Source organism: Dyadobacter endophyticus (assembly GCF_014641595.1).
GTDB lineage: Bacteria > Bacteroidota > Bacteroidia > Cytophagales > Spirosomataceae > Dyadobacter > Dyadobacter endophyticus.
Genome location: NZ_BMIA01000010.1, coordinates 1 through 57,671, shown reverse-complemented (window position 1 = coordinate 57,671; position 57,671 = coordinate 1). Strand labels below are relative to the sequence as shown.

46 protein-coding genes, 1 tRNA gene and 2 pseudogenes (1 of these 49 running past the window's edge) are annotated in these 57,671 nt (G+C 47.6%); 37 read left to right on the top strand and 12 right to left on the bottom strand.

Features of this window, described 5'->3' with window-relative positions:
• Nucleotides 1-217, bottom strand: partial view of an aldehyde dehydrogenase family protein gene (locus IEY24_RS32395; protein WP_229223385.1) — the 5' end (the start) only. 1,337 nt of this gene lie to the left of the window's left edge; the window shows 217 of its 1,554 coding nt (coding positions 1-217); it begins with the start codon at nt 215-217; its stop codon lies off the left edge, out of view.
• A gap of 240 nt (nt 218-457) precedes the next feature.
• Between IEY24_RS32395 and IEY24_RS32390 the strand changes: the two genes are divergently transcribed.
• Entirely contained in the window at nt 458-1,384 is a 927-nt protein-coding gene (locus tag IEY24_RS32390) for an AraC family transcriptional regulator (RefSeq protein ID WP_188939449.1), read from the top strand.
• A gap of 50 nt (nt 1,385-1,434) precedes the next feature.
• On the opposite strand, the gene IEY24_RS32385 is transcribed toward IEY24_RS32390, so the two are convergent.
• Nucleotides 1,435-1,911, bottom strand: coding sequence for a DUF1905 domain-containing protein (locus IEY24_RS32385; protein ID WP_188939448.1), 477 nt, complete (start codon nt 1,909-1,911; stop codon nt 1,435-1,437).
• 14 nt (nt 1,912-1,925) lie between these two features.
• Entirely contained in the window at nt 1,926-2,567 is a 642-nt protein-coding gene (locus IEY24_RS32380; RefSeq protein WP_229223384.1) for a 3-keto-disaccharide hydrolase, read from the bottom strand.
• A 189-nt stretch (nt 2,568-2,756) separates the two neighbouring features.
• Between IEY24_RS32380 and IEY24_RS32375 the strand changes: the two genes are divergently transcribed.
• The 22 genes and pseudogenes from IEY24_RS32375 to rfbD all read left to right on the top strand — a co-directional run bounded on the left by IEY24_RS32375 (nt 2,757) and on the right by rfbD (nt 28,579).
• Nucleotides 2,757-4,535: an ABC transporter ATP-binding protein gene (locus tag IEY24_RS32375; RefSeq protein WP_188939447.1), complete on the top strand. Its 1,779-nt coding sequence runs from the start codon at nt 2,757-2,759 to the stop codon at nt 4,533-4,535.
• 404 nt (nt 4,536-4,939) lie between these two features.
• Nucleotides 4,940-5,677, top strand: a complete 738-nt coding sequence (locus IEY24_RS32370) for a tyrosine-protein phosphatase (RefSeq protein ID WP_188939446.1) — start codon at nt 4,940-4,942, stop codon at nt 5,675-5,677.
• Nucleotides 5,678-5,978: 301 nt separating this feature from the next.
• Nucleotides 5,979-6,728, top strand: a complete 750-nt coding sequence (locus tag IEY24_RS32365) for a polysaccharide biosynthesis/export family protein (RefSeq protein WP_229223383.1) — start codon at nt 5,979-5,981, stop codon at nt 6,726-6,728.
• 31 nt (nt 6,729-6,759) lie between these two features.
• Complete coding sequence (locus tag IEY24_RS32360; RefSeq protein ID WP_188939444.1) at nt 6,760-9,147, top strand: GumC family protein; 2,388 nt, start codon at nt 6,760-6,762, stop codon at nt 9,145-9,147.
• Nucleotides 9,148-9,515: 368 nt separating this feature from the next.
• Nucleotides 9,516-10,847 (top strand): UDP-glucose dehydrogenase family protein, encoded by a 1,332-nt coding sequence (locus IEY24_RS32355; protein ID WP_188939443.1) that lies wholly within the window; start codon nt 9,516-9,518, stop codon nt 10,845-10,847.
• Nucleotides 10,848-10,881: 34 nt separating this feature from the next.
• Nucleotides 10,882-11,886 (top strand): mannose-1-phosphate guanylyltransferase, encoded by a 1,005-nt coding sequence (locus tag IEY24_RS32350; RefSeq protein ID WP_188939442.1) that lies wholly within the window; start codon nt 10,882-10,884, stop codon nt 11,884-11,886.
• A gap of 33 nt (nt 11,887-11,919) precedes the next feature.
• Complete coding sequence (gene fcl / locus IEY24_RS32345; protein ID WP_188939441.1) at nt 11,920-12,861, top strand: GDP-L-fucose synthase; 942 nt, start codon at nt 11,920-11,922, stop codon at nt 12,859-12,861.
• Nucleotides 12,862-12,906: 45 nt separating this feature from the next.
• The gene (gene gmd / locus IEY24_RS32340; RefSeq protein ID WP_188939440.1) at nt 12,907-14,049 is read left to right on the top strand and encodes a GDP-mannose 4,6-dehydratase; all 1,143 of its coding nucleotides are present in this window, start codon (nt 12,907-12,909) and stop codon (nt 14,047-14,049) included.
• Nucleotides 14,050-14,327: 278 nt separating this feature from the next.
• Nucleotides 14,328-15,689 (top strand): lipopolysaccharide biosynthesis protein, encoded by a 1,362-nt coding sequence (locus IEY24_RS32335; protein ID WP_188939439.1) that lies wholly within the window; start codon nt 14,328-14,330, stop codon nt 15,687-15,689.
• An 8-nt stretch (nt 15,690-15,697) separates the two neighbouring features.
• Nucleotides 15,698-16,339 carry a CatB-related O-acetyltransferase gene (locus IEY24_RS33020; protein WP_188939438.1) on the top strand — a complete coding sequence of 214 codons (642 nt, stop codon included), beginning with the start codon at nt 15,698-15,700 and terminating at the stop codon, nt 16,337-16,339.
• 10 nt (nt 16,340-16,349) lie between these two features.
• Nucleotides 16,350-16,664, top strand: a pseudogene (locus tag IEY24_RS33260) (hypothetical protein); the annotation flags it as partial.
• A 102-nt stretch (nt 16,665-16,766) separates the two neighbouring features.
• A pseudogene (locus IEY24_RS33255) lies at nt 16,767-16,916 on the top strand (acyltransferase); the annotation flags it as partial.
• A gap of 17 nt (nt 16,917-16,933) precedes the next feature.
• A complete protein-coding gene (locus IEY24_RS32320; protein ID WP_188939436.1) occupies nt 16,934-18,145 on the top strand; it encodes a glycosyltransferase in 1,212 nt (403 codons plus the stop codon).
• Nucleotides 18,138-19,319, top strand: a complete 1,182-nt coding sequence (locus IEY24_RS32315) for a hypothetical protein (protein WP_188939435.1) — start codon at nt 18,138-18,140, stop codon at nt 19,317-19,319. Before IEY24_RS32320 ends, IEY24_RS32315 begins: the two co-directional genes overlap by 8 nt.
• Before the next feature lie 39 nt (nt 19,320-19,358).
• Nucleotides 19,359-20,525, top strand: a complete 1,167-nt coding sequence (locus IEY24_RS32310) for a glycosyltransferase (protein WP_188939434.1) — start codon at nt 19,359-19,361, stop codon at nt 20,523-20,525.
• Nucleotides 20,526-20,527: 2 nt separating this feature from the next.
• Nucleotides 20,528-21,103 (top strand): CatB-related O-acetyltransferase, encoded by a 576-nt coding sequence (locus IEY24_RS32305; protein ID WP_229223382.1) that lies wholly within the window; start codon nt 20,528-20,530, stop codon nt 21,101-21,103.
• Between the two features lie 4 nt (nt 21,104-21,107).
• On the top strand, nt 21,108-21,647 hold the full coding sequence (locus tag IEY24_RS32300) for a putative colanic acid biosynthesis acetyltransferase (protein WP_188939433.1): 540 nt from the start codon (nt 21,108-21,110) through the stop codon (nt 21,645-21,647).
• 125 nt (nt 21,648-21,772) lie between these two features.
• Complete coding sequence (locus tag IEY24_RS32295) at nt 21,773-23,035, top strand: WcaI family glycosyltransferase (protein ID WP_188939432.1); 1,263 nt, start codon at nt 21,773-21,775, stop codon at nt 23,033-23,035.
• Nucleotides 23,036-23,037: 2 nt separating this feature from the next.
• Nucleotides 23,038-24,543: a capsule assembly Wzi family protein gene (locus IEY24_RS32290; RefSeq protein ID WP_188939431.1), complete on the top strand. Its 1,506-nt coding sequence runs from the start codon at nt 23,038-23,040 to the stop codon at nt 24,541-24,543.
• A gap of 88 nt (nt 24,544-24,631) precedes the next feature.
• On the top strand, nt 24,632-25,939 hold the full coding sequence (locus IEY24_RS32285) for a hypothetical protein (RefSeq protein ID WP_229223381.1): 1,308 nt from the start codon (nt 24,632-24,634) through the stop codon (nt 25,937-25,939).
• 193 nt (nt 25,940-26,132) lie between these two features.
• On the top strand, nt 26,133-27,500 hold the full coding sequence (locus tag IEY24_RS32280; protein ID WP_188939429.1) for a sugar transferase: 1,368 nt from the start codon (nt 26,133-26,135) through the stop codon (nt 27,498-27,500).
• Nucleotides 27,501-27,718: 218 nt separating this feature from the next.
• Nucleotides 27,719-28,579, top strand: a complete 861-nt coding sequence (gene rfbD, locus IEY24_RS32275) for a dTDP-4-dehydrorhamnose reductase (RefSeq protein ID WP_188939428.1) — start codon at nt 27,719-27,721, stop codon at nt 28,577-28,579.
• A 2-nt stretch (nt 28,580-28,581) separates the two neighbouring features.
• Here rfbD and IEY24_RS32270 read toward each other — a convergent pair whose 3' ends face one another.
• Nucleotides 28,582-30,084 (bottom strand): capsule assembly Wzi family protein, encoded by a 1,503-nt coding sequence (locus IEY24_RS32270; RefSeq protein WP_188939427.1) that lies wholly within the window; start codon nt 30,082-30,084, stop codon nt 28,582-28,584.
• Between the two features lie 254 nt (nt 30,085-30,338).
• On the opposite strand from IEY24_RS32270, the gene IEY24_RS32265 reads away from it, so the two are divergent.
• The 6 genes from IEY24_RS32265 to IEY24_RS32240 all read left to right on the top strand — a co-directional run bounded on the left by IEY24_RS32265 (nt 30,339) and on the right by IEY24_RS32240 (nt 39,346).
• Nucleotides 30,339-30,482: a hypothetical protein gene (locus tag IEY24_RS32265; protein WP_188939426.1), complete on the top strand. Its 144-nt coding sequence runs from the start codon at nt 30,339-30,341 to the stop codon at nt 30,480-30,482.
• The gene (locus tag IEY24_RS32260; protein ID WP_188939425.1) at nt 30,479-32,176 is read left to right on the top strand and encodes a sodium:solute symporter family protein; all 1,698 of its coding nucleotides are present in this window, start codon (nt 30,479-30,481) and stop codon (nt 32,174-32,176) included. Before IEY24_RS32265 ends, IEY24_RS32260 begins: the two co-directional genes overlap by 4 nt.
• Nucleotides 32,177-32,565: 389 nt before the next feature.
• Nucleotides 32,566-33,930, top strand: coding sequence for a TolC family protein (locus IEY24_RS32255; RefSeq protein WP_188939424.1), 1,365 nt, complete (start codon nt 32,566-32,568; stop codon nt 33,928-33,930).
• Between the two features lie 79 nt (nt 33,931-34,009).
• A complete protein-coding gene (locus tag IEY24_RS32250; RefSeq protein ID WP_188939423.1) occupies nt 34,010-35,143 on the top strand; it encodes an efflux RND transporter periplasmic adaptor subunit in 1,134 nt (377 codons plus the stop codon).
• A gap of 39 nt (nt 35,144-35,182) precedes the next feature.
• Nucleotides 35,183-38,353, top strand: coding sequence for an efflux RND transporter permease subunit (locus IEY24_RS32245; protein WP_188939422.1), 3,171 nt, complete (start codon nt 35,183-35,185; stop codon nt 38,351-38,353).
• A 90-nt stretch (nt 38,354-38,443) separates the two neighbouring features.
• The gene (locus tag IEY24_RS32240; protein WP_188939421.1) at nt 38,444-39,346 is read left to right on the top strand and encodes a bestrophin family protein; all 903 of its coding nucleotides are present in this window, start codon (nt 38,444-38,446) and stop codon (nt 39,344-39,346) included.
• A 53-nt stretch (nt 39,347-39,399) separates the two neighbouring features.
• Here IEY24_RS32240 and IEY24_RS32235 read toward each other — a convergent pair whose 3' ends face one another.
• The gene (locus tag IEY24_RS32235) at nt 39,400-40,806 is read right to left on the bottom strand and encodes a DUF4270 family protein (RefSeq protein WP_188939420.1); all 1,407 of its coding nucleotides are present in this window, start codon (nt 40,804-40,806) and stop codon (nt 39,400-39,402) included.
• A gap of 485 nt (nt 40,807-41,291) precedes the next feature.
• Here IEY24_RS32235 and IEY24_RS32230 point away from each other — a divergent pair, with 485 nt between their 5' ends.
• Together IEY24_RS32230 and IEY24_RS32225 are read left to right on the top strand one after the other, a co-directional pair.
• Nucleotides 41,292-42,329, top strand: a complete 1,038-nt coding sequence (locus IEY24_RS32230; protein WP_188939419.1) for a Kelch repeat-containing protein — start codon at nt 41,292-41,294, stop codon at nt 42,327-42,329.
• Nucleotides 42,326-42,676, top strand: a complete 351-nt coding sequence (locus tag IEY24_RS32225; RefSeq protein ID WP_188939418.1) for a DUF4907 domain-containing protein — start codon at nt 42,326-42,328, stop codon at nt 42,674-42,676. Before IEY24_RS32230 ends, IEY24_RS32225 begins: the two co-directional genes overlap by 4 nt.
• Before the next feature lie 22 nt (nt 42,677-42,698).
• On the opposite strand, the gene IEY24_RS32220 is transcribed toward IEY24_RS32225, so the two are convergent.
• On the bottom strand, nt 42,699-43,784 hold the full coding sequence (locus IEY24_RS32220; protein ID WP_188939417.1) for an endonuclease/exonuclease/phosphatase family protein: 1,086 nt from the start codon (nt 43,782-43,784) through the stop codon (nt 42,699-42,701).
• Between the two features lie 167 nt (nt 43,785-43,951).
• On the opposite strand from IEY24_RS32220, the gene rimP reads away from it, so the two are divergent.
• The 3 genes from rimP to infB all read left to right on the top strand — a co-directional run bounded on the left by rimP (nt 43,952) and on the right by infB (nt 48,900).
• Nucleotides 43,952-44,434: a ribosome maturation factor RimP gene (gene rimP / locus IEY24_RS32215; protein WP_188939416.1), complete on the top strand. Its 483-nt coding sequence runs from the start codon at nt 43,952-43,954 to the stop codon at nt 44,432-44,434.
• Between the two features lie 88 nt (nt 44,435-44,522).
• On the top strand, nt 44,523-45,764 hold the full coding sequence (nusA, locus tag IEY24_RS32210) for a transcription termination factor NusA (RefSeq protein ID WP_188939415.1): 1,242 nt from the start codon (nt 44,523-44,525) through the stop codon (nt 45,762-45,764).
• 70 nt (nt 45,765-45,834) lie between these two features.
• On the top strand, nt 45,835-48,900 hold the full coding sequence (gene infB / locus IEY24_RS32205) for a translation initiation factor IF-2 (protein WP_188939414.1): 3,066 nt from the start codon (nt 45,835-45,837) through the stop codon (nt 48,898-48,900).
• A gap of 72 nt (nt 48,901-48,972) precedes the next feature.
• Here the strand turns inward: infB and IEY24_RS32200 are convergent, their stop codons facing one another.
• The 4 genes from IEY24_RS32200 to IEY24_RS32185 form a co-directional block, all read right to left on the bottom strand.
• Nucleotides 48,973-49,548: an HD domain-containing protein gene (locus IEY24_RS32200; protein WP_188939413.1), complete on the bottom strand. Its 576-nt coding sequence runs from the start codon at nt 49,546-49,548 to the stop codon at nt 48,973-48,975.
• A gap of 194 nt (nt 49,549-49,742) precedes the next feature.
• Nucleotides 49,743-49,817, bottom strand: a tRNA-Val gene (locus tag IEY24_RS32195).
• 34 nt (nt 49,818-49,851) lie between these two features.
• On the bottom strand, nt 49,852-51,165 hold the full coding sequence (locus IEY24_RS32190) for an MFS transporter (protein WP_188939412.1): 1,314 nt from the start codon (nt 51,163-51,165) through the stop codon (nt 49,852-49,854).
• Nucleotides 51,166-51,246: 81 nt separating this feature from the next.
• Nucleotides 51,247-51,702 (bottom strand): hypothetical protein, encoded by a 456-nt coding sequence (locus IEY24_RS32185; RefSeq protein ID WP_188939411.1) that lies wholly within the window; start codon nt 51,700-51,702, stop codon nt 51,247-51,249.
• A gap of 169 nt (nt 51,703-51,871) precedes the next feature.
• On the opposite strand from IEY24_RS32185, the gene IEY24_RS32180 reads away from it, so the two are divergent.
• A complete protein-coding gene (locus IEY24_RS32180) occupies nt 51,872-53,503 on the top strand; it encodes a T9SS type A sorting domain-containing protein (RefSeq protein ID WP_188939410.1) in 1,632 nt (543 codons plus the stop codon).
• A gap of 17 nt (nt 53,504-53,520) precedes the next feature.
• On the top strand, nt 53,521-55,536 hold the full coding sequence (locus tag IEY24_RS32175) for a thioredoxin domain-containing protein (RefSeq protein WP_188939409.1): 2,016 nt from the start codon (nt 53,521-53,523) through the stop codon (nt 55,534-55,536).
• Here IEY24_RS32175 and IEY24_RS32170 read toward each other — a convergent pair.
• Together IEY24_RS32170 and IEY24_RS32165 are read right to left on the bottom strand one after the other, a co-directional pair.
• A complete protein-coding gene (locus IEY24_RS32170; RefSeq protein ID WP_188939408.1) occupies nt 55,533-56,051 on the bottom strand; it encodes a DinB family protein in 519 nt (172 codons plus the stop codon). The genes IEY24_RS32175 and IEY24_RS32170 overlap by 4 nt on opposite strands.
• Nucleotides 56,052-56,066: 15 nt before the next feature.
• A complete protein-coding gene (locus IEY24_RS32165) occupies nt 56,067-56,552 on the bottom strand; it encodes a DUF6265 family protein (protein WP_229223380.1) in 486 nt (161 codons plus the stop codon).
• A gap of 527 nt (nt 56,553-57,079) precedes the next feature.
• On the opposite strand from IEY24_RS32165, the gene IEY24_RS32160 reads away from it, so the two are divergent.
• On the top strand, nt 57,080-57,671 hold a 592-nt coding region (locus IEY24_RS32160), incomplete at its 3' end, for a hypothetical protein (protein WP_229223379.1).

Below are 57,671 nucleotides of genomic sequence, written 5' to 3'. Positions count from 1 at the left end.
GGGCGGCTTCCACGTCTTCCTTCGTGGAACGGGCGGCCCGGGTGAACACCTGTCCGTCGATCGGCGAGACGTTCTCGAAATACTCCCCTTTGGCGGGTGCCACAAATTTGCCGTTGATATAATTATCGTATTTTTCCTTGAAATCGGGCCGCCTGGCCAGATTGCCACTATTGTACGTCTTACTTTCGGCTGTCTGATTTTCGGTGATCGTGTCCATGATTAAAGGTTAATTTTAGAAATAATTGACATTACAAACCTAGTCTGGTGAATCGTTAATCATTGGCACGATCGTGTCAAGTGTTAGGATAATTATCTCATTTTTTCAAAAAACAATTATATTTAATGATTAAAAGAAAGGAAGGATCGAGAAAAGGAACGATCTTCATTTGCGATCAGAAGCAGTTCACCTATTGCAGGGATCCTGAAAAAGGTTGTTGAGATTTTAAATAAAAGGACAATGGCGGCAGGTTTGAGATTGGATCAGGTGGCGGTTTCGGGAGAGAAATCGTTGAAGACATTGGTAGAAAACCGCAGGGCATTTACGCTGGAAAACTGTGAGCTGAACCTGTTCGAAACTTTACAGACTTCGGCATTGGTGCCACTTACATTCCCTGATTTTGTGGTGACTAGCATGCTGCGCGGTAAAAAAATCATGCATTTGTTTGATCAGCCGGGCTTTGAATATTTACCAGGCGAAACCGTGCTTGTACCAGCGAATGTGACGATGAAAATCGACTTTCCCGAAGCTGCTCGCGAGAATCCCACCCAATGCATTGCCCTGGCAATCGACCAAATGAAAATCCAGCAGATCGTCGACCGCCTAAGCGAAACTTACCCGCGCGAAGGTCGGCAGCAATTCTGGTCGTTACAGCACAGCCAGTACCATTTCCTCAACAATATCGAGCTCGCCCAGACGCTCAACAAGCTCATAAAAATCTGCTCGGGCAGCGCATTAGGTAAAGACATCCTCGCCGATCTCACATTACAGGAGCTCATCGTGCACATCATACAAACCCAGCACCTGGCGGCCACCGACGAAGCCTCCTACCTGCATGAGGACAACCCATTGGCATTTGTGGTGAGCTATATCAAGGCTAATATCAACGAAAAGATCCAGGTAGAAGACCTGAGCGAAAAAGCATGTATGAGCCGGGCATCATTCTACCGCGCATTCAAACGCGAGTTCAGCATCAGTCCCCTGGACTTTATATTAAGAGAAAAGATCAAAAAGGCTAAGCAGCTTTTGTCACACACAAAGGACAGCATTTCCGACATCTGCTATGAGCTTGGCTTCACCGATTTGAATTACTTCGGAAGGCAATTCCGAAAGTCGGAAGGCATTTCGCCAAGCCAATACCGGCATGTCTCGAATCGCGAGGAATGATGTTAGGTCAGATGGGGCAGGAATAGTCATTGACCACTCCTGACAAACCGTTACACAATTCGACCCGCCTTTAACCTGTCCGTCATCATAATAGACCGGTCAATTCGCACCTGCACCGATTTGGCGCCGGCGATATAGTGAATAATAGCCCGTTGATTTACGGGTTTCGCATTTTGGAACAACCTGTTTGCTTCTTCGTCCTGGGCCAGCAGTTCCTGCAATTCCTCCGGCATATCCCGGCCGTACTCGCTGTCGTCCTTGCGGACGGTTGCATGTAGCTTTTGGCCTAATGCCAATTTGCCCTGTTGACGAAGTTGTGTAGCTACATTGATATAGAAGCCTCCCCCACCTTTCGGCCGGATCGCGCATTGAAAATGCACATGTCCGTTGATCACACAACGTACACGCGCGGGCTTGCGGCCCTCCACGAACTGGGCGGCCACCTCCTCGGGGACCAAAATATAAAATTCGCCTCCCTTTTTGGGGAGGCGTTCCAGTATCGATTCAAAATGAACTTCTTCTTCCATCGGAAGTAATGCGGTTACTCAGTTAATGGTCTTACCTGAATGTCTTTATAATACACCACGCTCTTGGGATCGTGCGCCTGCAATGCAAATGTACCTTGTTTCAGGAACCTATTCTTCATCTCACCCACACGCTTGTCAACGCCCGTTTCTTCATAATCTACCACCACTTTGTCGTTGATCTTAATGGTAATGTGTTTGCCTTCGACTTTGACGTACTCGGTATACCATTCGTTGTCTTTCACGTACGTATCTTTCACGTCTATTACATTATAAAGGCTGCCGGTACGCTTATAGTCGGTATGCGACTGGTTTACCTGCACTTCGTAGCCTAGCGCGGGCCAGCCGTCTTCCTGGTACGTGGTGTGGATGAAAATACCTGAATTGGAACCCGGCGTGGTTTTGACCTGTGCCTTAAACTCGAAATTTTTGAACATATGGTTCTTGACCGGCCCTTCATAGAAAAGATGCGCCCGTGGCCCGGCCACTTTGATGGTGCCGTCCTCGATGGAAAAGGAGCTCGCATTCGCACCGATTTTCCAACCTGTAAAGTCCTTTCCATTGAATAGGCTAATCCAGCCGTCCTGTGCGTGTGCAGAAATTCCAAGGGCAATGCTCAGCAAAACAGCGCTGCAAAAACCATGCATTAATCTTTTCATAAAATTCCGGTTTGGTAGTTCAAAAAGGTTGGTTTGTGAAAATCAGTCAATGTGTAACTAAACCGCAAAGTCCCTAAAACTACTGATTCTTCACACAAAGTTTACCCACCGGACGGCAACCTTCGAGCCTGTTTTGTGGTTGTATGGTGTCGGGAGGCCAGCCGCCGTTCCGCAACCACCGAAATTTCGATGAAGAACCCCTATTTATCCCTTCTTGCCACCGCCTGGCGCTACGCCCGCCAGCAACGCGGTCGTTATCTGCTCGTTTACGGAATGTTCGTGATGGCCAACCTGGTGCTGGCGGCGCATCCGCTGCTTTATGGATGGTTCATTCAATCCATCCAACAAGACGCTGAGGGTACTTTGCGAAATGTGTGGGTATATGGAGGCGCATACCTGGGCCTGATCCTGCTGGAATGGGCATTTCACGGACCCGCGCGTATAATGGAGCGCAAACTGGCATTCGACCTAAGCCGCAATTTCCTAGACGAACTTTATCATCAGTCTTTGCATTTGCCCATTCGCTGGCATCAGGACCACCACAGCGGCGCGACAATCAACCGCATCCGCAAAGCCTATGAGGCATTGAAGGATTTTTTCCAGAACGGCTTCATGTTCCTGCATGCATTCGCCAAATTCGTCTTCTCATTTGTCGCTATCATCTGGTTCTCGCCGCTGTATGGGGCCATCGGCGTACTGATCGGCATTATCAATGTCTATGTGATTTTCAGGTTCGATAAACCATTCATCAAAGCGCTCGACGAATCGAACGAGAAAGAGCATATTGTTTCCTCAACATTGTTTGATAGCCTGTCCAATATCATCACCGTGATCACGCTACGGCTTGAAAAACGGATGAAAATCAGCCTATTGAATAAAGTCGGCGATGTTTTTCCTCCTTTCAGGCGGTCGGTGGTGATTAATGAATGGAAATGGTTTGTGGCCAGCGTCTTCATTGCGATCATTTATGTAGTGGTCACAGTCGGTTATGTGCACCAGCATTATGTGCCAGGCGAGGTATTTCTGGTCGGCGGACTGGTGACATTGCTGAGCTACGTCAACCAGTTCACCAGCGTGTTCCAGGACATCGCCTGGCAATACACCGAAATTATCCGTTATAACACCGAAGTCCAGACCGCGAGAGCCATAGGTGAAGCTTATCATGAGCATCACCGGGTGGATGAGGCCGGCGATCTTCCCGACAACTGGCAGGAAATCCATATCAGTAATCTGAACTTCTCGCACGGCGAGGTTTACGACTCCGAAAAGCAAGCACACAGTCTGCACGGGCTCGATATCCGCATCCGTCGGGGTCAACGTATCGCATTCATCGGCGAAAGCGGCAGCGGGAAAAGCACCCTGCTGGCATTGTTGAGGGGTCTATACCAACCGGAAAATGGTTCAAAAGTGTCCGTCGACGGTCAGGATGCCGCTATCGAAATGCTCGCCGACCAGGTGACACTCTTCCCGCAGGATCCGGAGATCTTTGAAAATACTATTGCTTACAACATAACTCTCGGCCTGCCATTCGAAGAGCGCGATATTATGCAGGTCTGCGAAACGGCTCACTTCGCCGAAGTGGTCGACAAGCTACCCAAAGGCCTCGAATCAAGCATTCAGGAAAAGGGTGTTAACCTTTCGGGCGGGCAAAAACAGCGGCTCGCGCTCGCTCGCGGCATCCTCGCAGCACGCACCAGTGATATTATTCTGCTCGACGAGCCTACCAGCAGCATTGATCCAAAAACAGAGGCGCAAATTTACGATAAGATGTTTGGGGAGTTTTCGGACAAAGCGGTGATATCTACCCTACACCGGCTGCATCTGCTTGTGAAGTTCGACTACGTGTATCTGCTACAAAACGGGCATTTAATAGATGAGGGAACATTTGCACATTTACGCCAAAACAGCCCTGCCTTCAAAGAACTGTGGCAACATCAGGAGACGCTGGTGCACCGCCATGCAGAATAACTTCCTGCTTACCGGCACATTTTTTTAATGAATGTTAACAGAAGTTTAAATAAATAAAAATAGTGCAAATAACACGAAACATTATCCCATCTCCGGACCACGTACCGTCAATGTACCTCTGCCAAGACCGACCACATAACAAACGGAAACCTGCTTATATCTGGCAAATCGCAGTTTGTGGTAGCTTTGAGACTGTCGGTAACAAAGTAAGTGCGCCATTGAATAGTACAATTCGTTACCGTTCAGTTAAATCTTGAATTTTAAACCCGGAATTTTTCGGTAAATGGACTATTTTGACTTATTTTGATCCAAAGTCTTTTAAACTTACTACTCCGGCTTAGCACTTTTGATAATTTCATTTTTCTAATTTTGTAAATCATCGAAGTCTGCTGTCGGAATTTCATATGCTCAACTGGTTATTTAATAAAAAGTCTAACAAGGAAGTAACGCTAGATCACATCGGTATCGACATACATTCCCACATGATCCCGGGAGTCGACGACGGAGTTGAGACGGTGGCGGACTCGGTAGCGATGGCTTCCAAAATGCAGGCCCTCGGCTACCGGCATATCATCACAACCCCCCACGTGATGTGGGATTGCTACCGCAACACCCCTGAAATAATCCTTGGAAAACTTGAAGAAGTGCGGCAAGCCAGCAAGGATGCTGGTTTGACCATCCAAATTGGAGCGGCCGCAGAATATTTCCTGGACGAACATTTCAACCATTTGCTGAACACCGGACAACAAATGCTGACCCTGCCAGGAAACCGGCTCTTAGTAGAGCTTCCCTATTCCACACCGCTGATGAACACTTCGGAAACGCTGTTCTCCATCATCGAAAAGGGCTATCAGCCGGTACTCGCGCACCCTGAACGCTACACATACTTCTATTCGGACCCATCCATTTACAAAAAACTGGCGGACGGCGGCTGTGAGCTGCAAGTAAATATTTTGTCGTTATCAGGGTACTACGGAGAAAACATCAGCAAAATGGCCGAATGGCTTTTAAAAAATAACCTGATCACATTTTTAGGCACTGACGCACATAAAATCCAGCATTTGGAGATGATTCAGCGCAGCAACAGGAACAACTGGGTCTCCCGGTATCCGTTTCAAAATGAAAAACTTATAAATTTTTGATGACGATAATTGAATTTATTTTATATTTGTAGCGAATTTTCAATAGGCTTGTACTTGAACTTTATCAAGAAGCGATGAACAATAACCTAATCGAATACCAGTACCAGTGCCCCGGGAATACGCATCTGCGACAATATGGACAACTAATTGCGTAATTTCAAATAATCAGTTAAATATCTCACCGACAATATTTTACACGAAACAATACTTACTCAACGTTTAACTAATGGAATTTAGCCCCAAAAAATTGACAAGAGTTGCTGGCGCCCTGGCTTTTGCTTACTTCGTGATAATTACAGGAATGACTTCCTGCGTATCCCCTAAATCGATTGTATATTTCCAAGGAGATTCGACACGTTATTACTCGCAGGACATTAAACAAACTTACGTTCCTAAAATTCAGCCCAGCGACATCCTTTCCATCATCGTGGGGAGCTTGAATCCGGAAGCGAATGAGGTCTTCAATACGCCGAACCAATTCACAACGGCGAGTACTAACTATTCCAACGTCGGAGGAGCACGTGTGCAACCACTGGGTTACCTGGTAGATACCGACGGCCAAATCGAAATTCCGTTAATCGGAAAGCTGAAAGTCGGTGGCTTACGGACAACTGATGCTGCCGATACGATCAGGATAAGACTACAAAATTTCCTGAAAGAACCTTCTGTAATTGTGCGGAACCTGAACTTCAAAGTCTCAGTACTGGGTGAGGTAAAACAGCCTGCTATATATGTCATTCCTGATGAAAAAATTACGCTGCCGGAGGTGTTGAGTTTGGCTGGCGATCTTACGATCTACGGAAACAGAAGCAACGTCATGATCGTACGGGAAGAGAATGGCAAGCGGGAGTACGCGAGACTCGACTTAACCTCACGGGAGGTATTTAACTCACCCTATTATTACCTGCACAAAAATGACCTGGTTTATGTCGAGCCGGTTAAAGCTAAAATGCTTGATACCGATAGCCGGATCAGAACCGTCCCCCTTATTGTAACCATAGTTGGAGGCCTCAGCACGCTGGGTATCCTGATATTAAATTTAACCAAGTAGCCCCAAATCATAGTTTCTTATACTCAACGTTATGAAAGACAGCACTTCCAATATGCATTCTCAAGATATTTTTGAGGAGGAAGACCAAGATTTTAGCCTTAGCGAGTATATACGCCGCTATGTAAGATATTGGTATCTATTTCCAATTTTTATAGCTCTTGCCTTAACTGCCGCCTTCTTCTATTTACAGGTTACACAACCCATTTACAGCACCAAGACCAGCATTCTGATCAAGGATGAAAACAAAGGTCTGAGCGGGGCACAAGGCGACATCCTCTCCGAGCTTAGCAGCCAGTTTGGCGGGAATAAGCTGGTTGAGAATGAGCTTGAAATTATCAAGTCTCAAACACTCATGGAGCAGGCAATTAAAGAATTGGACCTGGATGTCTCCTACACGACCAAGGATGGGTTGAGGACAGTAAATCTTTATAAAACCAGCCCGGTAATTGTCAAAGCGGAAGTTATTAATCCTTTTGGCTACCGTGAGCCTATGATTATCCATGTTGTTGACAGTACTCACTTTCGCTTTAATGACGAAGACAGAGCATTTACTTTCAACCAGCGTTTCAACAACGCATGGGGTGCATTTATTGTAACCAAGGGAACCGACTCCGAATTTGATGAGGTTAAAGTTCACTTTACAGAAGTAAAAAACCTTGCAGAAGACATGCTTAACCGGCTTTCGGTAGAGCAGCCCAACGCCAAAAGCACTGTTCTCGAACTAACCTACGAGGATTCGGATGTGCAACGGTCAAAGGATGTTTTGAATAAGTTGCTCGACGTCTATGTCCAGTCTTCGCTTAGTGATAAAAACAGCGAGGCAAGCAATACCCTGAAATTTATCGAAAACCGTTTAGGCCTTATTACAGGCGAATTGGGTGACGTAGAGAAGGATGTTGAATCATACAAGACTAACCAGGGCATTACCGACATCAGTGCGGAATCTCAGTTATTTCTTGAGAATATTAAGGAAAACGATTCCAAGCTTAATGAAGTTAATACCAAGATCAGCATATTGGAGAGTGTCGACAACTACATTCAAAATGCTGGCGAGGGTGCAGTCGCTCCTGCTACCTATATGATTGATGATCCCGTATTGGTGTCGCTGCTTACGAAGTTCAACGAACTCGAATTGCAGCGCGAGCGCTATGCCCGGACCACTTCCCCCAACAACCCTTTGCTGCAAACTATCAATACGCAGCTTGCGGGAACACGCCAGTCGATCCGTGAAAACGTGCAAAATTTGAAGCGCGGGATGGCTGTGACTAAAAGGAACCTTGAAGGTATTAACACCCGATTTTCTGCCGGACTGAGGAGTATTCCGAAGAAGGAAAGGGAATTTGTCGGAATTAAACGCCAGCAATCCATTAAGGAAGAACTTTATCTGTATTTGCTGCAAAAGCGCGAGGAAACTGCGCTGGCATATGCATCTACTGTAACTGACAGCAGGCTGATCGACGCTCCGATTTCGACGTTTCACCCCATTAAACCAAAACGCGGCCTGATCTGGCTGGGAGCCGGAGCAGTCGGAGTTATTGTTCCGTTCCTGCTGATAAATCTGTTATTCTTACTTAAAAATACTGTTCAGCGCCGCGAAGAGATTGAGAAAGTCACTCATTCTTCGATCCTCGGTGAAATTGGCCAGATGAAGGCCCTGCCTGATGGCAAACCGGGAGAAGAAGCTGTCATCAAGATGACAAGCCGGAGCGCAGTTGCCGAACAATTCCGGGCTTTGAGAACGAACTTGCAATACCTCGGGGACGGAAGTTGCCGGGTGATCATGTTTACCTCATCAATCGGTGGAGAAGGGAAGAGTTTTGTCAGTATCAACCTCGCTGCCAGTCTTGCGTATTCGGATAAACGTGTATTGCTGATTGGGCTTGACTTGCGCAAACCTACTTTGCATGAACGCTTGATGGTTCCCAATAAATTTGGCGCATCCAACTGTCTGATAGGGCAAGGGCATTATGAGGACTTCATCCAGCCTACCGGTGTACACCCCAAATTCGACGTGCTAACCAGTGGGCCGATCCCTCCCAACCCGTCGGAGCTTCTTAGCAATGGTAAACTACCTGTGCTTCTGACAGAGCTTAAAGAGAAGTATGATTACATCCTCATTGACTCACCTCCTTACGGACTTGTGACTGATGCGGCGTTAATTGGTGAACATGTCGATGCTACGCTTTATATCGTTCGTTTCAACTATACCGTTGTCGATCATTTGAGACGCATTGGGGAGCTACGTCGCGCTCGCAGATTCGCCAACCTATCTGTGGTATTCAATGGCGTTAATTACGGTGCAGGATACGGTTACGGATACGGGTATGGGGGCTACGGCTACGGATACTACGACGAAGAAACCGAGAGCAAAGTCCAAACTATCGGCACACGGATTAAAAAGCTCGTTAGCAAAAGCTGATAGCATTTCACATACGTTCCTACTATTCCAAAGAGCCCGCCTGATCGAAGTTTAAGAGCAATTAAAGCAATAATTGTAATTATCCAAGAAATCAAAAATATAGTAGGAACGTACTGTTAATAGAATTATTTTTAGTACATAGTTCTTTGATAGCTCAAATACACTGAGCGAACTGGATTTTATCAATCCAACCTGTGTATAACCAACTCAACGTTAAATATGAAAAACGAATCATCTAGCCTCGCAAAATCGCCGGGACTTTCTCCCGCATGTTTCCCCTTCCAAGGACAGAAATGTCATGCCCGCCCATCGCAGCGGGAAACCGGGAGTCGTCATCAAAAACTTTCTGCTTAACCGCCCTCGAAATTATGAAAATAGCAGTAGTGGGTACAGGCTATGTCGGCCTGGTAACAGGTACTTGTTTCGCAGAAACGGGTAACCAAGTGATATGTGTTGATATCGACGCAGCGAAAGTCGCACGACTTAAACAGGGGGAACTCCCAATCTACGAGCCAGGTCTTGATGTTCTGTTTCATCGGAATATCGAAGAAGACCGGTTAAAATTCACAACCAGCCTGGTGGAAGGTATAAAGGACGCCGAAGTTATTTTTTTGGCCCTGCCTACCCCTCCCGGTGAAAACGGCTCGGCCGATCTCAAATATATTCTGGGCGTTGCAAAAGATCTGGGACCGCTTCTTGAAAATTACGCTGTAATCGTAGATAAAAGCACAGTTCCGGTTGGGACAGCAGAAAAAGTACGTGCCGCAATCGCAGCCAATGCGAAAGTGGATTTTGACGTCGTCTCTAACCCCGAATTCCTTAGGGAAGGTGTCGCTGTGGAAGACTTCATGAAACCTGATCGCGTTGTCATCGGTACCAGTTCCGAAACTGCGAAAAAAGTGATGGAGAAGCTGTATGCACCGCTTGTACGTCAGGGTAATCCGGTGATTTTCATGGACGAAAGGTCCGCGGAAATGACCAAATATGCCGCCAATTCGTTCCTGGCCTTGAAAATCACTTTCATGAACGAAATAGCCAACCTGTGTGAAAAAGTTGGCGCTGATGTCGATGATATCCGGCGTGGGATCGGAACAGACAGCAGAATCGGGAAACGTTTCCTGTTTGCAGGAATAGGCTACGGAGGAAGTTGCTTTCCAAAAGACGTTCAGGCACTGGCCAAAACTTCGCAGGAATATGATTATGATTTTCGTATGCTGAACTCGGTGATGGCAGTTAATGACGATCAGAAAAAAAAATTGCTCCCGATCGTCAGGAAACACTTTGACGGAAATCTGAAAGGTAAGAAAATCGCGGTTTGGGGACTTGCTTTCAAACCACATACCGACGATATCCGGGAAGCCCCTGCCCTCGAAAACATTGTAGCATTGCTGGAAGAAGGGGCTACCGTGCTCGCATACGACCCGGAGGCAATGGAGAACACGAAGAGACTGATATCAAACGTAACTTATACGCACTCAGCATATGACGCCCTGGATAAGGCTGATGCGTTAATGATCTTCACCGAGTGGCCTCAGTTCAGAACACCCGACTTTGCTAAGATGGCCGAGTTGATGAATGACAAGGTTATTTTTGATGGAAGAAACCTATACGAGCTTAAGCAGATCCGCGAACACGGATTCCTCTATTACAGCATCGGCCGCGAGACTCAAAATCTGCGGGAATTAATAAATATTTATTAATCAAGAATCAGACATAGGTTAACGATCCTGTAAAATGTCAAACCTCATACACGTCATTCTGTCGGGAGGAGTTGGAAGCCGCTTGTGGCCCGTTTCCCGCAAATCAATGCCAAAACAGTACATTCCGATGTTCGGAAATAAGTCGTTATTCCAATTGACTTTAGAACGAAACAAGGATCTGATTGGCGAAACCCTTATCGTAGGCAATAAGGACAACTACTTGTTGTCGCGCGCCGATCTTTCCAGGGCCGGCATCGCCAAATATAACGAGATCATTGAAGCGGCTCCCCGTAACACAGCAGCAGCCATTGCGTTTGCCGCACTGGCCGTCAAGTCGGAAGATCTGCTGCTGATAACGCCTTCAGATCACATTATCACTAATGCGGAGGCATATTCCAAAGCTATTAAATCTGCGGCCTCATTGGCCAGCGAAGGGAATCTGGTTACATTTGGCATAACGCCGACTAAACCTGAAACCGGCTATGGGTACATCGAGTTTTCTGAAAATGAGGTGCTCTCGTTCCGGGAAAAACCGGATGTCGAGACCGCCTGGGCATTTTTGGAGTCTCAGAATTTTCTATGGAACAGCGGCATGTTTTGCTTTCAGGCGGGAACCTACCTGGAAGAACTCGCTAAATTTGAACCTGAAATCCATCAGACATCAGTCGAAGCATTCTCAAAAATGGCTGCTGGCTTTGTGCCCGAGCATGAAACCATGCTGATCCCTTCTAAAAGTATAGATTATGCCGTGATGGAGAGGTCTGAAAAGATCAAGGTAATCAAAGCGGATTTTGGATGGTCGGACCTTGGCTCGTTTGAGTCTGTCTGGGAACATTGGGAGGTTCAAGGAGAAAATCATCGGTTCATTGACAACAATTGTGTAGTGGGATCGACGAAACACGTTGAGTTTCTCGGTGTCAATAACCTTGTTCTCGTTGAGACGGCCGATGCTATTCTGATCCTGGACAAGAACAGTTCGCAGGATGTTAAGAAAATTTACGAAAGGCTTGAAAGGGAAAGGCCAGAGTTGGTAATGTAACACCTATTAAAATCCATAAGGTAATCTCTAAAGATGGAAAAGGAAGCAAAAATATATATTGCCGGACATCGCGGAATGGTTGGTTCAGCGATTCACAGAGCGCTAATCAACCGCGGATTTACAAACATTATCACACGTTCGTCATCAGAACTGGATCTAAGAAATCAACAAGCCGTCGCTGATTTCTTCGCGGAAGAGCAGCCGGACTACGTTTTCCTTGCCGCTGCTAAGGTAGGAGGCATCGTTGCAAACAATACCTACCGGGCGGACTTCATTTACGAAAACCTGATGATTGAAGCCAATGTGATACATCAGGCACATGTCAACGACGTAAAAAAGCTGATGTTCCTGGGATCATCCTGCATTTACCCCAAGTTAGCTCCCCAACCACTGAAAGAGGAATACCTGCTAACCGGACTGCTTGAAGAGACGAATGAACCCTACGCAATCGCCAAAATAGCGGGAATCAAACTATGCGAGTCGTATCGTGACCAGTACGGTCGCAACTTTATCAGCGCAATGCCAACGAACTTGTATGGATATGGCGACAATTACGATTTGAAAGGGTCTCACGTGCTGCCGGCCCTGATCAGGAAATTCCACGAAGCAAAAGAACAGAATAAGCCCTATGTAGAGGCCTGGGGAACCGGATCTCCAAAACGTGAATTCCTGTTCGCCGATGACCTCGCCGATGCATGTGTTTACCTTATGCTGAATTACGATGGACGTGAATTGGTTAACATTGGCACCGGGGAAGACCTGTCGATTAAGGATCTGACTGAACTGGTTGCACAAACTGTCGACTTCCAGGGTGAAATCCGGTGGGACACGACAAAACCCGACGGGACACCACGAAAATTAATGGATGTCTCAAAACTTCGCGCAGAAGGTTGGAAGCATACTGTGGAGCTACCGGAAGGTGTGGCACTTGCTTATCAGGACTTCCTTGCAAATCAAGAACTTTACGCTGTATAATCTCAAAACGCCGGATTTGCCGGAAAAATAAATATCCTACTCAACATGTCAAAAGTTGCATTAATCACAGGGGTTACAGGCCAAGACGGAGCGTACCTCGCCGAATTACTCCTCGAGAAGGGTTACACTGTTCACGGTGTAAAACGCCGGAGCTCTTTGTTTAACACTGATCGTATCGATCATTTGTACGAAGACCCTCACGTGGCAAATCCAAAGTTCATCCTACATTATGGTGACCTTACGGATTCAATGAACCTTACCCGTATCATTCAGGAGGTTCAACCGGACGAAATATATAACCTGGCTGCCATGAGCCACGTTCAGGTGAGCTTTGAAATGCCTGAATATACTGCCAACGCAGACGGCATTGGTACATTACGTATCCTCGAAGCCGTAAGACTTCTTGGTTTGACTAAGAAAACGAAAATTTACCAGGCATCGACTTCTGAGCTATATGGCCTCGTTCAGGCTGTCCCACAGTCGGAAACTACTCCATTCTACCCTCGTTCTCCTTACGCGGTTGCCAAACTTTATGCATATTGGATTACTGTAAACTACCGTGAAGCTTACGGCATGTTTGCCTCGAACGGTATCCTGTTCAACCATGAATCGCCTTTGCGCGGAGAAACGTTTGTTACCCGGAAAATCACCAGGGCAGCTGCCAAAATCGTGTTAGGTCTGCAAGATTGCCTGTACATGGGTAACATCGACGCTCAACGTGACTGGGGACATGCAAAAGACTATGTAGAAGCCATGTACCTGATTCTGCAGCAGGAGACATCGGAAGATTTCGTAATTGCCACGGGCGTAACAACCAGGGTTCGCGAATTTATCCGCCTGACATTTGCATTCCTGGGTATTGAAGTTACTTTCTCGGGAACAGAGGAAAACGAAGTGGGTGTGATTGCTTCAATTGACACTTACCGCCTCGCGGAACTTGGTGTCAAAGATACCAGCCACCTCAAAACAGGCGCGGTGATCCTGAAAATCGATCCAAGATACTATCGTCCGACAGAAGTTGAGTTGCTCATCGGAGATCCGACTAAATCTCAGGAAAAACTGGGATGGAAGCCAAAATACACTTTGCAGACTTTGATCGAGGACATGGCAGGTGCAGACTTGAAGCTATTCCAAAAAGATCAGCTTTTGCTGAAAGAGGGATTCGGCGTCTTGAACTATTTCGAATAAGCGCTTAAAGACTGTTTCGGAGGCGAACATACAGGTTCGCCTCCGGCAACTTTAGTGCCATAATTTGCCGGGCGAGCATCTTTCTTTGGAGGCACTCGCTCATTACACGTTGTTAAGGTGTATCACTATACTCATCACTGCCACGCTATCGGCCACCTTTGCCAGTCTTTTCGTTGCTGTTTTAAGCATCATGCAAAATAGCAGGTTCTCAGGCGGGCCAATTACCAGATTGTTACCTCAGATTCTCAAATTTTTGGCAAGGTAAGCATCAACGGAGAATGTTAGAAACACTTAAAGCTAAGATCACAACATTAACGCGCAGGGACGATCCAAGGTCCCAGGCGGCGATTTATAACATTCTGATGTCGCTTGGGGTTAAAGGCGGGGGTATTGTCGTAAACCTCCTCCTTGTCTCGAGTACAATAAGTTATATTAATACAATTCAGTACGGAATCTGGCTCACAATCAGCTCTATCGTAGGCTGGATGACTTTTTTTGATATCGGTTTAGGGAACGGGCTGAGAAACAAGCTGGCCATCGCCATGGCAGAAGAAAACCGGGAAGATGCACGCATACTTGTCAGCACCACCTATGCTTCGCTGGCAGCCATCGGCCTGATGCTCTTTCTCTTCTTTTTCACGGTTAATCCTTTGATAGACTGGGAGAAGTTCCTGAACATCCCCAAAAATGCCGTCGGGGATATTACCTACATAATGATGATAGTTTCGACGTCGTTTTGTGTTCAGTTTATTGTGCAGGTTCTCAACACCGTGTTGACTGCGATTCATAAACCCGCCATTGCGGCGCTCATTGCATTCATCGGACAGCTTGGCATTTTAGTTGCAATCAGCATTCTGAAACATTTTGTGGAAGGTGACTTGCAAACCCTCGTTTGGGCATTGACTTTTATTCCGATTCTTGTATTGATTATTTCCAGTATTTACCTGTACAGCTCTTCATTAAGGTTTTTAACCCCTTCCATCAAGAAGATAAGGATAAAGTACGTGAAGAGTATCATGAACACGGGCGGCACCTTTTTCATTATACAGATAGGCGCTATGCTGTTATTTCAAACGAATAATATTATTATCACCAAAATACTGGGCCCAACATCGGTAACCGAGTTTAATGTCATGTTTAAGCTGTTCTCGGTAATCACAATGGTTTTTACGATCGTCATTACCCCTTACTGGAGCGCATTTACGGATGCTTATGTGAAAAATGACTTTTCCTGGATGAAAAATACGCTCAGGCTGATTCGCACAACCTGGCTGGGGCTTTCCATAGGGAGTATCGTTTTACTTATGGTATCAAAGACGGCTCTTCATATCTGGATAGGTGATAAAGCTCCGTTTAGCTGGCCCCTCGCCTGTTCGATGGCCATATACACGGTCGTTTTTATGTGGCAGACGATGCATGTTTATATTCTGAATGGTTTAAATAAGGTTCGCCTTCAACTGATATTGGTTATCGTCGGCGCACTTACAAATATCCCTTTCGGAATTTACCTGGGAAAAATTTACGGCTTGCCGGGCATTATTTGCTCAAACACGATAGTCTTCCTGGTTATCGGGCTAACATGCTCATTTCAGGTAGAGAAAATACTTAACGGAACTGCAAATGGCCTCTGGTCTAAATAATATAGCTGATGGGCATTAGAAGCTTCATTGCCGCGATTAAAACGAAACTTAAGTTTCCGCAATCGCAAATAGCTTACTCTTCCTTGGTGTCTTCGGACACCGACCTCCTGGGTGCGGGTATCAAAGTACTCCCCAATAGTGTGCTCGTAGGATGTAAAGTAAACAGGCATACATATGTGGGAAAAAATTCCTATTTCAGCAATGCTACGATCGGAAGTTTTACCAGTATCGGCCCAGACGTGATCTGCGGGATGGGCGGGCATCCCCTCTCATTTGTTTCTACTTATCCTGGTTTTTATAAAAAAGCGATTGCAGGCTCCACATTTTTCGGGACCGAATTTAGTTTTGAAGAAAAGAAAGAATCCACGATCGGAAACGACGTCTGGATCGGCGCGCGTGCGATTATCATCGGCGGAGTAAACATCGGGGACGGCGCGGTCGTCGCTTCGGGGGCGGTGGTAACGAAGGATGTGCCTGACTACGCGATTGTGGCGGGCGTACCCGCGAAAATCGTAAAATACCGCTTTGATCCTGAGGAGATTGCTGGTCTGCAAAGGCTAAAATGGTGGTCTTATGACGATGCGCAATTAAGAGACCTTGCCCCGTACATGGACGATCCAAAACGATTACTAAATCATTTAAAAAAGTAAGTCTGCCCCGATGATCCCTATTAAAACCACTTATTACAGGATATTCAATTTCCTTAAGTTTAAGTACCACAAAGCAGATGTACAGTGGAACATGCGCATTCGTGGGCAGGTTGACATCAAAAAGGGAGTCAATTCTACTCTGCAGATAGGTGACGGTTTTTGGTTGATGAGCGGAGCGATGTATAATTCCATCGGAAGGAACATACAAAGTTCACTTCGGGTTGATTCGGGGGCATCACTCGTCATTGGACACAATTGCGGTTTCAGTTGCGTATCCATCTGGGCAAAAAAGGGAATAACAATTGGTGATAATGTAAAGATCGGTGCCGATACCATCATTCTCGACTCGGACATGCATTCGCTCGACTATGAATTGAGACGCTCGCCGAAAACGGACGGGCCTAATGCAAAAGCGTCGGAAATTGTCATCGGAGACGACGTATTTATCGGAACACGCTGCATTATCAACAAGGGAGTACGAATTGGCAATAAATCGATAATAGCTTCCGGCAGCGTCGTTACCAAAGATGTGCCCGAAAATGAAATATGGGGTGGAAATCCGGCAAAGTTCCTGAAAACGATAAGCAACCTGGGATGACTGATAAGATTCAAACGATAATTTATGAAAGTGACCACACCGGCCACCGGCTTGACTATGTGAGTCACCTCATTCGGTTTGTCAGAAATGAGCCGTCGTCTTCACGGAATACTTATCTTTTTTTACTGCATTCGGAGTTAATTAGGAAGCTGTCGGACAGCGGCCAGTATTTGCAGGATTTGAATATCGAGGCGATCGGTAACCTTTATCAGGGGAACAGATGGCAAAATTTCCTTCTTTTAAAGGACCTTCGCGAGCGTTTGCGCACACATAGCAGTTGCACTTCGGTTGCACTCTTAAACTTCGACCGGTTTCAATATTCCCTGCCGATTTATCCGTTGAATGCGGATGTACGAACCATTTGGTTCAGGCCGGTGATGCATTTGCCATCCGTTACTTTCAAAGATAAATTAAAGGCCGTTGGCAAGACCCTATTGCTGAACGTCATTGCCAGCAGGTTAAATAAATCTTCAAAAATATTTATCCTGAACGATTCGACCGGTGCCAAATCGTTGAATCAGAAATATCTCCTTTCGCCGAACAAAGTATTTAACTTTCTACCTGATCCTGTCGACACGGATTTCTTTTTACATGCTAATCCAATTGATGTAAGAAAGGACCTGAAACTGGATACCGGCAAGCCTATATTTCTTATGATCGGTTCGATTGACGAAAAGAAGAACGTCCCTACTTCTCTCGAAGCGCTTGCTCAGTCCGCGGAACTCACAGCCGGCGCCCACGTATTGATTGTCGGGAAAGTAAATCAAGCTTATCGCGAGTATCTCTATAACTTTATTGCTGCATTTAAAGAAAGAAACCCGCATATAGAAATCACTACGGACGACCGGTATATTTCCCAGGAAGAGTTTCACAGATACGTACTGGCATCAACCGCGATATTAATGATTTACCGCGATTTCTATTCCAGCAGCGGAATTTTTGGCTTTGCCTGCATGTATAAAAAGCCGGTAATCACTTCCAATATCGGCCTGGTTGGGCAATTGGTGAAAGACTTTAAAATCGGGCATGCGGCCGATCCGCTGGCAGCCGCAAACATTACGGAAAAAATAGACTTACTGTGCCGTAACCAATTCACGGTGAACGGGGACTTCGATGGCTATATCCGGATTAACAAGCCGGAGAAATTCAGTGCACTTCTACTTAATAGGAGTTTAACGGCGCAAACCGCCTCTAACAACAATGAATAAGACTAGTTTCATAGCAAGAATCTTCATCTTTTTGTCGACACTGGCGTTTTTCGCGCTTCGTCCGATGTTTCTTGGATATAAATTTACCGGTTACGCCCTGGTATTGCTTGCATTTTGCGCGCTGATGACCTTCGTATCGACGTCGAGACTTAAAGACAAATACGATAAACTGAACGCCGGAAAAACAGCCAAACTTGTACTGCTGACATACGTGCCGGTTTTCATACTGGAAATGTTGTCGCTGCAAGCGGAAGTAGCCCTGGGGAACATGGTGATTTTGGGCTGTACCGTTATTTGCTGTTTGATCCTGTTCTCTCTAAAAAATGCTTCTTCCCTTTTCCTGGGCAATTTGAAGTATTTATTTCTACTCATAATCGCCTCTACCATAATCACTTCCATATTTTACTTTTCTTCCGATCAGCTCAAAATGGAAACCTGGAAATACCTGGAAGTTGAAGTAAGGAGCCGGAAGGATGTTGGTAATGTAGTGAACGTATATTTTCCTTTTACTCCCCTTTACACCTTCTTCACCCTGGAATCTTTTAAGCTGCCGAGGTTTAACCTGTTCTTTATGGAAGCAGGGATGGTTCCGGGATTCTTCGCTTCGATGAGTTTTCTGTTCTTTCAAAGGAAGACCTTCTCGAATATAACCTGCATCATATTATTCACGGCGGGGTCACTGCTTACGTTCTCAACTTCATTTGTCCCGTCTTTTGCATTACCGTTTTTTGTTTACCTGCTGCTCAACGGCAGATTAAGCCTGACAAAAATCATCGTCAGCATATCTATTATGGCGGCAGGATATTATGCCTTTTTGAAGATCCCGTTCTTCGGGTTCGAGGATAAGATGTTGACGCACGGAACATCGTTTGAGGATCGGATGACTTGGTACTCACTCTCATTTGAGAACTTGCTGAGGTATGTCAGGATAATCTCGGGTGCGGTATTGATTTACAGATTGGGGCTGCTGAAAGAAAACAGGATCCTGTTTTACTCATTTATGTCCTCGATTTTCTTTATCGGCGTCGTCAACTTCGTATTGTATTCACCCTTGTTTGTCCTGTTCTGTTTTCTGGACCTAAAAATTGAAAAGAAGAAAAACAAGAAGTTGAAAACATTGAGGGATGATGATTATTCCAGGCAAGCTGGGCTAAGACAGTGGCAGCCCGCATAATACCATTGCAGTTATTCAACGTATCCTAAGAATCCAACAATGAAAAAAGCGCTGATAGTCTATCACTACTTGGCCTTATATCGCCTGCCAATATTTCGAGAGTTGATGCAGTCCAGCAATGTCGAATACACCCTTATATCGGGCAACACGGCAGAAAAAGAAATCAAACTAATCAGTGAAAGTTACAGGAATCAACCGTTGAACGAAGGTGGGCTTCGTTGGAAACTCCTAAAAAATATATGGCTGTTAAACAAGAAGTTCTTATGGCAGAGCGGCCTGGTCAGCGAAATACTTAAAGGTGACTACGACTCCTTCATATTTTTGGGATCGCCCTACTTTCTCAGCACCTGGGTTGGAGTAATACTCGCAAAAATAAAGGGGAAGAAAGTTTACTACTGGATGCATGGCGTTTACAAGGATAATCCGGGCCTGGTCGACTACATTAAATTATTCGGGTTCTATAAAATTGCGGACGGCTTCTTTTTGTATGGAAACAGATCTGCAAGTATCTTGAAAAAATATAAGGTAAGAGAAGATAAAGACATACACGTAATCTACAATTCATTAGCCTACGAGGAGAACCTTCTTTTGCGACAAAATTTGGAGCACTCCGATATACTCGATTTCAGGCATAAAGAGTTCAAGGATGCCAATACACCCATTGTTGTTTTTATTGGAAGGCTTAATGATGTAAAAAGGCTTGACTTGCTTATTCAGGCACAAGATATTTTAAAAAAGAAGCACGGTAAACCGTTCTTTAACAGCATCATAATCGGAGATGGCCAGGAGGCAAGCAATCTTAAACAGCTTGCTGAAACCCTCGGTCTGTCTGACAATATAGTCTTCAAGGGTGCAATCTATGATGAGGCCACTAATGCAGAGCTCCTGATGCATTCCGATTTATGTGTTACTCCCGGCGAAATAGGTTTAACGGCTGTGCATTCCCTGGCCTATGGCACGCCCACCTTCTCGCATGACAATTTAAATATTCAAATGCCCGAAGTAGAATCCATCAGACCAGGTTTCAACGGTGATTTGTTCAAACATAATGATGTCGCCAGTCTGGCAGAAAGTATAGAAAAATGGCTTATGCTACATCCTGTAAAAACAACAGCTATCATGTCCGATTGTTACCAGGTTATAGATCAATACTACAACCCGAAGTTTCAGGCAAAAATCTTTAATGAGGTCCTTAGCAAAATATAGTTATGATACACAAAATCATTGACCAACTGAAACAAAGTGATTCGCTGGCGATGCTTTACAGATCCTACAAGCGGTATCTTGTCAGATACGTCTATGGCCTCAAAAACGTCCACCCGACCTTTAATATAGGAGGCAAATCCCTCATAAGCAAGGATTTACAAGCCGACGCATTCTCTTTCGTGGGGCACGGCTGCAATATATATCCGGGTGTTAGCCTCGGGAGATACACGATGTTGGCCCATGAAGTCCAAATTTTGGGCGCCGACCATAATTACGATCTTCCCGGCACTCCAACTACGTTCTCGGGCCGGCCGGTCCTTAAAAAAACAAATGTCGGAAGGGATGTGTGGATCGGTTCGCGGGCTACCGTGTTTGCCGGGGTTACCATCGGGGACGGGTCGATCATCGCTGCCGGTTCGGTCGTTACGAAGGATGTGCCGCCCTATGTAATTGTTGGCGGTGTGCCCGCAAAACTGATAAAACGGCGGTTTTCATCGGAGCTGGAAGAACAGCTACATACGCAAATGTTGGACGGACCATTATTGAAAAACAGGAGAAACAAACCTGTTAAAGTCTAAATACATGCAAAAGCTAAGCTTATTTCAAATTCCTGAAAACTTCCGGGGTCGTCCGGGATGGTACGTCCAATTATGGTGGATTGTGGAAGCAATTCTGTTTCGCCCAACCCCTCAGTTTATGTACGGTTGGCGCAGGTTTTTGCTTCGCTCCTTTGGTGCAAAGATCGGTAAAGGAGTGATCCTGCGCCCTTCCATGCATACCCAGTTTCCTTGGAAAGTAACGATTGGCGATCACAGCTGGATCGGAGACGATGTGGTATTGTACAGCCTGGGGCCGATTCAAATCGGGAATAATGTAGTGATTTCGCAGAAGAGCTATCTATGCACAGGTTCTCACGATTATGCAAAGAATGATTTTCCGATATTCTATGAGCCCATTATCGTCGAAAACGAATGCTGGTTGGCCACCGACGTATTTGTTGGCCCAGGCGTAACGATAGGCGCAGGTACCGTTGTTGGTGCGCGCTCCTCGGTCTTTAAGTCATTGCCTGCCAATAAAGTGTGCATGGGCTCACCAGTCAGGATACTGAAGGACAGAATTTAGGTTTTCGGCAGATCTTTCCAGGTAAAGAAGATTTGCCCGTTGCGAGAAGCCAGAACACAAATATTTGCCTGACTATTATGGGGCGTTCCTGACGACTCCTTTATCAACGTTATTTAATTTGACTTATGCGCATTCTGATTTATGGCATTAACTACGCGCCAGAATTAACCGGTATAGGAAAATATACCGGGGAGATGGCTGCGTGGCTGGCAAGGCAAAATCACGAAGTCGAGGTGATTACTGCCCTACCCTACTATCCGGAGTGGCAAATCCACGAAAAATACAAAGGGAAGTGGTGGATGACCGAAGTTGTTGAAGGTGTAAAAATACATCGCTGCCCCCTGTATGTTCCCGCGAAAGTGAATTCTATCAAAAGGATCGTACATGAATTCTCCTTCCTGGGTTCGATTTTTCCACTATTCCTCCGGAGCCTGTTTTCAAAGAAATTTGACTTGATAATATCGGTATCCCCACCATTTCACCTTGGGATACTGCCCATGTTGTACGCCAAATTAAGAGGTACAAAATTCATTTCCCATATCCAGGATCTTCAAGTTGATGCGGCGCGCGACCTGAAAATGATCAAGAACAAGTTTGCCCTGGACATGATGTTCAAACTGGAGAAGAACCTCTTTGAAAACAGTTCTGCGGTCTCGACCATCAGTACCGGTATGAAATCGAAAATAGTGGCTAAAGGTATTCCATCCTCCAAAATCATACTCTTTCCAAACTGGGTTGATCAGGACATGGTTCGTCCGTTGCCGCGTGAGCAATCCCTTATTGCCGAATTCGGATTGAGCGAAGATTCGAAAGTGATCCTTTACTCCGGGAACCTGGGCGAGAAGCAGGGTCTTGAGGTGATCATCGAGGTGGCCAAGGCATTGCAATCCCGTAAGGACGTAGTATTCGTGATTGTTGGATCCGGCGGCGGAAAGGCAAACCTGATGAAACTTGCGAACGATGCAAATCTGAACAACATACGGTTTTTCCCTTTGCAGCCCTACAACAAACTTTCGGCATTGCTTGCCACGGCTGACGTCCATCTTGTACTGCAGAAAAAGTCGGCGTCCGACCTGGTGATGCCCAGCAAGCTCACCGCTATCCTCGCCTCCGGCGGATGTCCAATTGTGTCGGCTGTACCCGGTACTACACTCTACGACGTCATTTCTGATCATGACCTGGGCATACTAATAGAGCCCGAATCCCCAGATGCATTGCTCCAAGGCATTCAAAGGGCCCTTGCATCAGACCTGAGCCATTACCGGAACAACGCCAGAAAATACTCCGAACTTTACCTGAGCAAGGAAAACATACTCAGGCAATGGGAGGCTACCCTATTCGATATCGTTCAAACGAAAAAAGAATTTGTCAGTAATCTAACCCACTAAAAATGAAGACACAGATTTTTGCCGTAGTTTTCCTGGTTTTGAGAATTGGTAGTGCGGTAGGACAAACATTACAAGACTCTGTCGATCAGAAGCCTTTCAAAGCTAATGTCGGACTGGCAGCCATTGGGACGAGCAATGGTCAGGTTCCCTTTTGGATGCGGGCTAACCGCTATGGCAGCATTCCGCTCGACGGCGCTTCCGCAGCCATTATAGTCGATCTCCGGAAGGACTACGACCATTCCAGAAAAAAACTGGTCGACTGGGGAGCAGGCTTCGACGGAAGGCTTAACCTTGGCCGAACTGCCCAGTTCATTCCGATTGAGGCATATGTAAAGGGAAGGCTGGGTATTTTTCAATTGAAGGCGGGGCGTTCGCGCGATATCTCGGGATTGGTAGATTCCACCTTGTCGGTCGGTTCCTTCGCGGTCTCCGGAAACGCATTGGGTGTCCCTAAGATCGAGCTTAGCGTGCCGGAATTCTGGTCGATCCCTTTCACCGGTAATATATTTGCCCTCAAAGGCTTCTTCTCTTTCGGCTCCATGGGAAAGGTTCCGATTCAATACGGTGCAAATAACGGTGCCGACGTCAAGAGCTTTCTTCATAGCAAATCAATCCATTTCCGGTTTGGAAAACCAAACTGGACGGTAAAACTCTATACAGGAATTAACCACCAGGTCATCTGGGGAAGTGACAAGTATATCTTCGGAGATCAATACAACCTCTCCGGCTTTGGTACACTCTGGCATGTTATATCAGGCAAGAAGTACGTTCAGCATGGTTTACAACAAGACATATCCAAGGTTGGCAACCACCTGGGCGCGGTCGATCTTGGGCTTCAACTAGATTTCCCGGATATCAGCATCTTAGCCTACCGACAGCAATTTTACGAGAAAGGAGCGCTATACTATCTCGCGAATATCAAAGACGGTCTGGCAGGAGTTTCGATCAAAAACATGAAGCGTTCCGACCGCACATTCCAATGGGATAAATTTCTTTTGGAATGGTTTTACAGTAAGCATCAGGCAGGCGAAGCTGATACAAAGAAGACACCTTCCGGCGCTGAATACTACTACAATCACGCCATTTATAAGGATGGTTATTCCTACCGGGGCTTAGGGCTCGGCACTCCGCTCATTACTGCTGCATCCGTGATGCGCTCGAACCTACCCAATGATCCCAGCAATTTTTTCAGTAACACTCGTGTCATTGCCTTTAATCTCGGAGCGCAGGGATCGGTGTCTAGCTTTAATTTCCTTTTAAAGCTTACTTATTCCAAAAATTACGGGGAATATCGTACCAGTGACATACCCTATTGGTTTAACGGCAGAAGATACCAAAGGGTCCCGAAATTTGGCATCTTTCCCGAGGTCAACCAATTCTCCGGATACCTGGAAATTAACAAGGCGTTGAAACGCGGTTTCCGTGTCAACCTCGGTTTGGCGCTGGATCATGGGGATCTCCTCTATAATTCAATGGGTGCGGAATTTAAGGTTATAAAGAGCTGGTAAACAGCCTTGTGAAGTGCCAATCGGCAGAAGATAAGTCTAAACAAGTGCTATGGAAAAATCCAGGACTCTGCTGTTCATATTAGTAACCTTGCCAAATTTACTTGTCGCGCAAAACCTGTACGACAAGTCCTTTGTGAATCAGTTGGCGATCAATCCTGCCTACGCGAGCGTAGCAAACCGCGATGTAAATGACTGGACTGCCAATATCGTGTCATTTCAAACGGATATCGGATCAAATACCGGCGCGATGTCTTTTTGGGACCTGGCGCGTCTGAATGGCCCCTACATCAGAGATCGCATACTGACAACCTCGCGGATTTCAACCGGGCAGGGCAATGTAACATTATTTGGCCCCGGCATCTCGGCACGGGTTAGTCCGCGGTTTTCTGTGTCGGCAACCACAGCCATACGGCTTTTTTCAAATTATCGGGGCTTAGACGGCCGTCTCATAAGTGAAATCGGCGAATATGTTAAAGTCCAGCAAGAATATCCTTACAATATGGCAAATCGTGAAATGCGTATGGATTTAGCGGCATTTTCAGAGTTTGCACCAGGCCTCTCATACGATTTGATCCAACAACAAGATTATACTGTTTCCCTCGGGGGGGCTCTCAAACTTTTAATGAGCAACTCGCATACATCTATCGCGCTGTCAGGTTTTAATGGTACCGTAAATCGTTACAACTCCTATCTTACGGCCTTGAACGACGCTACTGGGGCGGTTACAACGCAAACTTCGGGACGTCTTTTTGATGACTTCGGAGCAGGCGCTTTGCTTAGCGCGCAAAAACTCTCACTGGGCGGTAATCTTGGTTTTGTGTTCAAACACTTGGGAAAAGACATTGAATCCCATGATTTTATTTTCGCAGTCTCGCTGATCGATATCGGGTCGGTTAGATATAAATCAGATTCCGCTTATACGAAGTCATACGACATCAACATCGGCGAAGGTGAAGGCCTGTTTTTTAACAATAACTTCAAGAATTCCAATTTCAGCAAGACAACGCTTGTATTTGACAAATACCCCGGGCTTTTCCAGAAGACATCATCTGGTAAACAGACCTACAAGGTAAAACTACCCACTTCGCTAGTGGTTCAATTATATGCCAGGTATAACAAACAACTCGGTGTAAGGTTAAATGGCAGAATAGGTCTGAGCAAACAAAACCAGGATGATCTTTACAGTCCATCCGGATTAATGCTGGAACCGGTTTACGATCGAAAAAAAATCCAGATATCCCTCCCGATTTCCTACTACCGCTATATGGGCTTCGGAATGGGTGTAGCGTTTAAAACCGGTAACCTCACTTTCGGCAGCCAGACTTTGCTTTCCAGCATGATAACAAAATCAGGTCACCTTGACTTGTCACTGGCGATAGAATTGAAAAAACGTTAGAGCTGACCGGACCAACCTCCGAAATTTCAATTTACTCAACGTAAAGTGCCAAACTATAAGAAATTGAATTATTTTGCCCCAAATTCGCCAATTGCGTTGCAATATTCAAGGATTTCCCGTACACTTGTAATTGTGATTCACTGGAGAGAAATCTGCGATATCGCTCAAATACTCAACTCAACGTTAACATTTTATGAAAAACCACTATCCAGGACTCCTGCCCAAGGTACATTTGTGGTTGGACGTCGCTCTTCTCAACCTCTCCTTCGTTGTTGCCTACCTATTGCGCTTCGACAACGTGGTCGGTATCCTCGAGAATGAGTACATTAATCTGCTCTTGGTAGCCAACCTTGTTTGGATTTTTACGATCCATGTCTTCAAGACCTACCTGTTCACGCGGCTTTCCTATCACTTCAATACTCAGCTTACCGCGTTTCTGAAAGCGGTAACCGTACACTGCGCGGTCATGACTGCTTTTTTGTACCTGAGCAAACAAGGTGAAGAGTATTCGCGGTACCAGTTCCTGATGACCTACGGTTTTTTCATCGTCACATCCACCCTAAGCAGGGCGGCTGCGGTAATTTCCTTGAAAATGTACCGTCAGGCGGGTTATAACTATAATCGTTATGCAATCGTAGGCAGGGGCGAATTGGCCCAGCTGATCCGCGAATTCTATAATGATCGCAAGGAACTTGGCTACCGGTACTACGGAATGTTGCAGGCCGGTGAAAATTCCAATGGCATCGACGAGATAGAAACGTTGGTTAAAGGTAAGCAACTCGACTACTTGTATTGCTGCTTGTCAGAAATGACTGACGAGCAAGTACGGGAAGTAATTAAGATGGGTGAACGGCAACGTACGCAGATTCGTCTGGTTCCGGATTTCCGCGGCTTTGTAACCAATATGGCCACAATCGAGTACCACGATATCTATCCGATTATTCAGGTAAATACAAAACCGTTTTCAAGCCTGAACGAACAGACCGTCAAACGCGCATTCGATTTGATATTCTCCATCGTTGTGATGATTCTGGGCGCTCCCGTATTCTTCCTGGTGTGGGCAGCGATCAAAATTACCTCACCTGGACCTGTGTTCTTCAAACAGCAGCGTTCAGGCCGCTGGGGCGAATTGTTCTACATCTACAAGTTCCGCAGCATGCGTGTGGATGCAGACAAAATGGGTTTGCAGCATTCCAAAGGAGATGACGATCCCCGCATTACGCCGATTGGCCGTATTCTCCGCAAATCACGCCTTGATGAGCTTCCGCAATTTATCAATGTGCTAAAAGGCGAAATGTCGGTAGTAGGGCCGCGCCCCTTGTACAAATACGACGTTGATATGCTGATGGAGGCCGCTCCGCATGATTTCCAGCGCCTGCTCACCGTTAAACCGGGCATTACCTCGATCGGCCAGATTAATGTGGGTTATGCCGATACCGTGGCGAAAAACGTGGAGCGTCTGAAATACGATCTTCAATACCTTAAATCATACAGCGTTTTTGATGACGTTCAGTTGATTTTCAGAACCGTGCAAGTAATGGTCCTTGGACGCGGTCAGTAGATTTCTTCTTACAGTATCCACAACCGAAAGAACTCAAAAGGCGCCAATGGCGCCTTTTGAGTTACATACCCAACCTCTTCGGCCCGCCGATTGGTATGCCGCCGATGTTGGCACCGAAATAGGTAAGACCACATTCCGCAAAATAATAATCTCCAAATAACACTTCCTTCCCTGAGGCATTGTTTAACTTTGTCACCCAAGCATTATAAAAATACTCAATGAAAATAGTTGTATTAGGTGCCTCAGGGCAGTTAGGAAGCTGCCTTAAAAAGATCTCAGCAGAACGTAATCTCACCGACATTTCATTTCCTTCCGAAGAACACGCCAATATCCTCGACAAAGACCTTCTAGACAAGCTGTTTACAGCCGAAGAACCACAATACGTAATCAACTGCGCCGCCTACACAGCGGTAGATAAAGCCGAGGACGACGTGGATACCTGCCGGAAAGTGAACCGCGACGGAGCTGCGTATATAGCCGAAGTTTGCAAGAAACACCAGGCAACACTTATTCACATTTCCACTGATTTTGTGTTCAAAGGGGATGTTCCTAAAGTCCTGTCAGAAACGGATGCGGCCGAACCGGAAAATATATACGGGCTGACCAAGCTTGAAGGTGAAGCTGCAATCGCAGAAATCCTGCCTGAACACTTCACCATCCGCACAAGCTGGCTATACTCCGAGTTTGGAAATAATTTTGTTAAAACAATGCTGCGCCTCGGCCGCGAACGCGACCAACTGGGCGTGATCGTCGATCAGGCCGGTTCACCCACGTATGCGATCGATCTCGCCAACGTAATCCTTGACATCGTTAAGTCAGAAAATAAGGCGTACGGGATTTACCACTACAGCAACGAAGGAGTGACTTCCTGGTACGACTTCGCCAAAGCTGTTTTTGATATCAGCAGCACTCAGGTCGCTCTTAATCCTGTCAAAACATCCGAATATGTAACCAAAGCAGTGCGCCCAGCCTATTCTGTGATGGATAAGACTAAAATCAAAAGCACTTTTTCTATCCAAATCCCCTACTGGCGTGACAGCCTTCGGATATGTCTGGAAAGAATTGCAGCTGGTGTTTAAGCTTAAAAGGCGAAGTTCTTGCGGATAGCCAGCATCAGGCCAAACGCATTGTCAAAGAGCTTACCCTGATCAACAGAGACCGCTGCCCGAACATTTGACCCGCCCAACAGGCTTATCTGTTTTTCAAGCGCAATAATGCCGGAAAACTGGTAAGTCTTGGCTGGCAATGGTTGATCGTACGTGCCCTGATTACTGGAAAGTGATAGTTTGGTCAACCAAGTCGCCGAGTTCAACTTTCCTTGCATTCCCGAGTGGATCACCCAAACTCTGTTGTTGTTCGTAAAGAAGTCCGCGTACCTGGGCCAGTTATTTTCAATCTGTGGGGTAATGAAGGGTGTCCCCAGACCTCGATCGTGATAGGACCATCCGTCCCGGACCTGGCTGTTATTAAAGTAATCGTCTTTGCCGCGGATACTGTTTCCGTCGGCCGCTTCGCTTCCACCCTGGCTTTTTGTATAGAGCAGCTCGATTGTCAGCTTGTCAAGACTAAAATTTTTGCCTTCATTATCTTTCATACTGAAAGTCACACCATTGAGCCCGTCCTTAATATTATTGAGATAAAAAAGAGAGCCATCCTCGATAAGGTTTTGTCTGTATATCATAATGTTGACTAATTTCAGATCAAACTCCAATCCGAAATCTAGACTGGCCACGTGGTTACCGATCCGGTTGGATTCGTCAAACGAAGAAATCCCATCTACTTTTCCTTTTGGTTTAAAGCCCGTTACGACATACCAGTATTTATCGATTCCGTTAGGCATCTGCCCATTTTCCGTAAAATAAGGCGACTTTCCGCCCCACTGTACCGCATGATTAAATCCGCCGTGCAGCTTTACCTTTCCGTTTGGTTTTCCCAAGCGAACATAAAGGCTCTTATTATGAAATTTCAGCTCGCTGGTCACCGGCCTCTTGCCGTCTAAAAACCCGTCCGAATAAAAACCTTTGAAGTATAGAAAATTCCTGATCAAAGGAACGTAGTTTTCAAAGCCAAGCTGAATCCTTGGCACCGGTAATGCATTGCCCGACCACATGTAGGCACCTGTACCAAGCTCGTGATCGTTGAACCCGACATACTGTTTATGGCGGCCGACTGTAAGTTGAAGCTCTTTGAAAGCGATTCCGGCGTAGGCCTGAGGAAGTAAAAACTTGCTGTGTTTGTTGGCATTCCCAACCACTTCCAGCCCGTATACATAGGTCCAATGTTTCTTGGAAGCTGAGTCATTGGAAAACGGCTGCCTGCCAACTACACCTGCTCTGAGACTTCCGATCTGGCCGGTTGTAGGAACTGTGCCCCATTGGTTGGCATGAAACCAAAAAGGCGTACGTGAGGCGGTTGAACCGTAACCCACCACTTCAACCCAGGCCTGAGTGTGCCCAGCGACCGAGCTGGTATCCTGCGCGGAACCTTGACATACAGAACCGGTTGTCAGCAACCAGCATGAAACGATTAAGAATTTAGATAGTGGGGAGGGAAAGGCACACGAGCCCTTACTGATGAAAGTCATTATGAAGTAATTAACGTTGGGTGGATTTACGGCCCCAAAATTAACAATTAAATCCTAACTTTTCTACATTTCACCATAAAATATCGCTTGCGCAGATTGGTCAAAACGGGCGAGTGCTATAGATGGTCCTGGATACCCCCACCGTTAACGCTTCGTTAACATTTTTACATGCTAAAAGTAAATCAAAACCGTTCTACTTTTGCTTGTGGTACAATACCCGGCCCATTTCAGTACTAAACCTTTCGACCTGAACAATGATCATAAAAGAAAATAGCTCGCAGGACCGCGACGGGCTGCCCCCATTTGTCAATAGCTGGAAACAGCTGTACATTCTGCTGATCGGCATGCTCGCATTACAAGTCGTCCTCTTCTATTTATTTATGACCCGTTTTCAATGAGCACACTCGACTGGATTGTTCTTTCTTTTACCCTGCTTTTTGTAGTACTGTATGGCATCTATCGTAGCCGTGAAAAGCATACGATAGATTCGTTTCTGCTTGCAGGCCAGTCTATGCCCTGGTACCACGTGACCCTGTCGCTGATGGCCACCCAGGCCAGCGCGATCACCTTTCTCTCCGCGCCCGGACAAGCCTACACCGACGGTATGCGCTTTGTGCAGTTCTATTTCGGCCTGCCGCTGGCGATGGTGGTACTTTGCGTGACATTTGTACCCAAATTTGGCAAGCTTAAAATTTTCACAGCCTACGAATTCCTCGAAGGCCGCTTCGACCTGCGCACGCGCGCGCTCACAGCATTTTTGTTTCTTTTGCAACGCGGCTTATCGACAGGCCTTTCCATTTATGCCCCTTCGCTGATCCTTTCGGCCATTCTGGGCTGGGATATCACCTGGACCAACATTATCTCCGGTGGTGTGGTGATACTTTACACAACGCTGGGAGGCTCTCGGGCTGTTTCGCACACACATTTGCAGCAAATGGGCATTATCACGGTAGGGATGGTGGTAGCCGGTGTGATGGTGGTAAAGTTCCTGCCCCAGCAGGTGTCATTCACCGATGCTTTGCATGTGGCTGGCAAGATGGGCAAAGTCAATCTGATCGACTTTACCTTCGATTTGAACAACAGATATAATGTATGGTCGGGGCTGATCGGCGGATTTTTCCTGCAACTCTCCTATTTCGGCACGGACCAGTCCCAAGTCGGCCGGTTTCTGACGGGAAGCTCCCAAGGGCAAAGCAAACTCGGGCTGGCCATGAACGGGCTACTTAAAATCCCGATGCAGTTTCTGATTCTTTTGGTGGGAGTGCTCGTGTTTGCATTCTACCAGTTTACAGCCCCTCCCCTGTTTTTCAATAAGACTGCCGTTGATCATGTGCAATCCGGCCCGTATGCGGCCGAATACTTAGCGCTCGAAAAGAAGCATCAGCAGATCCAGACCGTAAAACGCCCTTATGTAATGGCGCTTACCGAAGCCATCCGCAAAGACGACCAGCAGGCGATCGCCTCCTCGCGAAGCACCCTTGCTGAGCTGGAAAATAAGGTAAAGGATGTCCGCAAAGAGGCTACCACCCTGCTATCGAAGGCCAATGGCGGTGATACCAACGATGTCAACTACATCTTTCTTCGTTTTGTGATCGATTACCTGCCAGTGGGCATGGTGGGCCTGCTTATCGCAGTGATCCTGCTGGCCTCGATGGGGTCTGTGGCGGCCGCATATAACTCGCTGGCATCCTGCACGATCATCGACATTTACAAGCGAATAATCCGCAAGGACGAAAATGGCTACAACTATGTAGCGGCATCCCGTTGGGCGACTGTTTTTTGGGGCGTGTTCTGCATTGCAGTAGCGCAGTATGCTTCGCGGCTGGGAAGCATGATCGAAGCGGTGAATATTCTCGGGTCGCTGTTTTACGGAACCATCCTGGGCATATTCCTGGTGGCATTCTATTTCAAAAGTATCGGAAGCAGGGCTGTTTTCTGGGCAAGTATTATCGCCGAGGCATTCGTCATTGTCAGCTATGTGATCGAGCTGACCGCATTTTTGTGGCTCAACCTGATCGGCTGCGCGCTAGTGATCATCTTTGCCTGGCTGATCCAGAAGACCTGGCCGCAACACGAGCCAGCTGCCGAGTAAGCGTTAATGCGTAATTTCTACACATCCAAATAGCCACCAAACTGCTGGTTTGAGCACAATTCGCTTTAAAAGTTAAACATTTTAAAGAAAGTATGGTGCGTTGCCAATTTTTTTCAAATAAACAGGAAACTATTCCAGCTGTTTAATCCTTAATAAGTACAATCCGGCAACGGGGCAGCTTATACGCAGACCATGTATGTCACCGATTGTTTACAAATTATTTCAAAACCCACAGGCCATGTCAATCCCGCTCAATCTTTTCTTTTCGGGGGTCCAAATCCAGTCTCTTCCAACGGACAGCTGACTCCTTTCACATTTTAAATTACAAAACCTGCTGATCATCAGGCCAAAAACACTTTATCTCTATCCAAATTCTAATTCACACGTACATGAAGTATTGGTCTAAGCCACAAAAAACGACGCGTTTGGCGCTTAGCTCGGCATTCCTCTTATTGAATTTGCTCAGTACTGCCCTGGCTCAGGGCATACAGGAAACTAACCGGGAAGCGCCGGTTTTGGAGCAGGCAACTTTACAGGATGTGGTCGCCTACGCCATCAAAAACCAGCCAGCGATCCAGCAATCGCTGATCGACGAGCAGATCACGGCCAACCAGGTCCGGGCCAAATTGGCCGACTGGTACCCGCAGATCGGCTTCAACTACAATTTGCAGCACAACTTTATTGTTCAGACCAGCATTATCGCGGGTAACCCGGTGAAGTTAGGTGTAAACAACCTTTCTGCGGCGCAGTTTACACTTTCGCAGCAGATCTTCAACCGGGATGTACTGTTGGCCAAACGAACGCGCGGCGATGTGCTTTTTGCGGCCAGCCAGAACACGGTCAACAACAAAACGGATCTGGCTGTCAATGTCTCGAAGGCATTCTACGATGTGCTGGCCACTACCCAGCAGATTAAGGTGGCCAGTGAAGACATTCTACGGCTCGAACGCAGCCTGAAAGATGCCGAAAACCAGTACAAGTCCGGTATTACCGACAAAATTGATTACAAAAGGGCCACTATTTCGCTCAACAACACCCGCGCCAATAAGAAGAGCAACGAAGAAGTGTTGAAGGCCAAACTGGAATACCTGAAAACGCTGATGGGCTATCCGCTCACCAAAGCGCTGCAAATCAGTTATGATACTTTGCAAATGGAGCGCGAGATCGCCCTTGACACCCTGCAAAACGTCGATCTGAACGGCCGGATCGAGTACCAGATCCTGGCGACTCAGAAAAAACTGGCGGAAGCGAATTTAACGTATAATAAATGGAGCTATTTGCCCAACCTCGCCGTGAACGGGGCTTACAACCTCAACTTTCAGAACAACCATTTTTCGGACCTTTATAACAAGAACTATCCCAACTCGTTCGGTGTGCTCACGCTTTCGCTCCCCATTTACCAGGGCGGAAAAAGGAAGGCCAATACCAAACAGGCCGAATGGCAGCTCAAACGCCTGGACTGGGATTTGAAAGGCCTTCAAAACAATGTTAACTCGGAATACGCGGCGGCATTGGCCAACTACAAAGGCAACCTGACCAACCTGCTCGCCCAGAAAGAGAATGTTGAGCTTGCCCGTGAGGTGTATGATGTGATCCAGCTGCAATACAAATCGGGTATCAAGACTTATCTGGAAGTGGTTACTTCTGAAACCGACCTTCGTTTGGCGCGCATCAATTATTACAATGCATTGTACCTGGTACTGGCCAGCAAGATCGACGTTCAGAAAGCGCTCGGACAGATCAATATTCAATAAACGGATCCAGCCGACCACGCTCAGGCAATTCGGCATGACCACACTTAACTTCTGCTTCAATCGAAAATATTTTGATGATATGTTTTTAAATACAATAAAATATTCCTCCGCTGCCCTGCTTGCATTGACGATCTTCTCATGCGGCAAAAAAGATCAGCAACAGGCCCCCACCGCGCCCCCGGCCGTTCAGGTAACTTTGACAGAGGTTACAACCTCGGAAGCATCCTACTACGATGAATACCCTGCGACCGTAGTTCCGTTAAACGAGGTCGAGCTTCGCCCGCAGGTTAGTGGCTTTATAACCGGCATTCATTTCAGTGATGGTGCGCGCGTACGCAAAGGTCAATTGCTTTATACGATCGACGCGCAGCTTTACGATGCAAACTACGACCAGGCTGTTGCCAGTCTGAATGTACAGGAAGCCAATCTTGCCCGCGCGCAGAAAGACGCTGACCGGTACCATGAGCTCGAAAAGAATGACGCGGTAGCAAAACAGCTCGTTGACAACGCCGACGCTGCCCTCGAAGTAGCTAAAAGGCAGGTAGACGCGGCCAAAGCATCCATTAAGGCATCCCAAACCAGCGTGCGTTATACCAAAGTGACCGCTCCTTTTGACGGTATCATTGGCATTTCATCCGTCAAAGTAGGTGCCCCTGTCTCAGCGGGTCAGACCATTTTGAATACGGTCTCAACCGACAATCAGCTTGCAGTTGATTTCAATGTCGATCAGAAGGAGATATACCGTTTCACTTCGCTGATGAAGTCTCAAAAAGCGAGCGATTCGACCTTCTCGATCAAATTCGGAAATGAGGTTTACCCCGCGCATGGAAAGATCGCATTGCTCGACCGCGCCGTCGACCCGCAAACAGGAAGCATCAAGGCTCGTCTGGTATTTCCTAACAAAGAAAACCAGCTCCGCGCAGGTATGAGCGGGTCTGTGATGGTACTCAACAATGCTGGCTCAAAATCCGTGGTGATCCCTTATAAAGCCGTAACCGAGCAGTTAGGCGAATATTTTGTGTACGTGGCAGGAGACAGCAGCAAGGTCACCCAGCGCAAAGTGGTGATCGGCACGGCCATCGGCCCCAACGTTATTATTAAAGACGGGCTTAAAAAAGGCGAGAAAATCGCGGTGGAAGGTGTGCAGAACCTTCGCGAAGGAGCAGTCGTTCAGGAAGGCGCACCTGTTCAGGGCGCCCCTCAGAAAAAATAAGCAGCCGGTCCGTTTTACTATTTCATAAACCAGTACGAAATGATTGCAGATGTTTTTATAAAAAGGCCGGTCACCGCGATAGTATCCTCGGTGGTGCTGGTCCTGGTGGGGCTCATTGCCCTTACCACCCTGCCGGTGGCCCAGTATCCCGACGTTACTCCTCCTACCGTAACTGTGAGCGGCAACTTTACGGGAGCCGACGCCCAAACCGTCGAGCAGACCACGACAACCCCCATTGAAACGCAGATCAACGGTGTACCCGGCATGACATATATGTCGAGTAACAGTACCAGCAGCGGGCAAAGCAGTATCAACGTCACATTCGACGTCGGTACGGATGTTAACATTGCTGCGCTCGATGTACAAAACCGCGTGAGTGTGGCCGAGCCCACCCTTCCTGACGCGGTTAAGCGCCTTGGTCTGACAGTGCGCAAGCGCCAGCCGAGCATCATGATCGCATTGGCTCTTTATTCGCCCAACGGATCCCATGATGCGCAGTTTATCGGTAACTATGCCAACATTTACCTCAAAGACGCCCTTCAACGCGTGAAAGGTGTGGGTGATATCGTCTCGCGTGCCGATGACTTCGGTATGCGTATCTGGCTGAACCCCGAGAAGCTGGCCAACCTTAAAATGACCCCGTCGGACATTTCGGCGGCATTGGCAGAGCAGAACTTGCAGGTCGCTGCCGGTACGGTCGGCGGCACGCCACAGCCGAATGCGCAGGCATTTGAATACAGCGTCTTGACCAACAGCCGCCTAAATACCAAGGAGCAGTTTGAAAATATCATCGTCCGCTCATCACCTGACGAGGGTAGCGTGGTCTACCTGCGCGATGTGGCGCGTGTCGAGCTGGGTAAATTCGATTATGGCGTCAATGCTTTCGTGAGTGGCAAGCCTGCGGCCTTCGTGCTGATCTACCAGGCGCCAGGCGCAAACGCGCTTGACACTTACGAAGGTGTGATGAAGGCACTGACGGAAATGAAGAAAACCTTCCCAAAAGACATCGATTATGTGATCCCGGTTGAAACAGCGTCGGTCGTGAAAGTCTCAATCGAGGAAGTACTTCACACATTTGGCGAGGCAATGATCCTTGTTGTCCTTGTTGTGTTTTTGTTTTTGCAAAACTGGCGTGCGACCCTGATCCCGATCCTTGCAATCCCTGTTTCTCTGATCGGTACATTCATATTCTTTATTCCATTCGGATTTACGATCAACACGCTAACCCTGTTTGCATTCGTACTGGCGATTGGTATTGTGGTCGATGACGCGATTGTGGTCGTAGAAGCGGTGCAGCATTATATCGATGAGAAGAAAATGTCGCCGCGCGCTGCAACCGAGCAGGCTATGAAGGATATTTCAGGCCCGGTAATTGCGATCGCCTTGATCCTGGCAGCCGTATTCGTGCCGGTTGGTTTTGTGCCGGGTATCGTAGGGCGCCTCTATCAGCAGTTTGCCATCACCATCGCGGTATCTGTACTGCTTTCCGCATTTGTCGCACTTTCGCTCACGCCGGCGCTTTGCTCGATAATGCTGCGGCCGTCCAAAGGTGCGGACGATAAAAAGAACTTGCTTGAACGGTTCTTCGATAGTTTCAACCGCTGGTTTGATAAGGTTTCACGCTCTTACACCAGAGGCGTTTCCAAATGGATCAAAGCCACCCCGCTCGTGCTGGTGATGATGGTCTGCCTGTTTGTTGGACTGTTTTTCCTTTTCAAAAACAAACCGTCGGGCTTTATCCCGGTGGAAGATGAGGGGCGTCTTTTTGTAACCTACGAAATGCAGGAAGCCACCTCCACCACCCGAAACGTTGCGATGATCAAAGATATCATGCAGCGCGTGTCCTCTATTCCGGAAGTGAAAGTGGTGGGTGGACTCGCCGGGTTGAACGTGATCAGCTTTTCAAACAAATCCAACGTGGGTACTATGTTTGTAAGCTTGCACCCGTGGGCCGATCGGAAAGGTGCCGAGCACCATGTGCAGGCCGTGATCAAAGAGATCCAGAAACGTACCGCCGACATTAAGGAAGCCCGCGTGCTGGCAATTGCGCCTCCTGCGATCCCGGGCCTTGGGGCGACCTCCGGTTTTACCTTTCAGTTGCAGCAATCAACCAGCACCGACAATATACAGCAGTTCGAAGGAGTGGCCCGTGAGTTTTTGGGAAGGGTAAATAAACGCCCCGAAATAGCAGTAGCCTATACCTTCTTCAACGCAAGGACGCCAAGCTACCAGATCGATGTCGACCGGGAAAAAACCAAGAAGCTCGGCGTGCAGGTCAATGATGTATTTAACTCGCTGTCGACGCTTTTGGGTAGCAGTTATGTCAACGACTTCAACCTTTACGGCCGCAACTTCCGCGTAATGGTGCAAGCCGACAGCAGTTTCCGCTCATCGCTGGATAAGATCCAGAAGTTCTATGTACGCAATAAGGCCGGCAACATGGTCCCGCTCAGCGCACTGGTTACTTCAAGAGTGGTAGAAAACCCTGCATTGATTTCCCACTACAACATTTACCGTTCAGTGGAGATCAACGGTACGCCCAAACCCGGTTTTAGTAGTGGTCAGGCCATCACAGCCCTGCGCGAGGAAGCCGCCAAACTACCCGCGGGCTACGCCTACGAGTTCTCAGGTATGAGTAGTGAAGAGATAAAAGCAGGTGACAGTACCACCACTATTTTTGCGATCTCTATCGTATTTGTGTTCCTGTTCCTGGCAGCGCTTTACGAAAGCTGGTCGATCCCATTCTCGGTACTTTTCGCAGTACCCATCGGTGCATTCGGATCGATCCTTACGCTGACCTTCCTGCCGAATTTGTCAAATAATATTTACGCGCAGATCGGTTTGATTACATTGATCGGTCTTGCGGCCAAGAATGCGATCCTGATCGTTGAATTTGCCAAGGAGCGGGTCGATAATGGTATGGAGCTCGTCAAAGCGACATTGGAAGCGGTGCAGCTTCGTTTAAGGCCGATTATCATGACCTCGCTGGCATTCATCCTGGGGGTTCTTCCGCTGGCATTTGCAAGCGGTGCAGCAGCCGAGTCCCGCAAAACCATCGGCTGGACCGTATTTGGCGGTATGCTAGCGGCTACCTCGCTGGCGATCTTTGTGGTGCCTGTATTGTTTGTGGCCATCGAGAAGCTGGCAACAGGCAAAAAAGGCCAACAGCCGGCAAAACCGGGTAACATCGCCGACGCTCCCTCGCATTAACGGGATATCGTATTTATTTAAAAAGCGGGTCATAGGTATTACTATGGCCCGCTTTTTTCTATTTTGGCACAGAACTTATTATGATCATTTATGTACGTCAAAGAGGTCTTCTCGGTCTGGCGCCTACTCAAAGGTATTTGGGTGGGCGTCGTTGCAGTAACCGCCTACGCAACGCTGGTATTTTATCTTTTTAGCTATCAGAACTGGCACTTTCTCTCCTTCCCTATCTCGATCACCACTATTCTCGGTACGGCGCTCTCGCTGCTGCTCGGCTTCCGGACTAATTCAGCCTATGACCGCTGGTGGGAAGCGCGCAAATCCTGGGGTGAGATCGTCAACGACAGCCGCACGCTAGTCCGCCAGGCAAAGGCATTCATCGAAGCACCCGAGAAGCAGAAAGACGAGCTGGTTTCCAGCATTGCCCATTTGCAAATCGCCTGGTGTTATGCCCTGACCAATTCGCTACGCCGCACGCAGGTGCTCGTGTATGCCGACCTGCACCTGACCACCGAAGAGCACGAGTATGTAAGCGCGCAGGACAATATCCCCAACGCTATCCTGAATCTGATCCAGTTCAAAATGGCCGCATTGCACGATTCGGGTCAAATCAAGACACTGCTCTATCAGAATATCGACAACACCTTACAAAGGTTGTGCGATGCGATGGGCAAATGCGAGCGCATCAAGAATACCGTTTTCCCTACCCAATATGCTTTTTTTGTGCACCTGGTGATATTTATATTCACGCTGGTTCTTCCGATGGGTCTGGTCGAAAGCATCGGGCGGATCGCCATCCCGATCACATTTACGATTTCCTTCCTGTTCTTTTACGTGGAATGGATCGCTTATATCATGCAAAACCCGTTTGAAAACGGTCCTAACGATATTCCGATGACTTCCATGTCGCGAAGTATCGAAATCAACCTGCTGCAACTGATAGGCGCCGATAAGATTCCAGAAAAGATCCTGCCGAAAAATGGAGTGGTCATGTAAACAAAGAAGGGGTAAGCTTTGTGGCCTACCCCTTCTTTCTGATGGTCAAAATATTATTTAGGTTTAACCTTGGTGTAATATAGTTCAAGCTCCACCCCTTTGTCGGCATTCAGCTGATCTCCCACCACCAGGCGGTCGACGCTCTTGGCAAATTCGCTGCCGGCATCGCGAAACGTGCCGCTCGAACCGAACGGACTGCTGCGGATGATAAAGCCTCCGACATCATTGGTTTCTGAAACCATTATCTCGGTGGCGAATGAGCTGATATCGAAGCGGTAATACTGCTCGTTTTTAATCAGGTCATTAAAATAGGGACTAGACACGCCACCTCCGCTACCCAGCAAAGTCACTGCCAAAGGAGCTCCGTTGCCGTCTGTATAAAACTGATTATTTTTATCGAGCCGGTAGAGATACAGCACCGGCGGCACCCTGAGCGTATTAGTAACAGAGGCCCTCAAAGGCTTCACGCGCAGATAAGCCTTATTAATGGCTGCGTACTGGACGTATTTGAGATTGTGCAGATAAGGCAGATCGACCCGGATCATGATACCCGTTCCGGCCTGCATGAACGCCTGATTCCCCGATTGCGAAGATGGCAGCGAAAGCCGCTTGTTGGCCGGCAATTTCGCAAGCTGCGTTCCAGCTGGATCAGCTACCGTCTGATTGTAGTTTGCGGTAACTTTAAATAGGGTCGAATCTTTCTTGATCTCGCTTACCGAAGGCGTGTGGTAGTGAAGCTGTACAGAAGTACTATCTACACTCGGCCCCCATTCGAAGCCGACAATCGGGCCATTGTCCGTTGCAGCAGGCACGACGACCAGTCCCTTCACCAGATTGATCCAGTCGACACTCGAGGCAAGCTGGTTGTTTTTGGCCATTGAAAAAATCTGCTTTCCGAGCGCGTCTGAAAGTCTGATTTTCAGTTGCCCGGTGGTTCTGGGTCTTGGCACAACGGTGATTTTCCCAATCGGTGCAGGGTCGTAAGGAGTAGAATTATGATTCCAGTAAGCACCTCCCTGAGGAATATCCACAATGTCCTTAAGCAGCTTGTGGACCGTCAGGTTCATCGGCTTAGTCGTATCGCCATAGCTGTAAGTATTATCGTAATTCAGCGACAATATCAGCGAATCATATTCTGCTTCCTGGGCAAGGGATAGACCTCCATTCAGCGTCGGCTGAAAGAAGCTCATCGTCTTTACCCTTCCAAAATAGGGGTCTTTGTAGGTGCCGAGCAGCATTCGAGATATCGATCCGGTCATCAGCGAGTCCGTTCCGATCGTTGAAAGCTTGATGGTGACAGTATCCGAATTTAGCACGGCAAAATCGTCAGGATTAGGTTGTGACAGGGATTCTATCTGATCCCCCCACTCACAGGCGGTGAGCGAGAACGCAAATCCAATGATGATCAGAAGCTTGTAGACTATTGACGACTTCCCGAAGGAATAAGACTGAAATTTCATTTATAGCAAGAACGGTAAAAGGTGCAAAAATATCAGTTGCATTCTTAAATACAACATGATTCAACGATTTAGAACAAATAAGAAAGTAAAATCCTGTTTGCAACAAAAAACGGGATGCGTACGTAAGAGTTAAACAAAGGCTTTTCAACCGTTACGTGGCAATCATCGGATTAGTGGCAAGCCGGGTAAGAAACGTAAAGAGTAAAGAGACTATTTCAAACCATTTCTGGTTGGAATGCATCCTCAGACTTACATGCACCCGCAGCCGAGCAACATTGTAACCCGATACGCGTTGAAAGTAACTGGGAGATTAAAGTTTTGGACAAAAAATTTCCGATTATTTTACTTAGCAGTATCAAGATGTTATGTTTGCAAAAAATTTAAGTTACGGGTGAGCCTGTCGTAGCGTTTAAAGACCGGCGGCCAGCCAAAACAAACAATCATTATCATTACTCATTTGTAACAATTCGTCAAACAATAATTTCATGTTTAATACCTTAAAAAAGACTTCGTTAGCCCTTCTAGTCGCTTCTACCGCGTTGGTACAGATGAGCTGTAACAAGGATGATGATGCGGAAAAACTCGGAAACTGGTTCAGAAAAGATCTGCCAAACTTCGGAGGATCGATACGGACCAATGCGGTGAGTTTTGTGATTGGTAGCGTAGGTTACATTGGTACTGGCTATACAAATGAAACAATTGCCCGGGTAAAAGACTTTTGGGCTTACAATGCCGAAAGACAAACCTGGTCACAAATAACCCCTTTCCCCGGAACCGGCCGCAATAATGCCACAGCTTTCGTCTTGAAAGGCAAAGCTTATGTGGGTGGCGGTTATGACGGCGTACTGACTGTCGATAACGGCTACAAAAAAGATTTCTTCGAATACGATCCTGCTACTAACAAATGGGATGCTATCGCCGACTTCGGAGGCGGGACCCGTCAATTTGCAACCTCTTTCGTAGTAAACGACAGAGCTTATGTAGGCCTTGGCTTTAATGCCAGCAACTTCTTCCAGGATTTTTATGAATATAATCCTACGACCGACAAATGGACCGAAATGGCCACATTCAAAGGTGGTAAAAGAACCGGAGCGATTTCATTCACCATCGGCACTAAGGCTTACGTAGGATTTGGTGAAAGCAACTCCGGAACGTTTTACAAAGATATTTATAGCTTCGACCCTGCAGGCAACGGCGGCGCAGGTAACTGGACCCGCATCGAGTTCGCCGACGGATTCGACCAAGATGCATTCCCGGCGCGCTCTTACGGCTCGGCATTCGTGATCGACGGAAAAGCTTACATCGTGGGTGGAAAAGCAAGTTCCGCCGTTTGGGAGTACGATCCGGGCGCGAACAGCTGGGTGGAAAGAGCTCCTTTCCCAACTCAGAGAGGGTTTGCCGGCGCATTCGCGATCGGTAAAATCGGTTACCTGGGAACAGGTAGCTCAAGCGGCTCAGGCGGAACTGACGACTTCTGGGGCTTCGATCCTACGCAGGCTATCAACACCGACGACGATCTGTGATCCGCAGAAACAGCAAAACCCTGATCATAGGTATACTGGCCTTGGCCGCTCTGATCTACTTCCTGTTCTTCAACGAGCGGGGTGTAAATCAGGAGGGCCAAGGCCTTTCTAGTTTCAAGGTTGAAACAATCAGGGGCGCCCATGGCTGGGGCTACCACATCCGTCAGGACACTACCCTGGTCATCGAGCAGAAGGTTATTCCCGGAGTGCCTGGCATAAATGGGTTTGCAACAGAGCAGGAGGCGGCAAAAACCGGTGCGCTGGTTAAGCAAAAGCTCGAGCACGGCATCTTTCCCCCGACCATTACCACACACGAGCTTGATAGCCTCGGCATTAAATACCAGTAAACAGGCTCTCAGGAGCCTGTTTTTATTTGAAGGAGTAAGTACCCATAATCGGGTAGTGATCCGAATATTTTACTTTCGAATATGTGGTGAAGTCATGCAGTAAGAGCCGCTTGTCGTCGTAAAACTGATGATCGATCCTGATAAAATACGGCAGGTGGTTAAAAGTAAAGCCAAACCCCTGCCCTTTCTCTTCAAAGCTGTTTCTGAGTGATTTCCGCAGCTTCCCATAGATATAACTGTAAGGGACTTCGTTAAAATCGCCGCATACCAGCACCGGATGGGGCGATGTATCGACCCATTCCTGTAAAAGGGTGTATTCTTCTGTCCTTTGCTGGAAGCCGTTTTTCATTTTCCTCAGGGTAATGCGTCCCTCGGATTCAATTCCCTCCATTTCTTTTTGCCGCACCAGTTTGCTAAGGCCCAGCGTCATCGAATATAAATGCAGGCCGATAACCCGCACTGTATCACGCCCGATTTTTATGTCTGCCTGGATCATCCCGTTCTGCGCTGCAAAAATCGTGTCGCGCGAGGCCACAATGGGATATTTAGAAAAAATTGCCAGCCCCCAGTACGACTTGCCGGATTTCCGGCGGTGAAAGTAAATGGAATGCCGGTAGCCTTTCTTGCGCAGATGGTTTCTTGTATCAAAAACCGTTTCGTCTTCATCGTAATACTCAGGCATGCAAAGCACATCGGCTCCGCTATCCCCTATCCACGCCTTCATACCTGCAATCTCTTTCAGTCCATCGCCCTTCCAATATTCCAAAAGCCGCTGAAATACGTGGACGTTATAGCTCATAACAGTGAATTTCTGTCTATCGCCAGCATCGGTAGCCGCATCCTTGGAACCATTGAACGCATAGGTCCTGGAAAGAAACAGACCCGCAGCGGCAAACATAACTAGCGGCAGAATGGCCTTTTTTCTTTCCACTACAAACCATACCGGCACTGAGATCAAATGAATGAGCACCACCAACGGGAAGGACATCATCATAAACCCTGCCATCCAGCCCCCCGACGGCACCCACAGTATCAGCGTGTAAATCAGCAGGGTATAACAAACAAAGCATTGATACAAAAACCACAGTAACTTCTTGATCCCCTTCATTGATTCAGAATAGCATTTTTACAAAAATAGGCAACGGATATGGATTTGGAAGACATCTGCGAATGTTTGTAGAAATGATAAAAAAATTTTATATTTGCATCCTATTCTATTTTGATCGATTGATTGAGGGGGTCTAAAATCCCCTTTTTTATTTGTATAGCTTATACATGACCGTAAAGGAACATTTAGAAGTTTTGCTGGCCCCGCTTCTGGAAGATGGTGACTGTTTTCTGATTGACATCGTTTTCAAACCTTCCAAGGCAAGTCAGAAAGTAACCATCCTTGTCGACAGCGACGAGGGCATTACCATTCAGCAATGCACCTCAATCAGCCGCAGGCTCGCCAAGCAGCTTGAAGAGCTGGAAGTTTTCACAGACGCTTACACCCTTGAAGTTTCTTCCCCTGGCCTGGATCAGCCGTTGCTGCTGCCCCGTCAATACAGGAAAAATGTGGGCCGGAATCTCAAGATCACCTTGAAAAGCGGTGAAGTCCTGCAAGGAACCCTGACGGAGGCCAGTGACGAAAGCATTACCATTCAGCTGCCCGCCCCCAAGAAAAAGCCGAAAACACCGGTAGACGAGGCGTCGCTGGTACGGACGATCAGCCTGGATCAGGTATCCAAGGCGATGATCGAAATCTCATTTAAATAGACTCACAAGCCCGGATTCGCGTTTTCCGGTTGTGATCAATTATATAATATGTATAACTTAGTATCAGCAAATATTCTTTAACATAGCAATGGATAGCGGAATATTAATTGAATCATTCGCGGAGTTCGCAAGCTCTAAGAACATCGATCGTCCAACGATGATCAGTGTTTTAGAAGAGGTATTTCGTACAATGATTCGCAAGAAATATGGCACCGACGATAATTTTGATGTAATTATCAACCCTGAAAGCGGTGACCTCGAAATGTGGCGCACACGTGAAATCGTCGACGACAACTCGGAGGATATCTGGGAATATAACAAAATACCACTGGCCGAAGCACGAAAAATCCAGAATGACTTTGAGGTAGGCGAAGAAGTTGCCGAGGAAGTAAAACTGGTTGAATTCGGTCGCCGCCTGGTGCAAACCGCCCGCCAGACCCTGATCCAGAAGATCAAGGATATGGAAAAAGAGATCATGTATGAGAAATACAAGGATCAGGTAGGTGAAATGATCACCGGGGAAGTCTACCAGACTTTAAGACATGAGGTGATCATCGTCGATTCGGAAGGCAACGAACTTTCGCTGCCTCGGACCGAGCAGATCTCCAAAGACCGTTTCCGCAAGGGCGAATCCGTTAAATCGGTGATCCATAAAGTGGAGATGAACAATGGCTCACCCAAGATTACGCTTTCGAGAACATCGCCGGTGTTTCTGGAAAGACTCTTCGAAGTGGAGATTCCCGAAATTTATGATGGAATCATTTCGGTCCGTAAAGTTGTTCGTGAACCAGGGGAACGTGCCAAAGTTGCCGTTGAATCATACGACGACAGGATCGACCCGGTGGGTGCATGCGTAGGTATGAAAGGCTCACGTATCCATTCCATTGTCCGTGAACTGGGTAACGAGAACATCGACGTTATCAACTACACTGACAACCTTGAATTGTTGATCAGCCGCGCACTGAGCCCTGCGAAAGTAAGCTCGATGCAAATCGATCGCGAGGCCAAGCGGGTATCGGTTTTCCTTAAACCAGACCAGGTATCACTGGCTATCGGTAAAGGCGGACAGAATATCAAGCTGGCTGGTAAACTGGTGGGAATGGAAATTGATGTGTTCCGCGATATCGAAGAACAAAACGATGAAGATGTCGACCTGACCGAATTCTCCGATGAGATCGACGAATGGATCATCGATGAACTGCACAAAATCGGTCTTGATACAGCGAAAAGCGTATTGGCTCTTAGCAAGGAGGAGCTGGTAAGAAGGACCGACCTTGAAGAAGCGACTGTCGAGGAAGTGCTCGATATCCTGCGGAAAGAATTTGAATAATATTAACTCGTGGAGCTGCGCAAAGCAGCCCCACAATCAGTGCAAAACCTTATTCTACTAAATTGCTAATATGGCAGAAGATAAAATGATGCGCCTTAGCCAAGTGGCACGGATCCTCAACGTGGGTATTACTACGATCGTGGATCATCTGTCTGCCAAGGGGTATAAGGTGGAAAGTAATCCAAATACCAAAATTAATGCCGATCAAATCGAGTTTCTTGCGAAGGACTTCAAATCGAATGAGCTGAGATCATCCCTGACGCAAAAGCCGGTTGCTCCTGTTGTGGAAGCGCCGGTTGAGGTTAAGGAAGAGAAGGTGAAAAGCGACGTTGAAGGAATTCTTTATTTCCGAAATACACCGAAAGCCGACGAAAAACCTGTTGTAGAAGAAAACCCTTCGACCAGTGAGCCTCAACCTGCTTTTGAAAATAAACTACCTGGTATTAAAGTAGTTGGTAAGATCGACCTGGAAGCAAAACGTCCGGTAGTTCAACAGCCTGCGCCTGAGGAGCAACCTAAAACGGAAGCTCCAAAAGAGGTTGTGGCTGAAACGCCGAAAGAGGCACCAGCGCCAGTAGAGAAAGAAGAAATCAAACCGGTAGCAATTCAGCCTGAACCTGTTAAAGAAACTCCGGTGGAAGCTCCTGTGAAAGAAACTCCTCCCGCACCGGCGGCTCCGGTAGCCGAGGCGCCAGTCAAAGAAGAGCCTCGTCCGGTTGAACCAGCGGAAAGCAAACCCGCACCGGTTGAAGCAAAAGAAACTGCGCCAGTTGCAGAAAAAGCCGCTCCTGCCCCGGCAGAACCCAGCAGCACGACCGAAGAGCAGCCATCGGGCGAATCCGAGCTGATCGAGGCCCGCGGGGAACAACTCAGAGGACTAAGAGTAGTCGGAAAGATCGAACTACCTTCCAATAAAAAGAAAGATCCGGTGGCATCCAGCGACACTTCCGCTGACAAAAAACGCCGAAGAAAAAGAAAAAGAATTCGTGACGGAGCAGCGGCTCCCGGGGAAAACCGGCCAGCCGACGCAGGTGCAACGCCAAATGCTGGTGCAACTCCAAATACCACCACAGGAACTGACACAAACCGCGCCCGTCCAAATACGCCTGGAAATACCACCCAGGGTGGCAACACGCAAGCAGGCGGACCAGCCCGTCCAGCGCAACCAGGCCAGGGCAACCGGGCAGGCAACAACAGCAACAATAACCGTCGAGGTGGACGGCGTGAAGAGGTTTCCGATAAGGAAGTTTCTGACAACATCAAGGCAACAATGGCCCGTATGGGTGGTGGTAACACCAAAGGTATGGCCAGAGGAAAAGGCAACCGCCGCCGCGACCGTGGAGATCAGAACGATCCAAACGGCTTCGGAGACGAGGAAACAAAAGTATTGCGCGTAACCGAGTTCGTATCTGCCAATGACCTGGCGTCCCTGATGGACGTGACAGTTCAGGAGGTAATCTCGGTTTGCATGAGCATGGGTATGTTCGTTTCGATCAACCAGCGCCTGGATGCAGAAGCGATTACCTTCATTGCCGATGAATTTGGGTTTGAAGTAGCCTTTATTTCTGCGGAAGAAGAGGTGCAGAACGATGTGCAGGAAGAAGTTGATGACGAGGCAAGCCTGAAAGAAAGAGCGCCCATCGTTACAATCATGGGTCATGTTGACCACGGTAAAACATCGCTTCTTGACTACATCCGTCAGGAAAACGTAGCCAGTGGTGAAGCTGGGGGTATTACCCAGCACATTGGTGCATATAGCGTAAAAACCAAAACCGGTAAGCAGGTAACATTCCTTGATACACCGGGTCACGAAGCATTTACTGCGATGCGTGCCCGTGGAGCGAAGGTAACCGACGTGGTAATCATCGTGATCGCAGCGGACGACAGCGTCATGCCGCAGACACGCGAGGCGATCAACCACGCACAGGTTGCCGGTGTACCGATCGTATTTGCATTCAGTAAAGTAGATAAGGCCGGTGCGAACACCGAAAAGATCCGTGAAGAGCTGGCTAATATGAATCTTCTCGTGGAAGAATGGGGTGGTAAATACCAAACCCAGGAAATCTCTTCCAAATCGGGTCTGGGTATCGACGAGCTGCTCGAAAAAGTATTGCTCGAAGCCGAGCTGCTCGAATTGAAAGCAAATCCGGACCGTCGTGCATTAGGAACGGTTGTAGAAGCCTCCCTTGATAAAGGACGTGGCTATGTGACAACCATCCTGGTTCAGACCGGTACATTGAAAGTCGGTGATGTGGTACTGGCCGGCGCGCATTTCGGTAAAGTAAAAGCGATGACCGACTACCTTGGCAAGAAGCTCAAAACAGCGGGCCCTTCCACACCTGTACAGCTGCTGGGCCTTAATGGCGCGCCACAGGCGGGTGATCGTTTCAACGTATTCGAAAACGAGCGTGATGCACGTGATATCGCTACCAAGCGTGAGCAGATCCAGCGCGAACAATCGATCCGGACACGCAAGCACATTACCCTTGAAGAGATCGGTCGTCGTAAAGCGATTGGTACCTTCCGCGAGCTGAACCTGATCGTAAAAGGTGACGTGGATGGTTCGGTAGAAGCGCTCTCGGATTCATTGCTGCAACTTTCGACTTCGGAAGTTCAGGTAAATATCATTCACAAGGCGGTAGGTCAGATTTCTGAATCCGATGTCAACCTTGCGATTGCTTCCGATGCGATCATCGTTGGATTCCAGGTTCGTCCTTCTTCGAATGCGAAGAAAATGGCCGAACAGGATCAGATCGAAATCCGCCATTACTCGGTAATTTACCAGGCGATCGAAGAGATCAAAGATGCGATGACTGGTATGTTGGCACCGACCATCGAAGAGATCATTACCGGAAACATCGAAATCCGCGAAGTCTTCAAGATCAGCCGCATTGGTACCATTGCAGGTTGCTATGTGACGGATGGTTATGTGAAACGCAACAATAAGATCCGCGTTGTCCGCGACGGTATCGTACTTTATACAGGTGAAATCGATTCGCTGAAACGTTACAAAGACGATGTTCAGGAAGTAAGAAACGGTTACGAATGTGGTTTGAGTGTTAAAAACTACAACGACATTGAAATCGGCGACATCATCGAAAGTTTCGAGCTGCGCGAAGTGAAACGGACGCTTTAATAAGCTATAAATACAATGAAAGCCTGCCCCATCCAATGAGGCAGGCTTTTTTATGTTCTAATCAGAGCTACCTTAATTTTGGTCCAGGCGAAGTCTGGCTTTCACCTCTGTCAAAAGCTGGCAGCAAGCCGCATAAAGCTCTTTGTTGCCCATATTGATCTGCCAAAGGTAACCATCCACCTCACGTGCATACACGCGGGCAAAACCCGGGTCGTGCTCGGCAAGCGAGAGCATATTATCGATAATATCGGCATACTTAACCGTCTGAGCGACCGGCCGGGAGCTCACAATCCGCGCACCTTCCAGCTCTTTGCGCTGCGCCCTGTTCAGGGAAGGGTATTTCTCGCTGGTGTACTTGTCTGTAAGGTCGTCTACCCCCGCAAGGATGACAACATCCTCTTCAACACTATAACCAAGGCTCATCAGTTTGTAGGAAAGATCAGCCAGCGAACACTCGGTATCCTCAATCAAATCGTGACAGAGCGCGATTTCTGTTTCATAACCATTCCTTGCATACCTGTCCACGCGGTCGGCAACACTGAGTAAATGGGTGTAGTAAGGCGCACCGGTATATTTACGTTTCTGCTCCCCATGCATTTGCTTCACATAATCAAACAGCGCCCATTGACGCTCGGTCAATTCCAACATAATTTTAACGCAATCCAGATTTTTAGACTAATACTTCGCTTTATCTTTTTAAAGTAATAATAAAACCCTGCTTATTGAAATTATTATGCAAAAGTCAGAGGCCTATTTTTGAACCGCCGACCAGGCTCTGGCCTCTGACTGACGAGCAAAAACAAGAAAGGCTTGCATATCAGCGATATACAAGCCTTCAATTGTAGGACGTAGCGGGTTCGAACCGCTGACCTCCGCCCTGTCAAGGCGGCGCTCTGAACCAGCTGAGCTAACATCCTGCTTTCTGTGCGATGATTCGACCGCGATATTATGTCAATTTTTGTTACGATCCAATTCGAAGTGGTAAACTTTCCGGGAAGGAATCCGGTAGAGCAGCACCAGTCCGAGCACGAAAATGATGAGTAATGCAAGGATACTATTGCGCATGCTGCCGGTAAGCTGCTCAACAGTGCCATAAATAAAGGTACCAATCACGATCGCAAGCTTTTCGGTCACATCATAAAAGCTGAAATACGAGGCGGTATCTGTGACATTCTCAGGAATAAGTTTGGAATAAGTCGACCTGGAAAGAGACTGGATACCGCCCATCACCATACCTACCGTGCAGGCGATCACATAAAACTCCATGGCCTCGGTGGTATAGTAAGCGCCCGTACAGATGCCGATCCAGATAGTTACGCCTATCATCAATGCATAGATATTGCCGATTTTGCCCGAGAGCCAGGCGAAAGTATACGAGCCGGCAATCCCGACGAGCTGAATTAACAGCACGGTGATGATCAGGCTCTGCGAGGGCAGTTTCAGCTCTGTGGCGCCAAATATCGTCGCCACATACATGACCGTGCGCAGGCCCATCGTATAGATGAAAAATGCACTCAGAAACTTTGCCAGGTAAGGCTGCTCACGCAGGCGTCCATACACCTTTCTTAACTCCTTAAAGCCGTGAAATATCCAGTTGCCACTCTTTTGCCGATCGGCGTTGCCCGATGGCAGGTAGTAAAACGGAATTTGGGCAAACAGTACCCACCACAATCCCACCGTAAAAAACGATATCCGCGCAGGAAGCGATTTTTGGGTAATGCCATAAAACTGCGGCGCCAAAATCATGCTTAAATTAAAAAGAAGCAACACTACACTGCCCAGATAGCCCAGTGAAAAACCACGCGCGCTGTATTTGTCAAAGCGGTCTTCTGTGGCAATTTCCGGCAAATAGGAATCGTAGAAGACAATGCTTCCGCTCCAACCGATCAAGCTCAGACCAAAAAGGAACACTCCGGAAATCAGCGTTTCCTTCGTAAAAAAATACAGCAGCATACAGCTCACAGCCCCGGTATAGCAGAAAAACTGCATGAACCGCTTCTTCTTACCGGTAAAATCGGCGATCGCAGTGCAAATGGGAATCAGCAGCGCGGTGATCAGGAACGAGACGGAAACCGTGTAGGAAAAAAGAACAGAGCTTTTGATCTGCATCCCGAAAAAATTAACCTCCGGCGTACCGGAAGCACTTAATGCAGTCGCGCTGAAATAGACGGGGAAGATGCTGGAAACGATCACTAACGCGTGCACCGAGTTGGCCCAGTCGTACATGCACCACGCGTTGATGATGGAGGGGATGTTCTTTTTCATTCAAAAAAATTTGTACAAAATAAGAAAAGCGGCAGATTTTATCCGCCGCTTTTCCCCATAAATTGTATATCACACCACCAGCTACTTGATCACAGGCTGAAATACCATGATCGCCTCCTGCTCTACGCCACCAACGGGCATTTTACTTTTCAGTTTCATTCTGCTGTTGGTCAGTTCTTCCAGTCCGAATTCCCCCGAGAAGCCAATGATCTTGATATCCAGTGCCTTTTCTTCGTTGATCAAAGACCAGGTCCCACCATTGATTACCTGGCTTGAAATTTGATCCAACGCCTTCACTGTTGCATTTTGCTGAAATTGAATATCCATTTTCAGAATGTATTTTGTGTCAGTACCCAGTTGGTTGTCCGGAATGGTTTTTCCCGACAAATCCGTCACAGATGACATCCGCCAGGGATAATTAACCAGTATTTTATTCTTGGCCGTCGGCTCAGGCGTTTCATTCTTATCTTTGTCCTTGCAGCTAATCACCAAAAGCGATAAAAACAGGACTGGAACAAAAAGAAGTAGTCGTTTCATGTTGATTGTATTTTACGTTTCAAGGCAATTTCTATCGCGCTGTGGCCGGGTAGTTTCTCTCTTACGGGTCGGGAATTTCGTCTGGTGGATTACACCTGCCACGCTACGCGCCCCGGAAAAATGAAATTGGCGGCATTGCAAAAGTAACGAATTAGTCTGGTCAATTCTTATGACTCACTATACAAACATCTATTTAAAGGCTTTTTTCAGCACATTTCTGAGTATACTGCTCACCGCATTAACCGCTCGCAGCCAAAATTGCCAGCCCGGTTATGTGCTAAACCCGGTCACTACCAACAATAGTATCGAATGGAGCAAATTCCCGGAATTCTCGCTTCCATTCAAGATCATTTATAGCGGTCCGCGCTTCGGCGACACCCAGTCCCAGCCATTAAAACATGGGTTCAATCACCTTGCCGCATTCAGCGGGTCTGAACCCGGTTCATTGCAACCGAGCCAGCTCGCCGCACTTTGGTACGGCGTGGCAACATCGAGCGGCAACCAGCCGTGGGCCGACAATGCCCTCAGGAGCCCGTGGGGTAACGATACCGCCGCCTACCGGAGCTATTGGGATGCTTATGCGAGCACGGTTACCAATCTGGACATCGTCTGCCTGGACATCGAGCGCATGCAGCGTGAGGACCGCGACATTCTTGCATTGAAATCCAACACACAGATCCCGCAAAATTACCGGAACCTTTCCGATGCCGATTTCTTGGCAACCTACAAAAGAGATATACGCTGGTGGTACACCGAGGCGGCCAACCGCCTTCGCCTGAAAGGGGTAAAAGCCGCATTGACCAGTTACAGCGATGTGCCCATCCGCAATACCTGGCTCAATATCACCACCAACAGCTGGCAGGACTGGACCACCAACCTCGCACGCACACACTATCTTGTGCAGGACAATGCGGGCAAAATCGGGGGTAGCTTCTACAATGCCATGGATTTTCTCTCGCCCTCGCCATACTACTATTACGGCTACGACCATCCCATCGGCAAAGATTACCTCTCCTACCTGCTGTTCAGCATCGAAGTGAACGCGGCTTGGAGCGACAAACCGATCATTCCGTTCGTGTGGCTGCGCGTGCACGACAGCTACGACAAAAACATACCGCTGATCACCGATTTTATGGCCGAGGCCACGGCGATCTTCCCATTCTTTGCCGGCGCAAAAGGTCTATGGCTTTGGGAAAACCCATTTTTGTCGGCCGACAGGCAGGAAAACTACGGACCCTATGAACATTTCATCTACGGTCTCTACCGATTATCGCAGTTCAAGGATATGCTGGAAGGAAATTACCAACTGGTGATCCCCATGTCCGCCCGGGACAATATGGAGCAGCAAAACCCGGTTTGGAGAGGCATCGTAAAAGGAGGTAACATTCTGATCGCCGCCCAGAACCCCTATGCGGCCGATAATGCAACCACTTCCATCACGGTTTCCTATCAGAACTGGGCACGTAACATCACACTCAAAGGAAAGGAAGTTTTCCTCTGCAAGTTCGATCTGAACGACTCGGTCAATGGCGTGGAATCCTCGCTCGATAGGGTAAATGTATTTCCAAACCCGGCAGCGCAGGAGCTCAATTTTTCGCTGGCGGGTGTGAATGGGGTAACTCTGGTAGATTTTGCATTGACCAACAGTAAAGGACAGATATTCCTGCAACAAAAACTGAAAGCATTCGCCGGTGAAACCAAGACAACGGTTCCGCTTCCGAAACTATCGGCTGGCATGTATTTTGCCCGCTTTACCACCGATAAAAGAACTGTCATTAAAAAGGTAGTGATCCAGCAATAGCCGCTGCCTGCATTGTTATGAACCGACTCAGTCAACAAACCAGTCCGTATTTGCTTCAACACGCCCATAATCCCGTGGATTGGTATCCCTGGGGCGAGGAAGCATTATCCAAAGCCAAAAACGAAAACAAGCCTATTCTGGTCAGTATCGGCTACTCGGCCTGCCACTGGTGCCACGTAATGGAGCGCGAATGCTTCGAAAAAGAGCAGATCGCCCAGGTCATGAATCAGTATTTCGTCTGCATCAAGGTCGATCGCGAGGAGCGCCCCGATGTCGATGCCGTATACATGGACGCTGTGCAAGCAATGGGCGTACGCGGGGGCTGGCCGCTGAATGTGTTCCTGCTGCCTGACAGCAAACCTTTTTACGGGGTTACCTACCTGCCGGCCCAAAACTGGGTGCAGCTTTTGAAAAGCATTAACCAGGCATTTACCAACCATTACGACGAGCTGGCAAGCTCTGCGGAAGGTTTTGTAGAAAACATGGTCGCCTCCGAAAGCCAGAAATACGGGTTGGTCAATGCGACCGTCCAGTTCAACCGCTCTGATGCGGATTTGATGTTCGAGCAGATCCAGCGGCATTTCGATACGGTGAAAGGCGGCATGGACCGCGCGCCTAAATTCATGATGCCTTCCATTTACAAGTTTTTGATGCGCTATTTCGATATCAGCCAGAATCCGGAAGCATTGGCGCAGGTTGAACTTTCACTGAACCGCATTGCGCTCGGCGGCATTTACGATCACGTCAGCGGCGGTTGGGCCCGGTATTCGGTGGACGAGGACTGGTTTATCCCGCATTTCGAGAAAATGCTCTATGACAACGGGCAGTTGCTGAGCATTTACGCCGAGGCTTATTCCTTAACTCAAAATCCACTTTACGCAGACCGTATCCAGCAGACCGTTCAATGGCTGGCCGGCGAGATGCGCAGCCCGGACGGTGGATTTTTCTCCGCTCTGGACGCCGATAGCGAGGGTATCGAAGGTAAATTCTACATCTGGACTGAGCAGGAGCTCAAAGCTGCATTGGGGGAGGATTTTAATTGGTTTTCAAAACTCTATAAAATTTCCAGGCAGGGAAACTGGGAGCACGGCTATAACCACCTGCATTTGACAGAGCCCGTTGAATATGCCGCCAAAACAGCCGGCATTCACACCGAGAATTTTTCGGCGCTATATGAAAGCGCATTAAACAAACTTGCAGAAAGCCGTCGCTCCAAGATTCGGCCGGGACTGGATGACAAGATCCTGGCTTCCTGGAATGGTCTGCTGATCAAAGGCTTAACGGATTCCTACCGCGCATTGGGCCACGAGGCTATCCGCGATCTGGCCGTTGCAACAGCTCATTTCATTGCCGGAAAAATGACGACGGGTAACAAGTTGAACCACAGTTATAAAAATGGTCTAGCCACCGTGACGGGTTTTCTGGAAGATTATGCCGCGGTGATAGACGGTTACCTGGGGCTTTATCAGGTCACATTTGAAGAAAATTGGCTGCAAAAAGCCCAGGAGCTGGCCGATTACACGATAAGCAATTTCTTTGACCAGTCCGAAGGTTTCTTCCACTTTACCGATTCCTACGGGGAAACGCTCATTGCCCGCAAAAAGGAGCTTTTCGATAATGTAATCCCGGCCTCTAATTCCATGATGGCCCATAATCTTTACGTATTGGGCAAGATCCTCGACCGCGAGGATTACCTGGAAATAGCAGACAATATGCTTTCCAAGATGACCAAGTTGCTGCTTGCAGATGTGCAATGGGTCACCAACTGGGCCGCATTATACTGCCAGCGGGCTGTCCCTACCGCCGAAATTGCAATTGTAGGAGCCGACGCGGACGCGGTGCGCAAGGACTTCGACCGCTTTTTCATCCCCAACAAGATTGTCATAGGAACGAGCACTTCCTCCACCCTACCGCTCCTGCTGAACCGGACTGAGATCAATGCTAAAACAGCGATTTATGTCTGCTTCGACAAAACCTGTCAATTGCCGGTAACCAAGGTAGAAGAAGCACTCGATCAGCTGGCAGGCACTTAAAGCAGCGGAAAGTAACGGTCACGGATCACCTTCATGTGATGCAATGGATGCCCCAGGATCACAAAACCAAGTGCTAGCGCCGATATCTCCGTCTGGTTTGCATTACCCATGCGCGTCAGCATGGTTTTGTCCATGTTTCTAAACAAGGTTATCGTGCTCTGGCGAAGCTCGGAGAACTCCTGCAACAAATCGCTGATCGTGCGGCCGCCCGCAACAGTATTCGCAGCCAGGATAGCCTCATCATAACCCGGAAGCTGCGTCTTGTCGTTTCTCGAAAAGCGTAGCGCCCGGTAGGACATGATCCGCTCGTTATCGATCACGTGCTGCAAAATGTCTTTGACCGTCCACTTCCCTTCTGCATAAACCCGCTCGCCAAGCGCGTCTAGCTTTTCAGTTTCAGCAAATACATATTCAGGGGTGTATTTTGCGAATCCGTCAAATAGGTCGATATCTTCTACAAGGTTAATGTATCTGTCAAAAAACGGGGGCATTGGAACGATCTCTGATCTTTTCATGGTGTTATAAATAGTTTAATGTATTCTGCGGTAAGGATAATCGACTCTTCGCTGGCGGGAGCCCACTTGCCCTTCAATGTGCGCATACAGCGAGTCATTCGATCTGAAATCGTAGACAATCCGTTTGGGGAAATCGTGGTTGAGGTTTTCAAATACGAACCGGCCGCCTTCAATGGTTTTTAGTTTAAATAAAACCTCCTTCTCCTGATTCTGCCCGGCGGCCACCGGCGCGTACACAATCTGGGTGCCGCTTATGTAGAGGCTGACCTTTTCAAGCGGCGTAGTGTCGGCACCGGCAAGCGTATAGCTCATGCCGGCAAACTCCTTTTCGCTCCTGCGGGCCCAGGTTTCATAAATGTCGCCCCTGGCTCGTTTGTTTAGCCAGCTGCCCACGATCGGGCGCAGCTTTTCAAAATCGCTTTGTGTAAATGTGCTTTCCTGAGAAAAACCGCACAGCACAAGCAAGAGCACCCACTGTTTGCCCTTAACAACTTCAAGCAAAGACGGATAGGTTCGCATATATTCACAAGGGAATGATCGTAGTGTCAAGATAGCAAATTTTGGTCGTAACCTGCCTTTGCAGCCATCAACAATACCTTGCCTTCCATACGTTTAATCGACAATAAATTGGCGGCTAACAATTGAGTTGTTCCCTGGTTTACCGACGCCTGAAATATGAGTAGCAAGCCGGCCGGCGAAGGAGATCCAGCCTTTGGCAAATTACGTCAAATTGCCGTTGATGCAATTGTAATTACTGCTATTCGACTGGTTTATTAACTTCCTTTCGCTATTTTTGGGCATTCTATCAATATAACCTCCGCCCGACAAATATTACAAATCATTAAAACTGAACCACAACGGTCTTTTAGTTTTTATTGATCCAGGACTCCTATTAGCATTGAAAAAATTTTAATGCATGGTTCGCGCCGTTTCCCGACAGACTTTCTGCCGGAAAAGCCGCCGACTATGAATTTTATTACGCCAGACCCACCTGCCCCGTGCAGCGGCTGATGGCTAACCCCGAAAATATGAAGGTTAACGTAGTGATCTACGGAGTTGTGGCTGGCAGTTACAGAACACAAAACCTGATCAGATCCCTTTTTGACATTTCAGAGGTAAATCTGTTTTACCTCAACCCCGGATTACTCTGGGACCGCCCTTCCTTGTGGAACAAAATCCAGCGAATGATCATCGAGCTGACGGTCGTTTGGAAGGCCGACATCGTCATCATCCCCGCGACCCGCCATCAATACCCCTATAAATACAAGCTGGCGAAGTTCTTCAAAAAGCAGGTGATCACGGATTTTTACATCTCCTTTTACGACACCTATGTGACCGACCGCAAAACGATCGCCCAAGAAAGTCCCGAGGCAGCAGCACATTTCAAGCTCGATCAAAACGCCATTATCTCGTCCGACCGCACTATTTTCCTCAATGAGTCCGAAGCGGAATATTATACGCGCTTGCTGGATGTAAAACTGTCGGATATCCAATACAGCATTGTGCCGCTTTGTGTGGACAGTCGCCGAAAAGCGGTAAATCCTTTTGCGAACGGGACCACAAACAAGCTGACCATATGCTGGTGGGGCACTTACATTCCACTGCACGGATTAGATAAGG

Excerpts from the sequence above, each read along its gene's own strand:
- IEY24_RS32280 (WP_188939429.1), top strand. The coding sequence starts at position 26,133 with ATGAAAAACCACTATCCAGGACTCCTGCCCAAGGTACATTTGTGGTTG.
- IEY24_RS32385 (WP_188939448.1), bottom strand. The coding sequence starts at position 1,911 with ATGGAAGAAGAAGTTCATTTTGAATCGATACTGGAACGCCTCCCCAAA.
- IEY24_RS32200 (WP_188939413.1), bottom strand. The coding sequence starts at position 49,548 with ATGTTGGAATTGACCGAGCGTCAATGGGCGCTGTTTGATTATGTGAAG.
- IEY24_RS32270 (WP_188939427.1), bottom strand. The coding sequence starts at position 30,084 with ATGACTTTCATCAGTAAGGGCTCGTGTGCCTTTCCCTCCCCACTATCT.
- IEY24_RS32335 (WP_188939439.1), top strand. The coding sequence starts at position 14,328 with ATGTTAGAAACACTTAAAGCTAAGATCACAACATTAACGCGCAGGGAC.
- nusA (WP_188939415.1), top strand. The coding sequence starts at position 44,523 with ATGGATAGCGGAATATTAATTGAATCATTCGCGGAGTTCGCAAGCTCT.
- IEY24_RS32315 (WP_188939435.1), top strand. The coding sequence starts at position 18,138 with ATGAATAAGACTAGTTTCATAGCAAGAATCTTCATCTTTTTGTCGACA.
- IEY24_RS32290 (WP_188939431.1), top strand. The coding sequence starts at position 23,038 with ATGAAGACACAGATTTTTGCCGTAGTTTTCCTGGTTTTGAGAATTGGT.
- IEY24_RS32305 (WP_229223382.1), top strand. The coding sequence starts at position 20,528 with ATGATACACAAAATCATTGACCAACTGAAACAAAGTGATTCGCTGGCG.
- IEY24_RS32360 (WP_188939444.1), top strand. The coding sequence starts at position 6,760 with ATGAAAGACAGCACTTCCAATATGCATTCTCAAGATATTTTTGAGGAG.
- fcl (WP_188939441.1), top strand. The coding sequence starts at position 11,920 with ATGGAAAAGGAAGCAAAAATATATATTGCCGGACATCGCGGAATGGTT.
- IEY24_RS32320 (WP_188939436.1), top strand. The coding sequence starts at position 16,934 with ATGACTGATAAGATTCAAACGATAATTTATGAAAGTGACCACACCGGC.
- IEY24_RS32310 (WP_188939434.1), top strand. The coding sequence starts at position 19,359 with ATGAAAAAAGCGCTGATAGTCTATCACTACTTGGCCTTATATCGCCTG.
- IEY24_RS32295 (WP_188939432.1), top strand. The coding sequence starts at position 21,773 with ATGCGCATTCTGATTTATGGCATTAACTACGCGCCAGAATTAACCGGT.
- IEY24_RS32250 (WP_188939423.1), top strand. The coding sequence starts at position 34,010 with ATGTTTTTAAATACAATAAAATATTCCTCCGCTGCCCTGCTTGCATTG.
- IEY24_RS32175 (WP_188939409.1), top strand. The coding sequence starts at position 53,521 with ATGAACCGACTCAGTCAACAAACCAGTCCGTATTTGCTTCAACACGCC.
- IEY24_RS32180 (WP_188939410.1), top strand. The coding sequence starts at position 51,872 with ATGACTCACTATACAAACATCTATTTAAAGGCTTTTTTCAGCACATTT.
- IEY24_RS32230 (WP_188939419.1), top strand. The coding sequence starts at position 41,292 with ATGTTTAATACCTTAAAAAAGACTTCGTTAGCCCTTCTAGTCGCTTCT.
- IEY24_RS32240 (WP_188939421.1), top strand. The coding sequence starts at position 38,444 with ATGTACGTCAAAGAGGTCTTCTCGGTCTGGCGCCTACTCAAAGGTATT.
- IEY24_RS32170 (WP_188939408.1), bottom strand. The coding sequence starts at position 56,051 with ATGAAAAGATCAGAGATCGTTCCAATGCCCCCGTTTTTTGACAGATAC.
- IEY24_RS32375 (WP_188939447.1), top strand. The coding sequence starts at position 2,757 with ATGAAGAACCCCTATTTATCCCTTCTTGCCACCGCCTGGCGCTACGCC.
- IEY24_RS32220 (WP_188939417.1), bottom strand. The coding sequence starts at position 43,784 with ATGAAGGGGATCAAGAAGTTACTGTGGTTTTTGTATCAATGCTTTGTT.
- IEY24_RS32380 (WP_229223384.1), bottom strand. The coding sequence starts at position 2,567 with ATGAAAAGATTAATGCATGGTTTTTGCAGCGCTGTTTTGCTGAGCATT.
- IEY24_RS32190 (WP_188939412.1), bottom strand. The coding sequence starts at position 51,165 with ATGAAAAAGAACATCCCCTCCATCATCAACGCGTGGTGCATGTACGAC.
- IEY24_RS32300 (WP_188939433.1), top strand. The coding sequence starts at position 21,108 with ATGCAAAAGCTAAGCTTATTTCAAATTCCTGAAAACTTCCGGGGTCGT.
- IEY24_RS32235 (WP_188939420.1), bottom strand. The coding sequence starts at position 40,806 with ATGAAATTTCAGTCTTATTCCTTCGGGAAGTCGTCAATAGTCTACAAG.
- rimP (WP_188939416.1), top strand. The coding sequence starts at position 43,952 with ATGACCGTAAAGGAACATTTAGAAGTTTTGCTGGCCCCGCTTCTGGAA.
- IEY24_RS32260 (WP_188939425.1), top strand. The coding sequence starts at position 30,479 with ATGAGCACACTCGACTGGATTGTTCTTTCTTTTACCCTGCTTTTTGTA.
- infB (WP_188939414.1), top strand. The coding sequence starts at position 45,835 with ATGGCAGAAGATAAAATGATGCGCCTTAGCCAAGTGGCACGGATCCTC.
- IEY24_RS32185 (WP_188939411.1), bottom strand. The coding sequence starts at position 51,702 with ATGAAACGACTACTTCTTTTTGTTCCAGTCCTGTTTTTATCGCTTTTG.
- IEY24_RS32370 (WP_188939446.1), top strand. The coding sequence starts at position 4,940 with ATGCTCAACTGGTTATTTAATAAAAAGTCTAACAAGGAAGTAACGCTA.
- IEY24_RS33020 (WP_188939438.1), top strand. The coding sequence starts at position 15,698 with ATGGGCATTAGAAGCTTCATTGCCGCGATTAAAACGAAACTTAAGTTT.
- gmd (WP_188939440.1), top strand. The coding sequence starts at position 12,907 with ATGTCAAAAGTTGCATTAATCACAGGGGTTACAGGCCAAGACGGAGCG.
- IEY24_RS32365 (WP_229223383.1), top strand. The coding sequence starts at position 5,979 with ATGACTTCCTGCGTATCCCCTAAATCGATTGTATATTTCCAAGGAGAT.
- rfbD (WP_188939428.1), top strand. The coding sequence starts at position 27,719 with ATGAAAATAGTTGTATTAGGTGCCTCAGGGCAGTTAGGAAGCTGCCTT.
- IEY24_RS32390 (WP_188939449.1), top strand. The coding sequence starts at position 458 with ATGGCGGCAGGTTTGAGATTGGATCAGGTGGCGGTTTCGGGAGAGAAA.
- IEY24_RS32245 (WP_188939422.1), top strand. The coding sequence starts at position 35,183 with ATGATTGCAGATGTTTTTATAAAAAGGCCGGTCACCGCGATAGTATCC.
- IEY24_RS32255 (WP_188939424.1), top strand. The coding sequence starts at position 32,566 with ATGAAGTATTGGTCTAAGCCACAAAAAACGACGCGTTTGGCGCTTAGC.
- IEY24_RS32265 (WP_188939426.1), top strand. The coding sequence starts at position 30,339 with ATGATCATAAAAGAAAATAGCTCGCAGGACCGCGACGGGCTGCCCCCA.
- IEY24_RS32355 (WP_188939443.1), top strand. The coding sequence starts at position 9,516 with ATGAAAATAGCAGTAGTGGGTACAGGCTATGTCGGCCTGGTAACAGGT.
- IEY24_RS32350 (WP_188939442.1), top strand. The coding sequence starts at position 10,882 with ATGTCAAACCTCATACACGTCATTCTGTCGGGAGGAGTTGGAAGCCGC.